The organism is Mycolicibacterium alvei (genome assembly GCF_010727325.1).
Classification (GTDB): domain Bacteria; phylum Actinomycetota; class Actinomycetes; order Mycobacteriales; family Mycobacteriaceae; genus Mycobacterium; species Mycobacterium alvei.
In genome coordinates this window covers 4,562,868-4,617,743 of sequence record NZ_AP022565.1, presented here as the reverse complement: position 1 = coordinate 4,617,743, position 54,876 = coordinate 4,562,868, and the positions used below count along the sequence as shown (strand labels likewise).

Genomic DNA, 54,876 nt, shown 5'->3' with positions numbered 1-54,876 from the left:
CACCGACCGGCTGTATCAGGCAGTCGTCACCCAGCAGGTGACACATGACGGGGATACCCGGATGGCCGCGCACTTCGCGCACTGCGTGGCCAAACCAACCCCACAGGGCGATCTCGTCAGCAAGGACAAGCGTGGTTCGCCGCGCAAGATCGACGCCGCCGTGGCCGCCATCGTGGCCTACGACCGTGCGGCATTCCACCAACAACGAAACCGTAAGCGAGTGAGGAGTTTTGCATCATGACCCTGTTAGGTGATCTTCTTCAACGGCTCAATGAGCCGGTGGCCCGGTACGCCGATCTGGACCGGTATTACCAGGGCAAGCAACCGTTGGCGTTCCTGTCGCCGGAGGCCAAGGTGGCGCTGGGCAACAGGTTCGGCATCATGTCCAGCAATATCCCGCGGCTGGCCGTCACGGCGCTGGCTGAGCGGCTGCGCATCACAGGATTCTCAGACCCCAGCATCTGGCCAGACTGGATCCGGTGCAACCTCGATCAACTGGCCGGTGTGGCGCACCGCGAGGCCCTGCTGCTCGGAGACTCCTACGTGATCGTGTGGGCTGACGCGCTCGGCCGCCCACAGGTCACTGTCGAGTCTGCGAATCAGGTTGCCGTACTGAGTGATCCGGGCAGCCGGGAAACCTATGCGGCGATCAAACGGTGGGAGGACACCAACCTCAAAACCACCGAGGCCGTGATGTATCTGCGGGACAAGATCGTCCGGCTACGCGCCGAGCAACAGGGTGCTGTGGCCAACGGCTTCAAGCAGATTGACGAGTTCCCCAACCCGCTCGGTGTGGTCCCTGTGGTCAACCTGCGCAACACCGACCGCATCATCGGCGACTGGGGCGGCTCGGAGATAGACGACCTCAAACCCCTCGTGGACGCTTTGAACAAGTCGCTTGCGGACATGATGGTCACCTCGGAATATGTTGGCCGGCCACGCCGCTGGGCAACGGGCATCGAACTGACCGAGGAACCCGTCCTCGATGACAACGGTGATCCGGTCCTCGATGACGACGGCCAGCCGCTGATGACCGAGGTGAACCCGATCCCCGAGGGCCACCGGGCGATGATCTCGGAGAGTGACGCCGCCAAGTTCGGGCAACTGCAATCCGCAGACCTCGGTGGCTACGAGGCCAGCGTGCGGGTCATCCTCGGTCAGATCATGGCCGTGTCCACACTGCCGGCGCACTACGTCGGAGTGTTCACCGACAACCCGGCATCTGCTGATGCACTGCGCGCCGCCGAGGCCTCACTGACCGCTCGCGCCGAGGCCCGACAGGCCACATTCGGACGGGCCTGGGAACAGGTGGCCCGCCTGATGATCGCCGTACGGGATGGCAGCGACCCCAACCAGATAGACGACATTCGAGTGCACTGGGCTGACGCCGCAACCCGCAGCGTGGCGCAGGAGGCCGACGCCGTGGTGAAGCTGTACCAGGCCGGCCTACTCCCGCAGTCCTACGCGCTGGGCAAGCTCGGATACTCCGACGACGAGATCGCCAAGATCACCGCGACCACGATGCCAGTGGTGGCGTGATGCGCATCGCCGCCAAGGAAGTCGAACCCAAGATCGTCGTCATGGCCGACACCGCGCGGCCGGTCCGGATGCGCACCGGCGCATTGACCTACATGTTCACCGAGGCCGAAGCAATCGAGCTGGCCGACAAGCTCGTTGACGCTGTCGACGAGATTAGAACCACCAACAGGAAGGCAGCACCATGACCGAACAGAACACCGAGGCGGATACCGCCGGACCTGATGTCGGCAGTAGCGACACCGAGGGTGTAGCCCAGATCGACACCCCTGATGGGGGTGACATTTCGGATGTGACCCCTGAAGGGTCGGATCTGGAATCCGAGCAAGATCCCGAGACGTTCCCGCGTGAGTATGTCGAGAAGCTGCGCACCGAGAACGGCAAGTACCGCCAGCGTGCGAGTGAGGCCGACTCCCTCGCAAACCGGCTGCACACTGAACTGGTCCGGGCCACAGGCAAACTCGCCGATCCGACCGACCTGCCGTTCGACGCCGAGCACCTCGAAGACACTGACAAGCTGTCAGTCGCTATCAACGAATTGCTCGAAACCAAGCCGCATCTGGCCACTCGCCGGCCATCCGGTGACATCGGTCAGGGCCAGCGTGGTCCGGCCACCGGATCGTTCTCGCTACTCGGGATGCTCAAAGAACGAACCTGAGCGCGCTACACTCAACCCTGTACGGGCCTGGTGCCCACACGACTGACGTCCTGGCGACGTGTCGATACCCCAACCGGATCAACACGTCTCTAGGAGTCAATCGTGGCAATCGAAGTCACCTCGGGTAATTCCACCCTCATCCAGTCGCAGGTCTCCAACCTGCTCGTTCAGCCGCTCGAACAGGCCAGCACCTTCCTCGCGGCCGGCCCCGTCGTCCTCGACAGCTCCAGCCCCGTCCGGGTACCGCGCATCGTCAACGGCGTCACCGCCGGATTCGTCGCCGAGGGCGCCCAGATCAGCGACGGCGACGTTGCTTTCGACGAGGTCACCCTGTTGCCCTCCACCATGAAGGGCCTCAAGGTCCTGGTGAAGCTGTCCAACGAGCTGATCCGTACCAGCGTCGTGGGCCTCGAAGCGGTACTACGGACCCGCCTGGTCACCGACGTGGCCAACGCCTTGGACGCGGCACTGTGGGACGGCGCCGGTACGACCAACACCATCAAGGGCATCCTGCGTCAGACCGGCATTGCCACCGGCGTCCTGGACCTCACCGACCCCGATTCCCTGATCGACGGCCTCGCCGTGGCCCAAGGCAACAAGGTCACCCCGAGCCACTGGGTGATGACCAGCGCATCGTTCGCGGCCTTGCGCAAGCTCAAGGTCGGCACCTCCGACGCCCGGTATCTGTTCGACCCCAACACCATCCAGAACGGCACCGAGCTGAGGATTCTGGGCCTGCCGGTGATCCTCACCGACAACATCCCCAACACCGCCGGCACGCCGACCAAGGCCCGCGTCGGCCTAGTCGACATGTCCAAGGTGGTCGTGGCGCGTGACGTCAACGCCGAGGTGAAGATCCTCGACCAGACCTGGGGCGACTTCGACAGTATCGGCATCCGCGTCGTGTCCCGCTGGGATACCGCCCTGCTGCAAGCCAAGGCCGTCACCCTGCTCACCGAGGCATAAGGGTGCCCGTCGATCCGACCACGGTCACCTCCCTGCAAGCCGGGGAGGTGGCCACGGTCGTCCCGATCGTCACCACGATGGCCAAGGCATACACCCGCGGCCGCGGATTCACCGGCGCCGAACCCAACACGGAGATCGCCGCCGTCATCGCCACCGCATCAGCTCGGTTGGCGGCCAACGGCACCGGCCTGCAGTCCAAGCGGGTCGACGATGTCGAGTATCAGTTCAGCCTGACCTCGTCGTTCGGCTGGACCCTGGCCGAGCGCATCGTCCTGGACCGCTACCGCGTCAAGGCCATGTAGACCAGGCGGTCCGGCGTCAAACCCCCGATTTCCCTCCTTGTGCGGGGCAAGGCGACACCACGACGGCCTGGGTACTGGCAGGAGTGTCGACCTGCGCCGGACCGCCCACCCGCTTATTCATCGCATATGACCGGAAACTGTAGGAAACCGACGCGAATTGCTGAGACGCCACGGGTATCTCATTGCCTGGTAGAGCGGTGTTTTTGGCAATCAACAGGACTTTGCGGGACCTGCGGACCATAAATCCGCAGGTCGTAGGTTCGAGCCCTACTGGGGGCACCAAACACCCGCCGCGAGGCGGGTATCGGTGCGGTTCACGCGCTGCGCGCTCCGGCCGTTCACGCGCTGCGCGCGGTCGCGATCTCGTCGGCTAGCGGAGCGATCGCGGCGATGATCTGTCCGACGATCGACTCCGGCACCCCGGCTTTGGCCAGGCTGTCCGACAGGTGGCCGGCCACCAGGTTGAAGTGATGCACGGCGATGCCCCGGCCCTGATGGACCTGGCGCATCGGGGCACCGGTGTACTGCACCGGCCCGCCCAATGCCGCGGCGAAGAACTCGACCTGCTTGCCCTTGAGCCGGGCCATGTTGGCGCCGGTGAAGAAGCCGGCCAGTTCGTCGTCGGCCAGTACCCGCCGATAGAAGTCCTCAACGACGGTCTCGAGTGCCTCGGCCCCGCCGATCTGGTCATAGATGGTCGTCATGGCGTCAGCCTCGCCCGAGGTGGTTGCCACCGAATTTCGATCGCGTAGCCGATCCGCTACGGCCGCCTCACAGGCCACACTCGTTTATCGTGGTGCACGAGGGTCGGATGGGCCCAACGTGAAGAAGATCGCTAGATTGTCGAAGAATCCCGTGATCGTCTTCACGTTCGGGATCGACAGCATGAAGGAGTCAGCAGCATGTTCCCCCGGCGCCTGAGCACTCGAGCCATGGCCACCGCGGTCGGCGCGGCAGCATTGGCGGCGAGTGCGGCGTTCGGGGTCGCACCGGCCCATGCGGACGCCCAGGACGACCAGTTCTTCACCATCGTCACGGACCTGAAAATCCCGACCAACTCGGCCGATGAGGCCGGCCAGGTCGGGCGCGGGGTCTGCGATGCACTCACCAAGGGCAGGATCGAGCCCGCGCGCACGGTGCGGGGAATCATCGGCCAACTGCAGACGAAGGCCGGCATCAGCAAGGGCCAGGCCGCGAACCTGGTCCGGGGTGCGGTCAAGGTCTACTGCCCGCAGAACGCCCCGCTCGTCGGGCGGTAACGCCGTCGGGCGGTAACGCCGACGGGCAGGGCGCTGATGCGCTAAACCTTCGGGCAGTAATGCATCCCGTTGTCGCGGTGACCGATTGGCGGCAGGTTACGGGCCGGCGTGTGCACCAGCGGTGCGTCCGCCGGGATACGGCCGGTGGCGCGGTCCCACGCGCTGCGTCCCCGCGGATGCATGCGACGGCGACGGGGCACCAACGCGAACACCTTGCCAATCGCCTTGCCCGACAGACGATGTACCTTCTCGTCGCGCTCCGACCACGTATAGCCCATCAGCTCGCGCACCGCCGGGTCGTAGAGGCCGACGGTGAACCAGATGAACAACGGGTGCAAGACATACTTGCGCTGCAGCGCCCATATCCAGTCGGGCATCTTCGACGCGAACGGCGGCTTGGGCAGCTCGGACAGATCCAACACGTCACGGGTTGCCTTGTTGTTCTCCAACACGTTGCGGCACATGTGATCCCAGTAGACCTGGAAGTCTTCCCAGGTTTCCGGCACGGGGCGCATGCTCATCCCGTACATCGAGTACCACTGCTTGTGCTCCTCGAACAGCTGCCGCTTTTCGGCTTCGGAGATCCCGCCCGCGAGCCGGTCGGCCACGATGATCGTGCCGACGAAGAACGTCGAATGCGCCCAGTAGAAGACGTCGGGATTCAACGCGTGATAGCGGCGCCCCAGAGCGTCGATCCCCTTGATGTCGACGTGGTAGTCGCGAACCTCGGCACCGGTCTGCGGCGCCCGATCGCCGTCGAACACGACGCCGCCGATCGGGTACAACGAGCGCAACAAGCGGGGCCACCGCTCCTGAAAAAAGATCGAGTGCTCCTCGACGGCCGCACCGAGTTGCGGGTGCATGTTCTGCATCGAGCCGGCCCACGGCCCCTGCAGCATGCCGCGCCAGTCACCGAAGTACTTCCACGTCAGCGAATCCGGCCCAAGGGGTATCGGCGGTGCCTCGTACCCACCCGGCGCGGCGGGGCAACCCGCTGCCACTGCATCGGAACCGCTGGTCACCGGGCATGTCTCAGAAGTATCTTGTGTCACAGGTGCACTTTCTGCCGGCAGGACGATGGTCAGTTTCAATTGTGACTACACACGTTGTCATCAAAGCTTAGGAGTAGATGTGCCATCCGGTCAACGACGCGGTCGGTGGTCGGGCGTTCCACTGCAGGAACGCGCGGCTCGTCGTCGCGACGAACTGGTCGCAGCAGGGGTCAGCCTGCTGGGCAGAGCCGAGGGCCCGGCCTTGACGGTCCGCGCAGTCTGCCGTGCGGCCGAACTCACCGAACGGTACTTCTACGAGAGTTTCACCGACCGTGACACGTTCGTCCGGGCCGTCTACGACGACGTCTGCGCCCGGGCGATGTCCACCCTGACCACGGCCGCCACCCCCCGCGATGCGGTCGAACAATTCGTCGCACTGATGGTGGACGATCCGACCCGCGGCCGGGTGCTGCTGCTCGCCCCCGAATCCGAACCCGTGTTGACCCGTTCGGGTGCGGAGTGGATGCCCAACTTCATCGGTCTGCTGCAGCGCAAACTGACCCGCATCGCGGACCCGGTGCGCCAGACGATGGTCGCCACCGGTCTGATCGGCGCGTTGACGGCACTGTTCAGTGCCTATCTCGACGACAGGCTGCCGGCCAGCCGTGAACAGTTCATCGACTACTGCGTGGACATGCTGCTCGGGCGGGCCGGCAGTTTCTGAGCGGACCCCTGCTACTCGTCGGGGGTACTGGCCTCGGCGATCGGCTGCTGCTCGGCAGCGGCGGCCTCGTCTTCGGCGGCCTTGGCCTCACGCCCAGCCGGGCTGGCGATCGACGCACCGGGGTGGGTCTCGGTAGCGTGATCACCGTCGCAGTTGAGCGCCACCTGCGTCACATCTTCGGTGTATTCGAAGTAGGTGTCAGACCTCTGCGGCACCAACTGGCGCACGGTCCAGGCGTTGGTGACGATGCACTCGTCCCGCGGTAATCGGCTGCCGACGCTCACAGCAACATGCACCGTGCCGCCACCGCCCTCGATGGCGCTGGCCGCGTCGCTGTATGTCTGCCCCACGACGTCCGGAGCCGCATGGGCCGCCCCGGCACCCATCACGGCCAACGCAAAACCCGCCGCGGACATACCGATAACGCTTCCGAACCCGATCGCGATCTTCATTCGGCCCGACCTTCCCCGTCCGGCGATCTCTCCCGGAGAGGTGGGGCAACGGCGCTCTCGGCCGTGCATGTGAGCAACCCCGCGGACCGTGACCCGGTGTCACGGCAAAACACTCTTTGGGAGCTGACCCGGATTTTAGTCGGCGCCAGGCCTCATGACCAGGACAAACGCCCTATTCGTCAGGGGTGCTGACCTCGGTGAGCTCAGACTGCTCGGCGAGCTGGGCCTGCTGCTCGGCGTACGCCTGCTTCGCAGCCTCCAGGTCCTCAGCGGCCTTGTCCTGACGGCCGGCCGGGCTCGCGACCGAGGCGCCGGGGTGGTTGGCGGTGGCGTGGCCGCCCTCGCAGTTCAGGGCGACCATGACCTCGCCGGAGGCGTGATTGCCGTCCCGCACGAACGGGGCGTCCCACGCATTGGTGACGATGCACTCATCCTGGGACAGCTTGCTGCCCACGGTGACCGCGACCTTGGCACTGGAACCGCTGTTCGAGATCGCACTCGAGGCGTCCGAGTAGGTCCAACCCACCACGTCAGGGGCGGCAGCGGCAACGCCCGCACCGAACACCACGGTTACGGCCGCGCCGGCGGCAACCGCGGTTCCGGCACCGATGACAAGCTTTTTCACGTGTGCCCAACCTCCGAGCGTGGGTATCCGACAGGTATTCCGGCGAAGTCTAGCGTCGCACCGCAAGCGGTGCAGGACTCGTGTGACACATGCGACGGAACTTGATGTCACCGAGGTACACAGATATATTGACTGCAACCAACAGGTACAGATAACTGAGCGTCCACGGGACGCGAGGAGGGTGGAGCACATGACGCAGGAATACACCGACCTGCAGCTCCTGCATGAACTCGAGCCTGTCGTCGAAACCAGCATCAACCGCCACATGCGGATGCGTAAGGACTGGAATCCCCACGACTTCATCCCGTGGTCCGACGGCAAGAACTACTACGCGCTCGGCGGCCAGGACTGGGAGCCCGGGCAGTCCAAGCTATCCGAGGTCGCCAAGACCGCGATGGTGCAGAACCTGCTCACCGAGGACAACCTGCCCTCGTATCACCGCGAGATCGCCATGAACATGGGCATGGACGGCGCCTGGGGTAACTGGGTCAACCGCTGGACCGCCGAGGAGAACCGCCACGGCATCGCCCTGCGCGACTACCTCGTGGTGACCCGCGCCGTCGACCCCATCGAGCTGGAGGAACTGCGCGTCGAGCAGGTCACCCGCGGCTTCTCCCCCGGTCAGAACCAGCAGGGCGACCTGTTCGCCGAGAGCCTGTTCGACTCGGTGATGTACGTGTCGTTCCAGGAACTCGCGACCCGCGTCAGCCACCGCAACACGGGTAAGGCCTGCGACGACCCGATCGCCGATCAGCTGCTGCAGCGCATCTCCGCGGACGAGAACCTGCACATGATCTTCTACCGGGACGTCTCGGCGGCCGGCCTGGACATCTCCCCCAACCAGGGCATGGCCTCGCTGCACCGCGTGCTGGACAACTTCAAGATGCCCGGTTATACGGTTCCCGACTTCCGCCGCAAGGCCGTCATCATCGCCGTCGGCGGCGTGTACGACCCGCGCATCCACCTGGACGACGTGGTCATGCCTGTGCTGCGCAAGTGGCGCATCTTCGAGCGCGAGGACTTCACCGGCGAGGGTGCGCGACTGCGCGACGACCTCGGCCGCATCATCGAAGAGCTCGAGGATGCCTGCGACAAGTTCGAGGTGGCCAAGGAACGCCGCCTGGAGCGCGAGCGCAAGGTCGCCGAGAAGAGGGCGATGAAGAACCTGCTGGTGTCGTCCTCGTCGACTGCATGACGCTGACGGCCCCACCCCCTGTAACGGCAGCGCCGGCCCGATCCCAACTGCGGATCGGGCCGTTCGCGTTGCCCAGCCCAGTCGTGCTCGCTCCGATGGCCGGGGTGACCAATGTGGCGTTCCGCACGCTGTGCCGCGAGCTCGAGATCGCCCGCGCCGGCACCGTCAGCGGGCTGTATGTGTGCGAGATGGTCACGGCGCGGGCCCTGGTCGAGCGTCACCCGGTGACCCTGCACATGACGACGTTCGGTCCCGACGAATCACCGCGGTCGCTGCAGCTCTACACCGTGGACCCGGAAACCACCTATCTGGCGGCCAAGATGATCGCCGACGAAGGCCTGGCCGACCACATCGACATGAATTTCGGCTGCCCGGTGCCCAAGGTGACCAAGCGTGGCGGTGGATCGGCACTGCCCTACAAGCGTCGTCTGTTCGGCCAGATCGTGGCGGCTGCGGTGCGGGGCGTTGCGGGCACCGACATTCCGGTGACGGTGAAGTTCCGGATCGGCATCGACGACGCCCATCACACCCACCTGGACGCCGGGCGGATCGCCGCCGAGGAGGGCGCGGCAGCCGTCGCTCTGCACGCCCGCACTGCCGCACAACGCTATTCGGGCACCGCCGACTGGGATCAGATCGCGGCGCTCAAAGCGCACGTCACCGGCATCCCGGTACTGGGCAACGGTGACATCTTCGAGGCCGAGGACGCGCTCGCGATGATGGCTGCGACCGGCTGCGACGGCGTGGTGATCGGCCGCGGCTGTCTGGGCCGGCCATGGTTGTTCGCCGAACTCTCGGCAGCGTTCAACGGGCGTCCCGCCGCCACCCCGCCGAACCTGGGCGAGGTGGCCGACATCGTGCGCCGCCACGGCGAACTGCTCAGCGAGCACTTCGGCGAGGACAAGGCCATGCGCGACATCCGCAAGCACGTGGCCTGGTACCTGCACGGGTTCCCGGCCGGCGCCGACCTGCGACGTGGGCTGGCCCTGGTCAAGACCCGTGCCGAACTCGACGCACTGCTCGACCAACTGGACGGTGACGCCCCGTTCCCACCCGCGGCCACCGGACCGCGCGGGCGCCAGGGCTCGGCCGCTTCAGTGTCCTTGCCCGAGGGATGGCTCGACGATCCCGACGACTGCGCAGTACCGGTCGGAGCCGATGTGATGCATTCCGGAGGCTGACCTGCGCTCGCCCCGAGATGACATCGAAACCGCTCTGTCACCGGGATGGGTCTAGCTCAGTCCCAGGATGTCTCAGTACGATGAACCCCTGCCGTGGCCGGCTCAGGTAGCCAATCCGGCACGGTGCTGCTAGAAGAGATGAGGAGAAAACCTCAGCAGCACCCCATTTATCTTGCAGGAACGATGCGCACCGACGCGCATGCACTAGCTCGAAGAGTCGGAGGCCGGTACGAACATGAGTGACGGTGATCACGCCACTCCCGGCCGTCGGCGTCGCTCTCCGGAGGATTCGTCGGGCAACCAATGGATTACCCGATCCCGCGAGCCTTTGCCACGCGCCGCGCCGTGGGAACGTCAGGACGCACCGTCACCCGACCATTCACCCCTTGATGAGCCCACCGGTAGTCACGCCGACGGGGTAACTGTCGCCGATCTGATCGCCAAGGTCGCCGGGACCGGGTTCACGCCGACCCGCCACCGTCTGGAATCCGACGACCCGGAGCCCGAGGCGGTGCTTGAGCCGCAGCCGGCGTATGTCCGGCCGCGGGTACCCGATCCGACCGACGTGATCGAAGCGGTGCGGATCGCCCCTGAGGACGGTGCACCCCAGGATTCTCTCGAGGCCGAGGAGTTCCCGGTACCTTTCGAGGACTCGCCGGAACACCACGGGTTCGAGGCCGCGAACACCGACGTATTCCAGGCGCTGCCGGTCTACGAGTACGACCTACCCACGGCACCACCGGCGTGGCAGGCCCGCCGGGTGCCGCAGGAGTCGCACGATCACGCCGACACCGATGAAATCGAGAGGGTGCGGCCACCGATCAACCGTCGGGTGATGCTGGCCGGACGAGCCGCCACAGCGATGCTCGCGGTCCTCGCCCTGGTGCTGACCGGCGGCGCCTGGCAGTGGCAGAGCTCGAAGAACAACAGCCTCAACAAAGTGGCCGCGCTCGACCTCAATTCACGCGACATCCTCGACCCCAACTCCCAGTTCGGCGATGAGAACTTCCTGATCGTCGGCACCGACAGCCGGTTCGGCGAAAACGGCGGTATGGGCGCCGGCGACACCGAGGACGCCGGCGGCGCCCGGTCCGACACCATCATGATGGTGAACATCCCGGCCAACCGGGAACGTGTTGTCGCCGTGTCGTTCCCGCGCGACCTGTCGATCACCCCGATGAAGTGCGAGCCGTGGAACGCCGAGACGGCGGCCTACGGTCCGCTGTACGACGAGGAGAGCGAGACCTACGGGCCGGACGAGGTCTACACCGAGACCAAACTGAACTCCGCCTTCGCCTTCGGCGGCCCGAAATGCCTGGTGAAGGTGATCCAGAAGTTGTCGGGCCTGTCCATCAACCGGTTCATGGCCGTCGACTTTGCCGGCTTCTCGAAGATGGTCGACGCACTCGGCGGGATCGAGGTGTGCAGCACCACCGCGCTCGAGGACTACGAGTTGGGCACCGTGCTGGCCAGCGCCGGTCGTCAGACGATCGATGGCCACACCGCGCTGAACTACGTGCGGGCCCGCCAGATCACCACCGAATACAACGGGGACTACGGCCGCATCAAACGGCAGCAGCTGTTCCTCTCCTCGCTGCTGCGCACGCTGATCTCACGGGACACCTTTTTCTCACTGACCAAGCTGAACAACGTGGTCAACATGTTCATCAGCGACAGCTTCGTCGACAACATCAAGACCAAGGACCTCGTCGACCTCGGACAGTCGGTCCAGGGTGTGAACGCGGGCCGGATCACCTTCGTGACGGTGCCGACGGTGGGCTACGCCGACGAATACGGCAACGAGGTCCCGCGCACCGACGACATGCGTTCCCTGTTCGACGCGATCATCAACGACGACCCGCTGCCCGGTGAGAAGAATCCGGACAACACCCCGGTGCCCGGCACGCCGGAATCGGCGACGTCGTCCGTCCAGGCTGCCGCTCCCTCCGAAGCATCAGCGACGCCCTCGTCGGTTCAGGCGCCCGCGCCGGTCGCGACCGACAGCGGTGAGATGGTCAACGCCATCACCACCGAACCGCAGCAGGTCACGGTGCAGGTGTCGAACTCGACGGGCCAGAGCGGACTGGCTTCGACCGCGGCCACCGAACTGCAGGAACACGGCTTCAACGTCAACACCCCCGATGACTACCCGAGCACGCTCCCGGCGACCACGGTGTTCTTCTCCCCCGGCAACGAGGAGGCGGCGGCGACGGTGGCCAGCTCCTTCACCAACCCGACCATCGAGCGGGTGACGGGCATGGGCGACGTGGTGCAGGTGGTGCTGGGCTCCGATTTCTATTCGGTGGGCGCCCCGAGCCCGAGCGGGTCGGAAGTGCAGGTGCACGTGCTGAAAGGCACCAGCACCAGCCCGACGCATCTCCCCGAGGACCTGACCGTCACCAACGCCGCCGACACCGCCTGCGAATAGTCGCAGAGATCCGGGGCGGACGGCATTCACCGTTCGTTCATCGTCTCATCGTGACGACATGGCTGCCGAGCGCCTAATCTTGCAGCATGCGTACCCAATACCACGAGCAGCTGCATTCACTCACGGACCAACTCGGCGCGATGTGCGATTTGGCGGGTACTGCAATGGAGCACGCCACCCAGGCGCTGCTGCAGGCCGATCTGGCCCTCGCCGAACAGGTCATCAGCGATCACGATCAGATGAGCACGCTGAGCATCCAGGCCGAGGAGTCTGCTTTCGTGTTGCTCGCGCTGCAGGCGCCCGTGGCCGGTGATCTGCGCGCGGTGGTGGGTTCCATTCAGATCGTCGCCGACGTGGACCGGATGGGTGCGCTGGCGCTGCATGTCGCCAAGATCGCGCGTCGCCGCCACCCTCAGCACGTGCTGCCCGAGGAAGTGAACGGGTACTTCGCCGAGATGGGCCGGGTGGCCGTTGAACTGGGGCACGCCGCCCGTGAGGTGCTGCGCACCCAGGATCCGGAGAAGGCCGCCCGGATCCAGGAGGAAGACGATGCGATGGATGACCTGCATCGCCACCTGTTCTCGGTGCTGATGGACCGGGAGTGGAAGCACGGCGTGACCGCTGCCGTCGACGTGACGTTGCTGAGCCGCTTCTACGAGCGCTTCGCCGACCACGCCGTCGAGGTGGCCCGGCGGGTCATCTTCCAGGTCACCGGTTCCTACCCGGACGACGAATCGGTCTCCTCGAAGTAAGGGCTCGGGCCCCGGGTCGGAAACTCAGCCGAAGCGACCGGAGATGTAGTCCTCGGTCGCCTTCCGGGTGGGGTTGGAGAAGATCTTCTCGGTGTCGTCGATCTCGATCAGCTTGCCGGGTTTACCGGTGGCCTCCAGATTGAAGAATGCGGTCTGATCGCTCACCCGGGCCGCCTGCTGCATGTTGTGCGTGACGATGACGATCGTGAAATCCTGCTTGAGCGTGGAGATCAGGTCCTCGATCGCCAGCGTCGAGATGGGGTCGAGCGCCGAGCAGGGCTCATCCATCAGCAGCACGTCCGGCTGCACCGCGATCGCGCGGGCGATGCACAACCGCTGTTGCTGACCACCCGACAGCCCGCCGCCGGGCTTGTCCAGACGGTCCTTGACCTCGTTCCACAGGTTGGCGCCGCGCAGTGAGCGCTCGGCCACCTCATCCAGGGCCTTCTTGTTACGCACGCCCTGCAGCTTCAGCCCGGCCACCACATTGTCACGAATCGACATGGTGGGGAACGGATTCGGGCGCTGGAACACCATGCCGATGGTCTTACGCACCCCCACCGGGTCCACCCCGGCGCCGTAGATGTTCTCACCGTCGAGCAACACCGAACCTTCGACACGGGCTCCCGGGATCACCTCGTGCATGCGGTTCAACGTCCGCAGTACCGTCGACTTACCGCAACCCGACGGGCCGATGAAAGCCATCACGCTGCGCGGCTGCACCGACAGCGAAACCTCGGAAACAGCATGGAACGCGCCGTAATAGATGTTGACGTCCTTGAGATCCAGCCGCTTGGCCATGAATGGCTCCTAAACCTTCTTGGGGGAAAAGAGTTTGGCGACCGTGCGAGCGCCGACATTGAGCAGGGCGATCAGCACGATCAGGGTCAGCGCCGCACCCCAGAGTCGGTCGGTGGGCACCGGGTTGGCACCGGCCCCCGCCGAGATCTGGTCGTACATCATGCCGGGCAGCGAACCCATGAACCCGCCGAACATGTCGAAGTTCATCGCCTGGGCGTAGCCGACGAGGATCAGCAGCGGCGCAGTCTCACCCATCACCCGGGCCAGTGCGAGCATGATTCCGGTGACGATGCCCGACAGGGCCGTCGGGATCACGATGCGGACGATGGTCTTCCACTTCGGCACGCCCAGTGCATAACTGGCTTCGCGCAGATCCATCGGGACGATGCGCAGCATCTCCTCGGTGGCCCGCACGATCACCGGAATCATCAACAGCACCAACGACAGTGATACCGCGAACCCGGACCGGCCGAACCCGAACGTGGCCACCCACAGCGCGTAGATGAACAGCGCGGCGACGATCGAGGGCACACCGGTGAGGATGTCCACCATGAACGTGGTGACCTTGCCCAGCCGGGTCCCGCCGCCGTACTCGACCAGGTACACGCCCACCATCACGCCGACCGGAATAGAGATCAGCGAGCACACCAGGCCCTGCAGCACAGTGCCGACGATCGCGTGGTAGGCGCCGCCACCGGCGATGAACGTCGTCATCCCGGCCTGGGAATTGGTGAACCACGTGGTTGAACTCAACGCGGCCCAGCCCCGGACGATCACCGAATACAGCACCCAGGCCAGTGGTATCAGGGCAACCAGCAATGACAGGGTCACCAGGACCGTGGCGAGGTGGTTGGTCAGCTTGCGGCGCAGACTCACGCCCTGGAAGGTGGGCGCCTTGACCGGGCGCTCGAGGGTGGAGGTCATGCCCGTCCCTTTCCGGCCACCGCGGCGCGAGCCAGCGAGTTCACCACGAAGGTGAGGATGAACAGCACCAGGCCGGCGGCAATGTAGGCGCCCGCCTTGTACTGATCGTTGAATTCGCTTGCGGTGGCGGCAATCTTGCTCGCGAAGGTGTAGCCCCCGTCAAACAGCGACCAACCGAACGCGGTCTGGGTGCCGCGCAGGATGATCAGCAGCGCGATGGTCTCACCGAGCGCCCGGCCCAGACCGAGCATCGCGCCACTGATGTAGCCCGACAACCCGAAGGGCAGCACCGTCGTGCGCACCACTTCCCAGCGGGTGGCACCGAGGGCCAACGCGGCCTCGATCTGACCACGGGGAGTCTGGGCGAACACCTCGCGGGCCACCGCGGTGATGATCGGCAGGATCATCACCGCCAACACGATGCCCGCGGTGAAGATGGTGCCACCACCGGCCACCGAGGCATTGCCGGTACTGAACAGGAACAGCCAGCTCAAGTTCGTATTGAGCCACACCGCAAAGGGTTTGATGGCCGGCGCCAGTACGTACAGGCCCCAGACGCCGTAGACGATCGAAGGCACCGCGGCCAGCAGGTCCACCAGATAGCCCAGCGGGCCGGCAAGTCGCCGTGACGAGTACTGGGTGAGGTAGATCGCGATGCCCAGTGCCACCGGCATCGCCAACACCAGTGCGAACACCGAGACGAACACCGTCACCTGCAACAGATCGAGGATGCCGAAGTGCATCGCCGAGGTGTCGGTGGTGATCCAGTTCCCGCCGTACAGGAAGAAGTTCTCCTCGTTACGGGTCAGCGCCGGAATAGCGCGCCAGAGCAGGAACACCCCGATCGCCACGATCAGCGCGACGATCAAGATGCCCGAACCTTCGGCGAGCCCACGGAAAATTCGGTCACCGAGGCGAACCTTGGCTCCCTTGGACGGATTGGTGGAGATAGGCGCGGGCTCGGGGTGAGAGGACGCGAGCGTCTCCCCTGACCCCGAATCAGCTGGATTCGGCGTTGTCACTGTTGTCCCGTCGGGGCCCCTGGTCGTCATGCGGTCGGTAAAACCATCCTCACCCAGATCCGTCCTTCAAAGCCAGTCCGGCTACTACGCGATCGCCTCGACCGAGGTCAGCAGGCGCTGCTTGAACTCGTCGGGGAGTGCGATGTATCCGGCCTGGGACAGGCTGGCCTGGCCCTCGTTGGCGGCCACCGTCAGGAACGACTTGACGGCGGCCGCGGTGTCGGCGTCGTACCCCTTGGAGCAAACGATCTCGTAGGTGGCCAGCACCAGCGGGTAGGCGCCGGCTTCCTTCGAGGCGTACAGCGCGTTCAGGTCGAGCACGAGGTCATTGCCCTCGCCCTTGAAGGCGGCGACGCCGACGGCCTTGGTGGTCGACTGGTCGTCCAGCGCCACCGCGCCGGCACCGCTGTCGATCTGGGCGTAGGGCAGGCCGGCGGCGGCGGCCGGGCTCTTCTCGACGTAGCCGATGGAGCCTGGAGTGGCCTGCACGGCCTGCACGACACCGGAGGACTTCTGGGCGCCCTCACCTGCACCGCCCTGGAACTCCTTGCCCGCACCCTTGGTCCAGGTCTGCGGAGCGGCGGCGGCGAGGTACTTCTGGAAGTTGTCGGTGGTGCCCGAGGAATCCGACCGATAGATCGGCTTGATGTCCAGGTCGGGCAGGGTGGCGCCGGCGTTCAGCGCGGCCACCGCCGGGTCGTTCCACTTGGTGATCTGGCCCTGGAAGATCTTGGCGAGCACTTCGGGGGTCACGACGAGCGTGTCGACGCCTTCGACGTTGTAGGCCAACGCGACCGGGCCGAACACCAGGGGCAGGTTCCAGGCCTCATTGCCACCGCAGCGCTCGGCGGCCTTCGTGATCTGACCGTCCTGGAGCGCCGAGTCGGAGCCGGCGAAGTCGACCTGCTTGGCGATGAACTGATCCACGCCTGCACCCGATCCGGTCGGGTTGTAGGACAGGTTCTTGCCGGAGCACACCTGGCCCCAAACCTTGTTGAACTCGGCAATGGCGTTCTGCTGTGCCGTCGAGCCCTCGCCCGTCAGAGCGGCCTTGCCGCCGCACTCAGCCGATGCGGCCGAGCTGCTGCCCGCGGCCGACGAGCCGGCGCTGGGCAGGTTGTTGTCGCTACCGCACGCGGTCAGCGTGAGCGCGGCAATGGCCGTCGACGACAAGGCGATGCCGAAGGACCTACCGGCGCCCGTGCCGATGCTGATGAGCTTCACGTGTCTCACTTTCGGTTGACGGTTTCACACTCTCCGGCAACGTATGCGGCCGCAGTGGACGGCTCGCGGACACCAGGTGAATCAGCAGTGAACAGGTTCAGCGTGTTCACAGCTGAACGGGTTAACCGGTGGCGTACGCCACGTCGACGGCGAACACCTCGAAACCCAAGTTTCGGTAGGTCGCCACGGCCGCCGAGTTATCTGCCTCGACGTAGAGAAGCACCGTCGGCAGGGACCGCTCGGCGAGGTGGTGCAGACCGAGCAGGGTGAGTACCGAGCCCAGTCCACGGCCCTGCGCCGCGGGGTCGACGCCGACGATGTAGACCTCGCCCAGATCGCCGTCGTGGACCTTCGTCCAGTGGAAACCCAGCAGTGCCCCGGTGTGTTCGTCGAAAACCTCGAAGAGACCGTCGGGATCGAACCACGGCTCGCTCCGCCGGTCGGCGATGTCCGCTTCGGTCCAGCCGCCCTGCTCCGGATGCCAGGCGAAGGCGGCGTTGTTGACCCGCAGGATCTCGGCATCGTCCCCGGGCCCGGCATAGGTACCGATCCGCACCCCCTCGGCGGTGCGCAATGGTGGGAGGCCGGTCAGCGGGCGACGCATCTGCAGCAGTTCGCGCACCACCGTGAGATCCAGCGCGGCCGCCAGGGCACGGGCCGCCGCGAGGTTGCCGTGTGCCCAGATGCGCGTGCCCGCCGCGCCTTCGGCGAGCCCGGAACGAGCCAGCGCCGCACCGATACCGCGGCGCCTGGCCTGCGGATGCACCACCAGTTCGGCCATCGCCGGGTCATCGGCACCGGCCGGGGCCAAGTTCAGGTATCCGACGAGGTCTCCTCCCTCGGTGGCCAGTAGGTGGCAGGTCCGGTCATGGCCGAGCTCGCGCAGCACCTGATCGCCGACCGGGGCCACGCCGTCGGTCGCCGTGGCGGCAGCGACAAGTGCACGGATCCCGGCCTGTTCGGCTTCTGACAGCCCGGTACGCCAGTCGAGTGCAGTCACTGGCTGGGTAGCTGGCCGGCGAGGGGCTCGCCTGCCTCGTCGATCGCCGGGTCGAAGTCGTCGTCGTGATCGTCCTCGGGCGGGGCTTCGCCGCCGGCCGCCGCACCTGCGGGTGTCCGGTTGCGCGACGGGCGCACCGCCTTGTAACCGACGTTGCGGACGGTGCCGATCAGCGATTCGTATTCGGGGCCGAGCTTGGCGCGCAGCCGGCGGACGTGCACGTCGACGGTGCGGGTACCACCGAAGAAGTCGTAGCCCCACACCTCCTGCAGCAACTGCGCCCGGGTAAAGACCCGTCCGGCGTGTTGCGCGAGGTATTTGAGCAGCTCGAATTCTTTGTAGGTGAGATCGAGCGGACGTCCCCGCAGGCGTGCGGTGTAGGTGCCCTCGTCGATCGCGAGTTCACCCAGGGCGATCTTGCCGACGTTCTCCTGGTTGGCACCACCGGCACGCCTGCCGACCAGCAGCCGCAGCCGGGCGTCGATCTCGGCCGGACCGGTGCTGGGAAGCAGGATGTCGTCCAGACCCCATTCGTTGTTGACCGCCACCAACCCGCCCTCGTTGATCACCGCGACGACCGGCACGGAAGTGCCCGTCGTTCCCAGTAGTCGACACAGGCCGCGGGCAGCCGCGAGATCGGTACGCGCGTCGACGATCGCCACATCGGCACTGCCCGCCTCCAGCAGCGAGGACACCTCGGTCGGTGCCGTGCGCACGGTGTGCGCCAGCAGGGTCAAGGAGGGCAGGACCGACTCGGGATGCGGGTCGACGGTCAGTAGCAGCAGATCCAACGGGTCCTCCGGCGCGCCGGCAATCACTTCCCACGATCGCCCGGACCCCGATGTCCACACGGTCGAATTCATGACTGACATGTAGCCGTTACCGGCTTTTGTGATCTAACGATAACGCCTCACCTGCTGATCAGCCGCGCCGAGCGCTCCAAGCCGACGGCCGTGGGCGACAATGTGGCGGTGCGCAAACTGCTGATCGGGCTCACCGCGACCGTGACCGCGCTTGTCGTCGGAGTCGTCGGCACCGATTTCGGTTCGGCGATCTACGCCGAGTACCGACTTGCCCGTGCGGTACGCAGTGCGGCCGCCCTCAACTGGGATCCGTGGGTAGCGATCCTGGGTTTCCCGTTCCTCACCCAGGTCCGCAACCATCGCTACAAGGAGATCGAGATCCGGGCCACCGGAGTCGATCACCCGGTGGTCGGCCGGGCCTCGCTGGAAGCCACGCTGCATGGCATCGACCTCGCCGACTCGTCGTGGCTGATCGCACCTGACGCCAAGCTGCCGGTCGAGAAGGCCGAGAGTCGCATCATCCTCGACTCCACCCATGTCGGCCGGGTCATGGGCATCGGTGACCTGCTGGTGGAGGCTCCCGAACGGGAATCCAACGACGCCACCGGCGGCACCACGGAGTCCGGCATCTCCGGCAGTCAGGGACTGGTGTTCACCGGCACCCCCAAGGCCTCCGGGCTCGACAAACGGGTCAGTGTCGCGGTCGACCTGTCCTTCGCCGACGGCGACGACACCGCCCTGGTGCTGACCGCGACCGGGATCCTGACCGGCCCCGGCACCGCAGGCGAACCGGTGCCCGAGGACAAGACCGCGGCCGTGCTGTCCGAGTTCAGCCACACGATCACCGGCCAGAAGCTGCCGTTCGGGATCGCCCCGACCACCGCGGGTGCCCGCGGCTCCGATGTGATCATCGAGGGCATCGCCTCGGGAGTAACGGTCGACCTGGCCGGGTTCCGACAATCATGAGCTCATCCATGGTGCTGGCGATCGTGGTGCTGATCGCGGCGCTCGGGGTGGCCTACGTGGTAGGTCGCCTGATCACCCTGCGCGCCGGCCTGATCAGGGCGGGCGAAGAAGCCGCCGACATTGACACCAGCGGTCTGGGCCTGTCGCACACCGGCCCGACCGTGCTGCACTTCTCGGCCGCATGGTGCGGGCCCTGCGTGGGGGTGCGACGAGTCGTCGACCAGGTCTGCGCGGAGTTGCCCGAAGTCGCGCACGTCGAAATCGACATGGACGCCAATCCCGAAGCTGCCAAGCGACTTTCGGTCCTGTCGTTGCCCACCACCATCATCTTCGACCGCGACGGGCGGCCCCGATACCGCACCAGCGGGGTCCCCAGGGCCGCTGACCTGCGCTCGGCGCTGGAACCGCTGTTGGCCTGACCGGGCGGTCATTGGGTAAGCTGTCGGTCGTGTCAGCCCGCCTTGAGCTCGTGCTCACCAAGCGCCGCACAGTTGATCTGTGCCGCGTGGCGGGTTGCTGCTGTTGTTGTTCCTGTTGAGGGCAGTCGCGCGCTCGTGCGCGCTCGCTCGGGTGTCACACCTGGGCCTGCACACCATCGGACCATTGACAACAACAGGAGTTTGTCCTCATGTCATCGACATCAACCCAGCTCATCGCTGATGGCCAGCCCGCTCAGGTCGACGTGCGGGGTCCGCGGTTCTCGGCCTGGGTCACCACTGCGGTACTGATCGCCACGCTGCTGATCGGCGGAGTGAGTGCGCCCGCGGCCGCGGTGCTGCTGGGTGTTCAGGCGCTGGTGTTCGCCATCGGTGCGTTCGGCGGCCCCCGCAGGCATCCCTACGGCCGACTGTTCGCCACATTCATCGCACCGCGCCTGGCACCGGTCACCGAGCGCGAGCCGGTGCCGCCGCTGAAGTTCGCCCAGTTGGTCGGCTTCGTATTCGCCATCGTGGGTGCCGCCGGGTTCGCCTTCGGCATCACCGCGCTCGGCCTGACCGCCACCGGGTTCGCCTTGGTGGCGGCGTTCCTCAACGCTGCGTTCGGCATCTGCCTGGGGTGCCAGATCTACCCGCTGGTGGCCCGGCTGCGTCGCACCCCCAGTCCCGCATGACCCCCGTAAGACATCTCAAATAGCAAGAAACCGAAAGGAATTCGTACATGGCACGTTCCGACGTCCTGGTCTCGACCGAATGGGCCGGGAACAACCTTGATACCGCCGGTGTGGTGTTCGTCGAGGTCGACGAGAACACCAGCGCCTACGACGACGAGGGCCACATCCCCGGCGCCGTCAAACTCGACTGGCGCGACGATCTGCAGGATCCGGTCAGGCGCGACTTCGTCGACCAGCAGCAGTTCTCGAAGCTGTTGAGCGACAAGGGAATCAGCAATGACGACACCGTGATCCTGTACGGCGGAAACAACAACTGGTTCGCGTCCTACGCCTACTGGTACTTCAAGCTGTACGGCCACGCCGACGTCAAGCTGCTCGACGGTGGCCGCAAGCGCTGGCAACTCGACGCCCGTCCGCTGGTGAAAGACGCCGTCAGCCGTGCGGCCACGTCGTACACGGCCCAGCCCCTGGACAACAACATCCGGGCCTACCGTGACGAGGTCATCGCCGCGATCGGGGCGAAGAACCTGGTCGACGTGCGTTCACCTGACGAGTTCTCCGGCAAGATCCTGGCGCCGGCACACCTGCCGCAGGAGCAGAGCCAGCGGCCCGGGCATATCCCCGGCGCCATCAACGTTCCGTGGAGCAAGGCAGCCAACGAAGACGGCACCTTCAAGTCCGACGAGGACCTGGCCGCGCTGTACGCCGCGGCCGGTCTCGACGGCGAGAAGGAGACCATCGCCTACTGCCGGATCGGTGAGCGTTCCTCGCACACCTGGTTCGTGCTGCAGGAGCTGCTGGGACACCAGAACGTCAAGAACTACGACGGCAGTTGGACGGAATACGGCTCCCTGGTGGGCGCCCCGATCGAGTTGGGAAATTGATATGTGCTCTGCACCGAAACAAGGACTGACGTTGCCCGCCGGCGTCGACCTGGAGAAGGAAACCGTCATCACCGGTCGCGTGGTGGACGGCTCCGGTCAGGCAGTTGGCGGCGCCTTCGTGCGCCTGCTGGATGCCGGCGACGAGTTCACCGCTGAGGTCGTGGCCTCGGCAACCGGCGACTTCCGGTTCTTCGCCGCCCCGGGCACCTGGACGCTGCGCGCCCTGTCCCCCGCGGGCAACGGCGACGCCAGCGTGGCCCCGTCCGGCGCCGGCATCCACGAGGTCGACGTCAAGGTCGCCTGAGACCGCGGCTCGAACGTGAGCTTGTGTGCGATGTCTCGACTTTTTCTCGCACACAAGCTCACGTTCGGCTGGTATTGGGCGTCCCGACCCGAGGCGCCGACACCCTCGACCAGGAACTAGACTCTCTCCCGTGGTGCTCTTCTTCGAATTGATGCTCGTCGCGGCCGTCGTGGTGATCACGTGGTTCGCGTTGTACGCGGTGTACCGGCTCGTCACCGACGAGTCGTGACCTCCGACCGGGATGTTCCTGCCGACGCTGCGGCCCGCCAGGCAGGTTCCGGTGACCGCGCCGTGGCGGCTGCCGTCGAACGGGCCAAGGCTACGGCCGCTCTGAACATTCCGGCCTTCGACGACCTCCCGATCCCCGCCGATACGGCGAACCTGCGCGATGGCGTCGATCTCAACGAGGCGCTGCTGGCGCTGCTGCCGTTGGTCGGCGTCTGGCGCGGTGAAGGCGAAGGTCGCGACACCCATGGCGACTACCGGTTCGGTCAACAGATCGTCGTGTCCCATGACGGCGGCGACTACCTGAACTGGGACTCCCGGTCGTGGCGGCTGAACGAATCGGGTGAATACGACTCACCCGGCCTGCGCGAAACCGGATTCTGGCGATTCGTGACCGACCCCGATGATCCGCACGGCCGTGACGAGTCACAGGCCATCGAACTGCTGCTGGCCCATTCGGCCGGCTATGTGGAACTTTTCTACGGCAAGCCCCTCACCCAGGCCTCCTGGGAGCTGGTCACCGATGCGCTGGCCCGCAGCAGGTCGGGGCTGCTGGTGGGCGGCGCCAAACGGCTCTACGGCATCGTCGACGGCGGCGACCTGGGCTACGTGGAGGAACGTGTAGATGCCGACGGCGGCCTCGTGCCGCATCTATCGGCCCGACTGTCTCGGTACATCGGCTGATGCGCCGGCCGATCCTGGTGGCAGGCGTCCTTGCCGCGGCAGCAGCGATTCTCGGTGCGTGTTCGTCGCCGGGGCCGCAACCGGCTCCCACCGAGCCGCCCGCCGAGCACGGCAGCTACGCGCATTGCATGTCCGAGCGTGGCGTACCCGTTGCGCCCGGCCCCGTCGCCGGGCCGCCGTCCGGGGTCGACGAGCAGACGTGGCAGCAGGCCGTCAAGGCATGTTCGACGCTGGCACCGGGGCCCAGTTAGGTCTCGCCGCAGCGGCTCGCCGCGGCAACTGGGTTTCTGCCCCAGACATGGGGCGACCCCCGAGCCGTGGTTCCTGGTTGGACAGACCGGAGGGCTCGGGGGCCGGGTGGCTGCGGGGAATTCGCCAGCGCGCGCAGGCAATACCCCGGCGCTGCTAGCGGGCAGCCACCTCACATGTCCATAAGTCACTCAATTTGACGGACCACCTCCTTCCCTGTGTGCAACCGAAGCTACCCCCGTCGGTTGACCCCGACAAGCGATTTATGCCCGTCTCAGCGATCGCTGACGATCGCGGCATCCACCAGGCCGGAGATGTCGGTGGCCAGCCGCGCATCGGGCAACCGCTGCCCGTCCAAGGTGTGCACGCGAGCCGCCAGGGTGATGCTGGAAACCAGCCAAACCCCTTGCGCAGTAAGCAGATCCGCGGGCTTGAGCGCGCGGAAGTCGCAGTCGTAGCCCTTGTTGCGGGCCACCTCGAACAAGGCCTGCTGCGTGGTGCCGCGCAGGATCGGGTACCAGGGCGGCGGCGTGAGCAGCAGTGGCCGGCCATCGCGTTCTTCCGTCGCGATCACCACGGTGGAACGCGGGCCTTCCAGTAGATGACCGTCGGAGCTCACGAAGATCACGTCACCGGCGCCGTGACGTTCGGCGTGGCGTAGCGCGGCCATGTTCACCGCGTAGGACAGGGTCTTGGCACCCGCCGCGAGCCACGGCATATCGCCGGCGCCCAGCGGCAACCCGCGGTCCAGGGTGATCGCCGCCAACCCGTCGCGGCGCACGGCGGCCACCCGGTCGGCCAATGCGCCGACGGTGGCGAATGAGGTCGCCGGGCCGCCGCTCTCGCGGCCTCGGCTGTACACCAACCGCAGCACGCCGTCGCCGTCGTTGTCGGCGGCCCAGCGCTCGGCCCCCAGCGCCACCGCGGCCCGCCAGGCCCCAAGGTCCGGCGCGGGCAGATCCAGCATCTTGGCGGACTGGGTCAGCCGGGCCAGGTGTGCTTCCAGGAGGCAGGGCCGGCCGTCACGCACCAGCAGCGTCTCGAAGACCCCGTCGCCGCGCACCGCGGCCAGGTCGTCGGCGTGCAGCAGCGGGGCGTCGGGGTCGTGAATCCGCCCGTCGAGGGTGACCAGCACGGCTGGTGGGCTCGCCATGGGGCTCCAGCGTAGTTTGCCCCCGCGGGCAGTTCGGGCGAGGAGCGACAAACGTACAGTTGGTCTATGACTGCACTTCCGTCAGCGGTTCCGGCGCCCGAGTCAGATCCCGACGCGGGCGCCGTCTGGCATTACGGCGATCCGCTCGGTGAACAGCAGGCCGCAGCCCGCGCCGCGGTCTTCGTCGACCGGTCGCACCGGGCGGTGCTCACCCTGACTGGCAAGGACCGTCAGACGTGGCTGCACAGCGTCTCGAGCCAGCACGTCAGCGCACTGCCGGACGGTGCGGTCACCGAGAATCTGAGCCTCGATCTGCAGGGCCGTGTCGAAGATCACTGGATCCAGACCGAGCTCGACGGCACGACCTACCTGGACACCGAGCCGTGGCGGGGCGAGCCGCTGCTGGCCTACCTGCGCAAGATGGTGTTCTGGGCCGACGTGCAGATCGAGCCTGCCGATATGGCGGTGCTGTCACTGCTGGGGCCGGGGCTGGCCGACGAGAAAGTGACCGCGGCCCTGGGGCGCGAAGAACTGCCGCAGGAGTCGACGGCGGTGGCGCTGCCCGGCGGCGGGTTCCTGCGCCGGCTGCCCGCCCCCGGCATCGAACTGGACCTGGTGGTGCCGCGCGAGTCGATCGCCGAGTACACCGCTCGGCTCTGCGACGCCGGAGTCCGCCCGGCCGGGGTGTGGGCCTACGAGGCGCACCGGGTCGCGTCGGGCCGCCCGCGGCTGGGCGTGGACACCGATGAGCGGACCATCCCGCACGAGGTCGGCTGGATCGGCGGCCCCGGTATCGGAGCGGTGCACCTGGACAAGGGCTGCTACCGCGGCCAGGAGACCGTCGCGCGGGTCCACAACCTGGGTAAACCGCCCCGGATGCTGGTGATCCTGCAACTCGACGGTTCCGCCGACCGGCCGGTCTCCGGCGATACGGTGACCGCAGGCGGGCGCAATGTCGGCCGCATCGGCACGGTCGTCGAGCATGCTGACGACGGCCCCATCGCATTAGCCCTGCTCAAGCGGGGTTTACCGGCCGATACCGAGCTGGTCGTCGGCGCCGAGGCGCAGGCGCCAGCGGTGATCGACCCGGATTCCCTGCCGGATGCGGATGCGACTGCCGGCGCCGGGCGGGCGGCCGTCGAACGCCTCCGCGGGCGTTAGACCATAGAACTGCGCAGCCACCCCACGTGAGGCAGGGCCTGACAGCACTTCCCGCACGGGCACGGTAAAGTGTTGGCAGGAAATAAAGACACACAGATCGGAGCCGCCTAGCTATTGGGCCGCTCCGTTATTGCGCGAGGGGGTCCCCCATGGGCCGCGGCCGGGCTAAGGCAAAGCAGACCAAGGTTGCACGTGACCTGAAGTACAGCTCGCCGAACACCGACTTCAGTCAGCTCCAACGTGAGCTGTCGGGATCTCCCGATTCCGGTGACGCGAATGACGACGCCGAAGACTGGTCGGTCGAGGATGACTGGCGGCGTTGAGCCGCCCGCATCTCGTCGTCAACACCTAGACACAGGTCGCGCTGGTTGCGCACGTCGCTGACAGCGCGACCTGTCTCACCACTCAAAACCGCGGATGCTGTCCAACCAGCTGGGCGCGCACACTTTCCTTGCCGCCCTTCTTGACGGTCCCCAGCGTCCAGCAGTCCAGGTGCCGTGCGGTCAGGATGGCCAGTGCACGGTCGGTGTCCTCAGGGGCGACGACCGCGACCATCCCGACGCCCATGTTGAACGTCTTCTCCATCTCGACACGTTCGATGCGGCCGCGCTGGGCGATCATCTGGAACACCGGTGCCGGCGTCCACGTACCGCGATCGAGTTCTGCGGTCAGTCCGTGCGGCACCACGCGCTCCAGGTTGCCGGCCAGGCCACCGCCGGTCACGTGGCAGAACGTGCGCACCTGCGTCTCAGCGGCTAGCGCCAGGCAGTCCTTGGCGTAGATGCGGGTCGGCTCAAGGAGCTCCTCGCCGAGCGTGCGGCCGAACTCCTCGACGTGTCCGGCCAGGTTCATCCGGTCGATCTCGAGCAGGACCTTGCGGGCCAGTGAGTAGCCGTTGGAGTGCAGCCCGCTCGCTTTCATCGCGATGATCACGTCGCCGGGGCGAACCCGATCGGGTCCGAGCACGTTGTCGGCCTCGACGACGCCGACGCCGGTCGCGGAGATGTCGTAGTGGTCGGGGTCCATCAGTCCGGGGTGTTCGGCCGTCTCGCCGCCCAGGAGCGCACAACCCGCCTGGACGCACCCTTCGGCGATGCCCGACACGATCGCGCTGACCCGCTCGGGGACGGTGCGGCCGACGGCGATGTAGTCCTGCAGGAACAGCGGTTCGGCGCCGCACACCACGAGGTCGTCGACCACCATGGCGACCAGGTCCAGACCGACCGTGTCGTGCTTGTCCATGGCCTGCGCCACGGCCAGTTTGGTGCCGACCCCATCGGTCGAGGCGGCCAGCACCGGCTCACGGTATCCGCCCCGCAGGGCGAACAGCCCGGCAAAACCGCCCAGGCCGCCCCTGACCTCGGGACGGGTCGCCTTGGCGGCAAGGGGCTTGAAGAGCTCGACGGCGCGGTCACCGGCTTCGATGTCCACTCCGGCCGAGGCGTAGGAAATACTGCTGTGTTCGGCGATGCCGTGCTGTTCGGCGCCCTTAGTCATCGCAAGCAAGGCTACCGCCCCACCATTACGGGGGTACAGCGCAGGAGGCGTTAAGGCTGCCTCAAGGACGCCACGACGTCGGAGACGTCAAGGACGCCACGACGTCGGAGACGTCAAGGACGCCACGACGTCGGAGACGTCAAGGACGTCTGAGAGCTGACGCGTTGTCGTTGTCGGCTTGCAGCGGGACACCGGTGCGGGCCGCGGTGGCAAGCATCTGCTCGACGACGTTCTTGCCGAGTGCGGTCTCGCCGGGCAGTTCGATCGGATAGTTCCCGTCGAAACACGCCGAGCACAGCCGGGTCGGGGGCTGCTCGGTGGCCGCGATCATGCCCTGTTGCGAAATGTAGCCCAGGCTGTCGGCGCCGATGGCATGCCGCACCGCCTCCAGCATCTCGCCCTCGTGTTCGGCGGGGGCCGCGTTGGCGATCAGCTCGGCGGGGGTGGCGAAGTCGATGCCGTAGAAGCACGGCCATTTCACCGGGGGCGAGGCGATCCGGACGTGGACCTCCAGTGCCCCGGCCTCCCGCAGCATGCGAATCAGGGCGCGCTGGGTGTTGCCGCGCACGATCGAATCGTCCACGACGATCAACCGTTTGCCGCGGATCACTTCCCGCAGCGGGTTGAGCTTGAGCCGGATGCCGAGCTGCCGGATGGTCTGCGAGGGCTGGATGAACGTGCGCCCCACGTACGCGTTCTTCATCAGGCCCTGGCCGAACGGGATCCCGGATTCCTGCGCGTAACCGACCGCGGCGGGCGTTCCCGACTCGGGGACGCCGATCACCAGGTCGCCGTCGACCGGGTGCTCGCGGGCCAGTCGGCGACCGATGTCGACGCGGGTGGCGTGCACCGAGCGCCCCACCAGCGTGCTGTCGGGGCGGGCCAGGTAGACGTACTCGAAGACGCAAGCCTTGGGTTCCGGGTTGGCGAACCGGGTGGAGCGCACGCCGTCGGCATCGATGGCCAGCAGTTCGCCGGGTTCGATGTCGCGGACGAACGAGGCGCCGACGATGTCGAGCGCGGCGGTCTCGGAGGCCACCACCCAGCCACGGTCGAGTCGGCCCAGCGCCAGGGGGCGCACTCCGTGCGGGTCGCGCGCGGCGTAGAGGGTGTTCTCATCCATGAAGGTGAGGCAGAAGGCGCCGCGCACCGTGGGCAGCAGTTCCAGGGCAGCCTGCTCCAGCGTGGCGTCGGCGGCGCCGTGGGCCAGCAGGGCGCCCAGGATGTCGGAGTCGGTGGTCGCCAACATGTTGCCGGACACCCTGGAGTCGATCAGCCCGGCGGCGCGGGCGCGGGTGGCCAGTTCGGCGGTGTTGACCAGGTTTCCGTTGTGACCGAGAGCGACTCCGGTTCCGGCCGCGGTGTTGCGGAATACCGGCTGGGCGTTCTCCCAGGTGGTGGAGCCGGTAGTCGAGTAGCGGCAGTGGCCGACAGCGACGTGACCCGGCATTGCGGCCAGGGTCTGCTCATCGAACACCTGGCTGACCAGCCCGAGATCCTTGAACACCAAAATCTGCGAACCGTCGGAAACCGCAATGCCCGCAGCTTCCTGACCACGGTGCTGCAAGGCATACAGGCCGTAGTAGCTGAGCTTGGCGACGTCTTCACCCGGGGCCCAGACCCCGAATACGCCACATTCCTCGCGCGGTTCATTCTCGTCGAGTTGCTGACCAGTCACGATAGGGCTGCTCCCGGGGCGGCGGTTGGTGACATAACCGAGTCTACGGTCCTGTCGGGCCAGGGAAAGAATCGAATGGCCGTTCTGGACCGGGTTTTACGACAGTAGACGGCCGGGTAGTCATTCCGGCGTCACCGACCGGCGGGGTTGCCACCCGCATCCGGATCCGTCGGGACAACCCCATCGACGCACCACATACCAACGGCAAGGATGGATTTCGTGACGCGCCAACTCTCGGAGAAGCCGGCAACCGATCCCCTCGATTCCGACGCCGTGGCTCAGCGGCAACCGTGGCCGGAGGTGACGAAGATCGCATTCCGGTTCTGCTTCCTGTACTTCGGCTTGTTCTGTCTGTTGTTCGCGCAGATCACCTTCACCTTCCTGGGGGTCCTCACCCGCTGGCTGCCGGACCAGGCGGTGATGTGGCAGATGACTGTGCTGGACCCGGTGCTGCGCTGGGTCGGCAGCCATGTCTTCGGGGTCGAGGCGGCTCTGCACAGGGATTCGGGCAGCGGGGATCAGGCCTCGATCTGGGTGATGGTGTTCTGCCTGTTGGTCGTCGCCGCTGTCGGCACCGCGGTGTGGTCGTGGATAGACCGGCAGCGGCCGGACTACTCGCGGCTGTGGGCCTGGTTCCTGACGTTTCTGCGGCTGTGCGTAGCCGGACAGATGCTGTTCTACGGATTCGCCAAGCTCATCCCGACGCAGATGCCGGCCCCGCCGTTGGCGGCATTGCTTCGCCCGTACGGCGAGTTCAGCCCGGCCTCGGTGCTGTGGCTGCAGGTGGGCAGCTCTTATCCGTACGAGATGGCGCTGGGCGCCGCCGAGGTGGTCGCCGGGCTGCTGTTGTTCCTGCCGCGGACCGCGACGCTGGGCGCGCTGCTCGGCGTGGCCAGCATGGTGCAGGTCTTCCTGCTGAACATGACCTTCGATGTGCCGGTCAAGATCCTGTCCGGGCATCTGCTGTTGATGGGTCTGGTGCTGCTGGCCCCACAGTATCGCCGGTTGGCCGACTTCCTCGTCTTGCAGCGGCGCACCGAGCCGACCGGCCAACCCGAACTGTTCACCGACGCCCGCGCGAACACCCTCGCCGCCCGGCTGCAGGCCGTGCTGGGCATCTGGATGGTGGCCGGTTGCGTCATGGTCGGCTGGCAGAGCTGGAATGAGTACGGCGGCGGCCGCGCCAAACCCGAGTGGTACGGGATCTGGACGGTGAGCCGGTTCGACGTCGACGGTAGGACGGCACCGCCGCTGACCACCGATCAGTACCGTTGGCAGCGGGTCGTTTTCGACCTGCCAGAGGTCATGACCTATCAGCGGATGAGCGGCGAACTGGTGGACGCACCGGTCAAGCTCGACGGAAACAGCCTGACGGTGTCGGGACCGGACGGCTCACCCCTGGCCACGCTCACCGCCTCCGAGCCGGCGTCTGACCAGCTGCGACTGACCGGCACGTTGTCCGGCCGCGACGTCACGATCTCGCTCGACCGTCTGGATCTCGACCAATTCACCCTGCGCAACCGCGGCTTCCACTGGGTGCAGGAGTATCCGTACTTCCGATGAGTCAGTCGGATCGGTCCACGAGCGGCAGCCACCGCGCAACTTCGCCGGCCCGCGATCCCGACATCTGCACCGCGGAACCGGCGGCGTCGAGATCGAGCAGTCCGGTGGCCAGCAGCAGCCAGGTCCGCGGATCGGTCTCCACGACGTTGGGCGGATTGCCGCGGGTGTGCCGCGGCCCTTCGATGCACTGCACCGCCACGAAGGGCGGCACCCGGACCTCGACGCTGGCGCCCGGTGCCATCGCCGCCAGGGTGCGGGCCGTCAACCGGACCGCCTCGGCCAGTTCGGTGCGGGCCGGTTCCGGATGGGTGGGTGTGCGCAGCCAGTCGGCCACGACGGCGACCGCGGCCCTGGTCTTTTGCGGATCGACATTGCCTCGCGCGGCCATGCCATAGAGTCTCGCAAAGTGTTGGCCGATCACCGAAATCCGCCGTACCGCACGGCCGGTGCCGCATTTCTGGTGATCCTTGCGCTGATCCTGGGATTGATCGTGGCGCAGTTCCGAGGCGCTTTCGAACCCAGGGTGGCGCTGACGCTGCTGGCCTCACGCGCGGGTCTGGTCCTCGATCCGGGTTCGAAGGTGACCTACAACGGGGTTCCGATCGGCCGGGTGGGTTCGGTGAGCGCCGACTCCGATCCGGTCCGGGCTCTGGTGCATCTGGAGATCAACCCCAAGTACCTGGACCTGCTGCCGGCCAACGTGCAGACCTCGATCCAGGCGACCACCGTGTTCGGCAACAAGTACGTAGCCTTCACTGCACCGGAACATCCCAGCCTGCAACGGGTTTCAACCTCGAAACCCCTCGACGTCACGGCGGTCACCACCGAGTTCAACACGTTGTTCGAGACGATCACCGCGATCACCGAACAGGTCGACCCGATCAAGCTGAACCAGACCCTGTCCGCCACCGCCCAGGCGTTGAGCGGGCTGGGCAGTGCCTTCGGGCAGTCGCTGGCCGACGGAAACACCATCCTCGACGATCTGAATCCGCGCATGCCTGCGCTGCGCCATGACATTGCCGCGCTGGCTGATCTCGGCGAGCGATATGCGGCAGCCGGACCCGACCTGTTCGACGGCCTGGGCAACGCCGCGCGCAGCGCGGCGACCTTCAACTCCCAGCGCGGTCACCTCGATGCCGCCCTGATCGCGGCGGTCGGCTTCGCCGGAACCGGTGCCGACATCCTCGAGCGGGGCGGCCCGTATCTCGTGCGCGGGGCCGAGGATCTGATCCCGACGTCGGAGCTGTTCGACAAGTATCAGGGGCAGTTGTTCTGCACCATCCGCAACTATCACGACGTCGCGCCCGCGTTTTATGCGACGTTCGGCGGCGACAACGGATATTCGTTCGACAGCACCGGGACCTTGTCGAGCATCGGCGTGGGCAACGCCTACGTCTATCCGGACAATCTGCCGCGGGTCAACGCCAAGGGCGGGCCCGAGGGTAAGCCCGGCTGCTGGAAGCCGATCACCGCCGACCTGTGGCCTGCGCCGTATCTGGTGATGGACACCGGTTTGTCGATTGCGCCGTACAACCATGTCGAACTGGGATCGCCGATCTTCGTCGACTATGTCTGGGGCCGTCAGATCGGTGAACCCACAATCAATCCGTGACGGCTCTACGATCTTGACCCGGGGGTTTTCGGGCGAGAGGGGACTTTGTGAACGGTGGTGCCGATGCCTAAGCGCGCAGTACCGGCGAGCCCCGAACCACCCGCGGCCTGGCCCCCGCCGCTTCCGGCGTGGCGCGCCGTCGGCCTGTCCCTCGCACCGATCGGCGCGGCGATCTTCAACGGGGTGGCGGGCCTGTGCGCCGCGGCGATCGTGGCGGTGTTGATCTTCGCGTTCGCCCGCCTGCACCGGTACGCGCCGCAGGCGGTGTCCACAGGTGACCTGGTGGCCGCCACGGTCGGTCCGGCAGCCGGACGGTTCACCAGCCTCGTCCAACTCGCGGCGTATGTGCTTCTGGGTGTGGGTGCCGCCCTGACGCTCGCACTGCAACCGTTGACCGGTGCACCGGACCTGGACGCCGCGCTGGCCGGTTGGTGGTGGCCCGGCTGGTCGGTGGCTGTCGTGGTCATCGCCGGTGCGGTGGTGGCCTACCTGCCCACCCGGGCAGTGGGTGCGACGGCTGCCGCGCTGGCCGGCGTGGGACTGCTGATCTTCCTCTACCTGGCGCTGGCGATCGTGGCCCGGGTGGCCACGGGCACCCCGCCGATGACGATGGGCAGCACCCACGTCGATTCGGTCCTGCTGGCCACCGCAGCGGCCATCCCGCTCGGACTCGGCCTGATCGGTTTCGAGGCGGCGACGGTGGTGAGCGGCCGCCTGGAGTCGGTGGCGCGCCCGGTCGGCACCGCGGTGGGGGTTACCGCGCTGGGCGCGGTGGCCCTGCTGGCGGCGGCCAACCTCGGCGCGACCGGCGGGTTCCACGGCTCTGCGGTGAATCTTTCGCTGATCGTCTCGCAGTTCTTCGCCGACGCCGGGTTCTACTGGTTCGCCACCGCGGCGTTGTGCCTGGGCTCGGCCGCGTTGCTGGCCCTGATGTGGGCGGCCACCCGCGTCGCGGGGCGGCTGTTCGGTTCCGGTCCGGAGGTGGCGCTACTGGTGTCCGCGGTAATGTGCGTGCTGGCCGGGGCGTTCTCCCTGTTTCAGGATCACCTCGGCAGACTGCCGGTGGCGGTCCCCGCGCTGCTCCTTCTGGTCGTCTATATGCTTGTCACCGAAGCTAATTCGCGTGTCGCGGGCTCGGCCGCGGCGCAGCAGGCACCGCGGCTGATCCTGGTCGTGGTGACGGTCTGCGTGGTGTTGATCCCGCTGCGGGTCACCGACTTCGCGATGCTCACGTTGCGGCCCCTGGTCATCGCGGCCGCGATCCTCGCGGTGGCAGCGCTGCTGGCGCGGCTTGGCAGGCCAGTGCAGCCAGCGCTCCCGCCTCATTGATCGCCAGGTGCGCCAGCATCGGCGCAGCCAGACTCGCCGAGCGCTGGGCAAGCCAGCCGAACGCCCACCCGGCCACCCCGGTGACCAGCACCGTCGGAATCACCGGTTGGCCTGCAGCGCGCGCGTCGGCGATGTGTGACAGCCCGAACGCCGTGGCCTGCAGCACCTGACCGCCGGCCGGACCGAACGCTTGGGCACCGACCTGGCCCAGCGCGGCACGGAAGGCCGCCTCCTCCGGCCAGACGGTCCCGAGCGGGATCCGCAGCGCCAGCCAACTCCGGGGCGCTGCGGGCAGCGCCTTCTGCCGCATCCCGGTGCGGACGCTGGGCACCGCCGAGGTCGCCGCCACCCCGGCACTCACCGCGGTCGCGGCGGCCGCACCCACTCGCAGACCCGACCACAACGCCGGTGGCCGCAGTCCCGGCCGGGCCCGAGTTCCGACCATGAGCACGGTGCCGAGTGTCGCCCGCACCAGCGGCTGCCACCTGACCGGCAGCCTCGGATCGACCAGACCGCTCCACGTCACCAGGCCCGCCGCCAGCGCCACGGCGCGAATCCGGCCTGCCGTCATCAGTTTTCGGGCCCGTCCTCGGCCACGGTGTTGTGCAGTGCCAGCCGGATCCGTTCGGTGTCGTCGGGTGTCCAGCCGTCCGGTGGGGCCACTGCCGCCCAACCGTCGAGCACCGATTCACCGTAGTTGTGCCCGTGTCCGTTGGGAACGCTCGAGGCGTTGGTGATGTCGGCGGCCACCTGCCAGAACGTGATGATCGGATACCAGCGCATCGAGGCGGTGCGGTCCGTCCCCGGCGGTTCGACCAGCCAATCCGGTTCGGAGAACAGCAGATCCGCCGACCACCAGACGATCGGGTCGGACGGGTGTTGCAGGAACAGGACCCTGGTGCCTTCCCACGGCGCGGCCGTGTCGTCGGCGATCTCAGCGGCGTCGGCAGCCTCGGAAAACCGCACGGTGCGGCCGTTGTCGTAGCGGGGGCGCACCTCGGGGGTGCCCGGGTCGCGGCGCACGGTCAGGCCCCGCCACAACGGGCTGGCGTTGGGCGGGCCCACCCACAGCACCGAGGAGAAGCCCATCCGGGAGATGTCGGGGAGCCAACTGAATGCGCCCTGCCCGGCCATCGACCCCAGGCTCTCCCCGTAGAGCACCAGCTTGGGACGGTGTTCGGGAGGCAACTGCTCCCAGCGCGCATGGATCGCGTCGATCATCAGCCGGCCGTTGTTCATCGACTTCTCCCGGTCGCCCATGAACGAGATCCAGCTCGGCAGATAGGAATACTGCATGCCGACCATCGCGGTGTCGCCGTTGTACATCAGCTCTAACGCACGGGCGGCCACCGGGTTGACCCAACCGGTACCAGTGGTCGGGACGATCACCAGCAGCTTGCGGTCGAATGCATGGGTGCGCTCAAGTTCGCTGAGCAGCACCGCGATCCGCTGCTGGTCGGAGTCCGCGGTGTGCAGCCCGGCGTACACCCGGATGGGCTCCATCGCAGGCGCACCGTTGAGCTTCTCCAGCTCGGCCGCGCGCGGACCGGTCGCGACGAAGTTGCGGCCCTGGAATCCCAGCGAATCCCAGGCCGCGAATGATTCTGGGCTGCCGGATCTTTCGGCCTCGGACGGCTGGCTGACGCCCTCGCGGGTGGTGGAGTTCTGCGGCTGGAACACCCGACTGGCCCCGGCCAGGAACCCACGGTAGAGCACACCGTTGACGAGCGTGATGACCAACACCACCACGATGGCGGTGCCGATGAACTGGGCCACTTCGCGGTTCAGACGCCAGCGGCGGATGAGTACCTTGGTCAGCAGCCGCACGGCGTCCCGCAACATCCGTGCGGTGGCGATCAGCGCTGCCGCCGCGGCGACCGCGATGATGAGGGTGCGCAGATAGCCCGGCGTGGCCGGGCCCTCCATCCCCATCAGCGCCGAGACCTGCCGTTGCCAGGCCGCCGCGGGGATCAGCATCAGGATGGAAGCCGTGATCGCCACGGCGACGACAACCGCCTTGAGGCCGAGCAGCACCCGCTTACCCGGGGGCCACCATGACCTGCGCCGTAAGGCAAAGCGGTACAGCACTTTTCCCAGCAGGACGCCGATACCGTAGCCGATGGCGGCGTTGACACCGCCGATCAGCCCGGCGAACAGCCAGTCGCGCGGCAGCAGCGACGGGGTCAGTGAGAGGCAGAAGAACAGGGTTCCGACGGCAATGCCGGCGAAATCCAGCCGCACCAGGCTCCAGGCCCAGCGCAGCACGGGATGACGTTCGTCGAGGGTTTTCCCCGTCACCCGAACAGCCCGGGCAGCACGCCCTCCGACGTGCTCCGCAGCTCTGCGAGGGTGATGCTGAACTGGCCCTGGACCTCGATCGCGGGTTCTCCACCTTCGGGGCCCTCGTCCACCACGCCGACCCGGGTGACCGGCAGGTCTCTGGCCTCACACATCGACCGGAACCGGCTCTCCTCGGTGCGCGGCACGGCCACCAGCACGCGGCCCGCCGACTCGGAGAACAGGAAGACGAACGGGTCGATGCCTTCGGGCAGGTCTTCGGGAAGGATGATCCGGCAACCGGTTTCACCGGCCAAGGCGGCCTCCACCACAGCCTGGATCAGGCCGCCTTCGGACAGATCGTGGGCCGCGGAGATCAGGCCGTCGCGCGATGCCGCGGTCAGCACCTCGGCCAGCAGCTGCTCACGGGCCAGGTCCACCCTGGGCGGAACCCCGCCCAGGTGGTCGGCAGTGACCTGCGCCCAGACCGACCCGTCGAACTCGTCGTGGGTGTCACCCAGCAGCAGCAGCGTCTCGCCCGGCTCGGTACCCAGGCCGGTGGGAATGCGCCGGCGCACATCGTCCAACACCCCGAGCACGCCGACCACCGGGGTCGGCAGGATGGCGGTGGAGCCGGTCTGGTTGTAGAAGCTGACGTTACCGCCGGTAACCGGAATACCAAGGGCGGCACAACCATCGGCCAGCCCACGGACGGCCTGGCTGAACTGCCACATCACACCCGGGTCCTCGGGCGACCCGAAGTTGAGGCAGTTGGTCACCGCGACCGGGGTGGCACCGGTGACCGCGACGTTGCGGTAGGCCTCGGCCAATGCCAGTTGTGCGCCGGTGTACGGGTCGAGTTGGGTGTAGCGGCCCGACGCGTCGGTGGACACCGCGATGCCGCGACCGGTGTTCTCGTCGATGCGCAGCACGCCGCCGTCGGCGTGCTCGGCCAGCACGGTGTTGCCGCGCACGTAGCGGTCGTACTGCTCGGTGATGAACGCCCGGCTGCACAGGTGCGGGCTGCCGATCAGTGCCAGCAGGGTCGCCTTGAGCTCGTCGCCGGTCTTCGGTCGAGGCAGCTTCGCCGAGGTGTCGGCCACCAGGGCGTCCTGGGTGTCGGGACGGGCCACCGGACGCTCATAGACCGGACCCTCGTGGGCCACGGTGCGCGGCGGCACATCGACCACGGTGTCGCCGTGCCAGGTGATCTCGAGCCGGTCGCCGTCGGTGACCTCGCCGATGACGGTGGCCAGCACCTCCCATTTGCGGCAGACCGCCATGAACGCCTCGACGTTCTCGGGCGTGACCACGGCGCACATGCGTTCCTGGGACTCGCTGGAGAGCACCTCGGCCGGGGTCATGTCCTTGGCCCGCAGCGGCACCCGATCCAGCTCGATGCGCATGCCACCGTCGCCGGCGGAAGCGAGTTCGGAGGTGGCACAGGACAATCCGGCACCACCGAGGTCCTGGATGCCGACCACCAGGCCGGCCGCGTACAGCTCAAGACAGCATTCGATGAGCACCTTCTCGGTGAACGGGTCACCCACCTGAACGCTCGGCAGCTTCTTGCGGCCGGCGCCGGATTCGTCGCCGGAGAAGGTGTCGCTGGCCAGCACCGAGACACCGCCGATGCCGTCCAGGCCGGTGCGCGCGCCGAACAGGATGATCTTGTTGCCGGTGCCCGAGGCGAACGCGAGGTGCAGGTCTTCTTTGCGCAGGGCACCGACGCACAGCGCGTTGACCAACGGGTTGCCCGCGTAGGAGGGGTCGAAGATCGTCTCGCCGCCGATGTTGGGCAGGCCGAGCGAGTTGCCGTAGCCGCCCACGCCGCGCACCACGCCGTCGAGCACGCGCCGGGTGTCGGGTGCGTCCGCCGCACCGAAGCGCAGTTGATCCATGACCGCCACCGGCCGGGCACCCATTGCCATGATGTCGCGGACGATGCCGCCGACGCCGGTCGCCGCACCCTGGTAGGGCTCGACATAGGACGGGTGGTTGTGCGACTCGACCTTGAAGGTGACGGCCCAGCCGTCACCGATGTCGACGACGCCGGCGTTCTCGCCGATGCCGGCCAGCATGCCGGCGCGCATCTTCTCGGTGGTGGTCTCACCGAAATAGCGCAGGTGCACCTTCGAGGACTTGTAGGAGCAGTGTTCGCTCCACATCACCGAGTACATGGCCAGCTCGGCGTCGGTGGGGCGGCGTCCCAGGATCTCGCGAATCCGCTGGTACTCGTCGTCCTTGAGGCCGAGTTCGCGGTACGGCTGGGGCTGATCAGGGGTGGCGGCTGCCCGCTGCACCGTGTCGATCGCGTGGGTGAGCTCAGACGTCACGGGGTCCAGCTTAGTAGCTGCTCGCCCATAGGTGCGGGCAGCCGCTGGTGCGCCTGGGCCACTGTGCGCTCCGCCACACCCTTGGAGGGTGCCGCACGGTCCGGCGTCATCCGCCCGCGATACAGAACGCGTTGCCCGCCGGGTCTGCCAGTACGACCCAGTTGAACTCTTCGCCGAAGTTGTGCCTGCCGGTTTCGGTGGCGCCCAGGCCCACCAGTCGGGCCACCTCGGCTTCCATGTCCGCGGCGTGAAAGTCGAGGTGCACCCGGTTCTTGCCGGGTGTCGGGTCCGGCACCCGCTGAAAACCCAGATTGGGTCCTCCGTCCCGCTGTACGAGCACGAATTCACCTGGGGCATAGGCATTTACCGAACCGCTGACGGCCTGCGCCCACCAATCGGCGAGCGTGTCGGGATCTGCGCAGTCGAACGTGATCATTTCCACCGAGAGTGTCATGGCGGCGACCCTAGATCAGGCCGGGGACAGGAATCCCCGACTGGGCCCCATGATCCGACGTCGAGCCGATAGGTTGACGGCCGAATTCGCCCGAGTCCAGCAAAGTGCACCACACGGCGGGGCAGGCTCGATAGCATCGCGTCGGCTGCGGCCTGGCCCGCGGCCAGTCAACTCCGAAAGGAAAGCCATGCACACAGCAACGAAACGAACTGTCTCCGTCACCGCTGCGATCCTCGGATTTGCCCTCATCGGCTCGGGCTGCCAAGCAGCCAAGGACGCCGGCGAGGGCGCGGCCAGTTCGGCGAGTTCGGTGGTCTCGTCGGTGTCAGCGTCCGTCGCCGCTCCCGACACCACCACCGCAGGTGAGGCTCCACAGGAGGGAGCCTCGACTGAGAAAACCACGATGAAGGGTGCCGACGGCAAGGAGTTCGCCGTTTCCGGCCCCATCCTGGCGAAGTACAACACTCTCGACGAGGCGGCCAAGACCTCCTTGGGCGCGCCGACCGGCGAGCAGCAGAAGAATGAGGACGGCGGCGTCTACCAGCAGTTCGACGGCGGCGTCATCATCCACTCCACCAAGTCCTACGTTGTCTGGGGCAAGATTCGCGACAAGTGGAACGAGCTGGGCGGCTCGCAGGGCGAGCTGGGCTATCCGACCAGCGATGAGACCGTCAACGCCGACGGCAACAAGCAGACCACGTTCGAGCACGGCATCGTGACGTGGAACCCGACGACCGATGAGGTCACCGTCACCAAGCACTGAACCGACTGATCAGGCTGATGAGGCCGGGCCATTCCCGCGGGAATAGCCCGGCCTTCGTCTTACCGGCCGCTGCGGCTCAGGGCTGCGGCGCCAGGAACGCCTGCAGCGCGGCGGAGTACGCCGCCACATCCTTGGCACCCATAAACTCGCGCGCCGAGTGCATGGCCAGTTGGGCCGCGCCCACGTCGACGGTCGGAATTCCGGTCCGCGCCGAAGTCATGGGTCCGATGGTGGATCCACACGGCAGGTCGGCGCGGTGCTCATAGCGTTGCAGCGGCACCCCGGCCTGGTCGCAGGCCAACGCGAACGCCGCCGCGGTCCGCCCGTCGGTGGCGTAACGCAGGTTGGGCTGCACCTTCAGCACGGGCCCGGCGTTGACCGCGATCTGATGTCCCGGCTCGTGGCGGTCCGGGTAATTCGGGTGCGTCGCGTGCGCCATGTCCCCCGACGCCACCATCGACCCGGCCGTCCGGCGCAGGAAGTCCTCCCTGGTGCCGCCCTCGGCGAGCACGATGCGTTCCAACACGGTCGGGAGCAGCTCGGACTGGGCACCGTGATCCGAGGTCGAGCCGACCTCCTCGTGGTCGAACAAGGCCAGCACCGGGACCTGGGTTCCGGCGTCCGCGGCCAGGAACGCCTCCAGCCCGGCATAGCAGGTGGCCTGGTTGTCCAATCGCGGTGCGCTGACGAACTCGCCCCCGACTCCGGTGACCGCCGACGGCGTCAGGTCATGGGTCATCAGATCAAAACCGAGCACCCCATCCGGTTGGACCCCGGCCCGCTCGGCGACGAATCCGACGAACGAACGTGGGTCCTCCCCCAGGCCCCACACCGCGTTGACGTGGCGCTGGGGGTCGGGGCTGACGCCCGTGCGGTCCTCGGACAGGTGGATGGCCAGCTGCGGCACCCGCAGGATCGGATCGTCGACCCGCACCAGCACGTGCTCGATCGCGTTGCCGCGACGCACCGACAGCCGACCGCTGATCCCCAGGTCGCGGTCCAGCCAGGAGTTCAGCCAGGCCCCTCCGTACGGCGCGAGTGCGACCACCTGCCAACCCGCGACGACACGGTCCGGGTGCTGTTTGACCCGGAGATTGGGGCTGTCGGTGTGACCGCCGACGACCCGGAACGGCGCAGCTGGATCGGCGTCCTCGGCATTCCAGGCGACCAGCGAACCCGCTCGGACCGTGAAGAACTTTCCTTGTGAGCCCGTCCAGCTGTCGGTCTCGGCCAGCTCGGTGTATCCCGCGTCACGCAGGCGTTGCGCTGCGGTGGCGCACACGTGGAACGGAGACGGAGACGCGTCGATGAACTTGCACAGGCCCTGCGCACTAGCTGGCATCTTTTCATCTTGACCGGCGAACGCCCCGCCGGTGTCGGTAGGGTCGGATTGTGCCCGATCCGATCCCTCAGCCGGTGCTGAACCTTCTGACGCGGGCGGCCATCTTCCTGGTACTGACGATCGAGGACGGCGGTGAGGAAACCGTTCACGACGTGCTGCCTGACATTTCGGGCATCGTCCGCTCGATCTGGTTCCGAGATCCGGCCAAGGAGCTGTCGCTCGTGGCCGGTATCGGTTCGGCCGCCTGGGACCGCTTGTTCGCCGGACCTCGTCCGGCCGATCTGCATCCGTTCATCGCTCTGGACGGCGGCCGTCATCAGGCCCCGTCGACCCCGGGCGACGTGTTGTTGCACATCCGCGCCGACACCATGGACGTGTGTTTCGAATTGGCCGACCGGATGCTGCAGGAGTTCGGCAGCGCGGTGACGGTCGTCGACGAGGTGCACGGGTTCCAGTACTTCGACAACCGGGACCTGCTCGGTTTCGTCGACGGCACCGAGAACCCCAACGGGTCCACCGCGGCGGCCGCCGTTCAGATCGGTGCCGAGGATCCCGATTTCACCGGTGCCAGCTACGTGCACATCCAGAAGTACGTGCATGCGATGGCGGACTGGCGTTCGCTGTCGGTCGAGGAACAGCAGCGCGTGATCGGCCGCACCAAGCTCGACGACATCGAAATGTCCGATGACGTCAAACCTTCCAACTCTCACATCGCGCTGAACGTCATCACCGACGACGACGGCAACGAACTGAAGATCGTGCGGCGCAACATGCCGTTCGGTGAGCTCGGCGGTGGCGAATTCGGCACGTACTACATCGGATACTGCGCCGACCCGGCCATCACCGAACGCATGCTGACCAACATGTTCATCGGCGATCCACCCGGTAACACCGACCGCATCCTGGATTTCTCTACCGCGGTGACCGGCGGCATGTTCTTCGTCCCCACTATCGATTTCCTCGATGATCCACCGCCGCTTCCGGTTTCGGTCGAAGAACCCGCGACGGCCAAGCAAGACACCTCCCTGGCGATCGGAAGCCTGAAAGGAATCCCGCAATGAACAACCTGTACCGCGAGCTTGCCCCGATCACCGAGTCCGCCTGGGCCGAGATCGAACTCGAGGCCAGCCGGACCTTCAAACGGCACATCGCCGGACGACGCGTGGTCGATGTCAGCGGGCCCAGCGGTCCGGTCACCGCGGCGGTGAGCACGGGCCACCTGCTCGACGTGAAAGCTCCCGGCGAAGGCGTGGTCGCACACCTCCGCGGCTCCCGCCCGCTGGTGCGTCTGCGCATACCGTTCACGGTGTCGCGCACCGCGATTGACGATGTCGAACGCGGCGCGCAGGATTCCGACTGGGATCCGGTCAAGGAGGCCGCCAAGAAGCTGGCCTTCGTCGAGGACCGGGCGATCTTCGAAGGCTACCCGGCGGCGTCGATCGAGGGCATCCGCAGCTCGAGCTCCAACCAGGCGCTGGCCCTGCCCGATGATGCCCGCGAGATTCCGGACGTGATTGCTCAGGCGCTCTCAGAGCTGCGGCTGGCCGGTGTCGACGGGCCGTACTCGGTGCTGCTCTCGGCCGAGATCTACACCAAGGTCAGCGAGACCACCGCGCACGGTTATCCGATCCGCGAGCACTTGAGCCGGCTGGTCGACGGTGAGATCATCTGGGCACCGGCGATCGACGGTGCATTCGTACTGTCCACCCGCGGTGGCGATTTCGATCTGCAGCTGGGCACCGACGTCTCGATCGGCTACCTGTCCCACGATGCGGAGAGCGTGCAGCTCTATCTGCAGGAGACCCTGACGTTCCTGGCCTACACCGCCGAGGCGTCCGTCGCCCTCACCGCCTAGTCGTCATGCCCCGCAGCGGTTTGCGCACGCTCGCGGTGCGGAGAACTAAACCGAGAGCACCGCGTCCAGCGCGGAGTAGAACAACCCGAGCCCGTCGTCGGACGGACCGGTCAACGCCTCGGTGGCATGTTCGGGGTGCGGCATCAGGCCGACGACGCGACGGTTTTCCGAGCACACGCCGGCGATGCCGCGCATCGAACCGTTGAGGTTCTCGCGGTAGCGGAAGACCACGCGGTCCTCACCCTCGAGTTCGTCGAGTACGGCCTCGGAGGCGACGTACCGACCCTCACCCGACTTCAGCGGGATCAGTAGATCGGCGCCGGCGTCGTACCGGGTCGTCCAGGCGGTGGTGTTGGAGGCGACCTCCAGCCACACGTCGCGGCAGATGAAATGCAGGCCGGCGTTGCGGGTCAGCGCACCCGGCAGCAACCCGGCCTCGCACAACACCTGGAAACCGTTGCAGATGCCGAGGACCGGCATGCCCTTGCCCGCAGCTTCCACGACCGAACCCATGACGGGTGCGAACTTCGCGATCGCCCCGCAGCGCAGGTAGTCCCCGTAGGAGAAGCCGCCGGGGACGACGACCGCGTCGACACCCTTCAGGTCGGCGTCGGCGTGCCAGAGGCTGACCGACTCGGCGCCGGCCAGACGTACCGCACGGGCCGCGTCGACGTCGTCGAGCGTCCCGGGGAAGGTGATCACCCCGACACGGGTGCTCACGAGCCCTCCCGGCTCACGGAAAAGTCCTCGATAACCGTGTTGGCCAGCAGAGATTCAGCGATCTCGGCCAGGGTTTCGTCGGCTACGGAGTCGTCGACTTCGAGCTCGAAACGCTTACCTTGCCGGACGTCCGCGATACCACCATGTCCGAGCCGACCAAGTGCCCCGACGATCGCCTGCCCCTGAGGGTCGAGGATCTCCGCCTTGGGCATGACGTGCACAACCACCTTTGCCACGGCGCACACTCTACCGGCACGACCCTATGTAGGCCGTGCACAGTGGGTCGGCCAGCGCATCGAGCACCTGACGATCGGACGGCGCCGACCATGGAACCTGCTTTGGCGTGCTCGACCACATGGCCAGCTCCACCACGGTGCTGTTGTTCGGATCGGCGAGCAGGTACTGGTGCAGCACGCTGGTGTTGCCGAAGTTCATCGCCGCCACCAGCTGCCCGGGCCGGTCGGTGGTGATCGACGTCCCGACCTGCGGACAGGTCCGCAGCGCACCGCCCGCCCCCTGCACCACCGCGAGCGCGGTCTGACCCCCCTGCCAGGTCTCCCCGCGCCAATGGATCACCTGGACGCGCAGTTGCCAGTGTCCGTCGGGATGGGAGACCTCGGACCGTTCGGCGACGGCGTAGCCGCGCGGGTCACCCGGCACGAGCGGCGACCCACATTGCTCCTCGAAGCGGAAGCGCGGTGCCACGGCGGTCACTGCCAGGCCGGCCAGCCCGGGCCAGTCGTACTCGCGGTCCAGCGGGAGTCTCGAGGTGTCCGCCCACGCCGAACCCGGGATGCGGTCACACAGCGGCGGGCAGGCGGCGCCGGGCTCCGACCACGCCGGAGGGGGCGCTGCGGTCAGCCCGCAGAGCACGGTCGACATTGCCACGATCACCCGCCAGAGCCCCACCGAGCGTCACAATATAGGTATGCAACTCACGCATTTCGGACATTCGTGCCTACTGGCCGGCATTTCGGACACCACTGTGCTGTTCGACCCGGGCACCTTCTCGCACGGTTTCGAAGGCATCACCGGGTTGTCGGCCATCCTGATCACGCACCAGCACCCTGACCACGCCGATGTCACCCGACTGCCCGCGCTCATCGAGGCCAACCCGCAGGCGGCGCTGTATGCCGATCCGCAGACCGCCGCCCAACTGGGCGAGCCGTGGCAGGCGGTGCATCCCGGGGATGCGTTCCGGGTCGGCTCGCTGAATGTGCGCGGGACCGGTGGCAGGCATGCCGTGATCCATCCGGAAATCCCCGTGATCGACAATATTTCATACCTGGTGGGCGACGACGAACATCCGGCCCGGCTCATGCATCCGGGGGATGCGCTGTTCGTCCCCGGCGAACCGGTCGATGTGCTGGCCACGCCGGCGGCCGCACCGTGGATGAAAATCTCTGAGGCCGTGGACTTCCTGCGCGCGGTGGCACCGACGCGGGCGGTGCCGATCCATCAGGGCATCATCGAGCCCAACGCGCGGGGCATCTACTACGGACGGTTGTCCGAGATGACGAAGACCGACTTCCAGGTGCTCACCGAGGAGACCGGCACCGAATTCTGAGCGACTCAGCCGGGCTAGGCGATATCGGCGGCCGCACCCCGCCCGGCCGCGCGGCCGGAGAAGATGCAGCCGCCCAGGAACGTACCTTCCAGGGATCGATAGCCGTGCACGCCACCACCGCCGAATCCGGCCGCCTCGCCCGCCGCATACAGGCCGGCGAACGCGGTGCTGTCCTGCTTGAGCACCCGGGAATCCAGATCGGTTTCCAGCCCTCCCAAGGACTTTCGGGTCAGGATGTGGAGTTTCACCGCGATCATCGGACCCGCCTTCGGGTCGGTGAGCCGATGCGGGGCGACGACGCGACTGAACCGGTCACCGAGGTAGCTGCGGGCCGCCCGGATCGCGGTCACCTGCCCGTCCTTGGTGAACTTGTTGACCACCTCGCGGTCCCGTGCGGTGACCTCGGCCGCCACCGTGGCGTAGTCGAGTTCCAGCACGTCGGGCACGTCGTTCATCGCGGCCACCAGTTCGCGCAACGAGCGGGCGCTGACGAAGTCCACACCGCGGTCGACGAACGCCTGCACCGGCGCCGGTGCACCTGGGCGTATCCGGGTCAGCAGGTCACGCACGCTGCGCGAGGTCAGGTCGGGGTTCTGTTCCTGGCCGGACAGTGCGAATTCCTTGGCGATGATCCTCGCGTTGAGGATGAACCAGGTGTAGTCCTGCCCGGTGCGGCAGATGTGTTCAAGAGTTCCCAGCGTGTCGAAGCCCGGATACAGCGGGCCTGGCAGCCGTTTTCCGTTGGCGTCCAACCACAATGACGACGGCCCCGGCAGGATGCGGATCCCGTGGTCGGGCCAGATCGGATCGTAGTTGGTGATGCCTTCGGTGTAGTGCCACATCCGGTCGCTGTTGATGACGTGCCCGCCGGCGGTCTCGGAGATGCCGATCATGCGGCCGTCGACGTGCGCGGGCACCCCGCTGAGCAGCTGCTCGGGCACCCGGCCCATGCGGGCCGGCCAGTTCTTGCGCACCAGATCGTGATTGCCACCGATGCCGCCGCTGGCCACGATCACGGCCGATGCGCGAAACTCGAACTCTCCGATGATGTTTCGCGATGACGGTGCCCCGCGAGGCGCGTCGGAGGGTTCCAGTACCGAACCCCGGACCCCGACGACGGCGCCTTCGGAGACGATGAGTTCATCGACGCGGTGCCGGTGGGCGAATCGCACCCGGGGCTCGTCGACCAACCGGCGCGCAAAGACATCGACGATCGCCGGGCCGGTCCCCCAGGTGATGTGGAAACGCGGCACCGAATTACCGTGTCCCAGCGCCCCGTAGCCACCCCGCTCGGCCCATCCGACCAACGGGAAGGTCTGCAGCCCCCGGGCCCGCAACCAACTGCGTTTCTCCCCTGCAGCGAAATCGACGTAGGCGTGCGCCCACTCCCGGGGCCAGTGATCCTCGGGTCGGTCGAAACCGGCGGTGCCCAGCCAATCCTGCAGTGCCAACTCCTGGCTGTCGCGGATACCGAGCCTGCGTTGTTCGGGGCTGTCCACGAAGAACAGGCCACCGAAGGACCAGAATGCCTGGCCGCCCAGGTTCGCTGCGTTCTCCTGGTCGACGATCAGGACACGCAGGCCCCGGCCCGGACTCCCCGCTCCGCCGGGGCGGTCCACCAGCTCGCATGCGGCGACCAATCCGGCCAGACCCGCCCCCACGACGATGACATCGGCGTCTGCCATGAGACGCAACACTAGCCCTTGTCAGGCGGCCTCGGTCCGTACCGAGAATCCTCGCCACCGGTAGACGCTGGGCACGCACCGGTGCAGCAAAGCCAGGTCGATCGCGTCGAGCATGGCCTGGCGTGGGCCAGGCCTGCGCAGGTGCCGCGCAGCAACCGCGACCCGCACCGTGCCTTCGCGGCGCGCGGTGCGTTCAGCGGCGAGGACCACGGTCCGGCACCACCACGGCTCGGACAGAAACCCTTCGCCGATACCCACGACCCGCGCTCTCGTCGTGGTCTGACGGACCAGATCAGTGATGCCGTTCAGATCGGCGAGTAGTCGAAAGCCGTTGCGCGGCAATGCAGTCACGGCGCCCTGCGACACGGTCCAGCCGGGCGCGGCGAACAGCCGGGTACGCAGACCCAGGTGTTCGAGCGCCCGGTCGGCACCCATCAACCGCAGGTTGGCCTCATGGGCGGGCAAAGTGGCGAACTCGCCGCGACGCTTCTTGGTCGCGGCCTCGTCGTAGCCGTGGAGCACGATGGCGTCACCGCCGCCGCGGCGACGGGCCAGCCATTCCACCGTGTCGGCATCGCGGTCCAACCGGTAGCCGCCTTTGAGCCGCGGCGCCACCATCATCGAAGCGGGAACGCCCCGGGTGTCGAGCTCGGCGCAGAACGACTCGACGTCGGCCAGCGTGCGATCGCTGATCTGCGAGATCGAGACGATGAGTTGTCCGGTCACGCTGCCAGTGTGGCAACGTCACATGTCGGGACGGTGTCGAACACCCTGACGCTGAGTGTCCATCGGGCTAGAGCCTTCGATCAGCCGGCAGGACCGCTTCGATGGCGGCGATCACCTCGGGTGCATCCGGCTCGACGCGAGGACGGAACCGGTGAGCCACCGTTCCGCCCGGGGCGAGGAGAAACTTCTCGAAGTTCCACTGGATGTCCCCGGCCTCCCCGGCCGCGTCGGCGGCCTGGGTCAGCTCGGTGTAGAGCGGGTGGCGGTCGGCGCCGTTGACATCGGTCTTGGCCAGCAATGGGAACGTCACCCCATAGGTGGACGAGCAGAACGTCTGGATCTCTTCCGCGCTGCCCGGCTCCTGGCCCATGAACTGGTTGCAGGGCACGCCGATGACGGTCAGCCCGCGCGCCGCATAATCCTGCGCAAGCTTCTCCAACGCGCTGTACTGCGGCGTCAGCCCACACTTGGACGCCACGTTGACCACCAGCGCTGCGCCGGTTGCCAACTCGGCCAAAGTCGTCGGTGTGCCGTCGAGAGTGGTCAGCGGGATCTCGTTGAGGCTCATGTGCGCGACGCTACCGGACCTCGTTGTCGAACAGGATCGCGGCCAGACTCTCCACCTTGGCGATCGGGTCGCCCGCGGTGTCGATCGCGGCGTTGAGCCACAACGTCGAGAATCCGTGCACCAGGGACCACGCGGCCAGGGCAGCGCTTTCCGGGTCGGCGGCGGCCTTGGGGTCGGTCAGGGTGGCAATCCCGCGGTTCAGTTCGACTCCGGCGGCCGAGGAGGCCGCAACCAGTTCGGCATCGGTGTCGTCGTAGAGCGACTTGTCGAACATCACCTCGTAGTGGCCGGGGTGGGCGAGGGCGAAGCGTACATAGGCCTTGGCGGCGTCGATGAACTGTGGCCTGGCCTCCCTCAGCGCTGCGGCGAGAAGCTGAAACCCTTCGGCGGCAAGGGCGGTGAACAACCCACGCCGATCGGTGAAGTGGTGCGCAGGGGCCGCGTGTGAGACGCCTGCGGCGCGCGCGAGTTCACGTAGCGCGATGCCGTCGGCGCCGCGTTCGGCCACCAGGGTGGCGGCCTGCGCAAGGATCGCGGCCTTGAGGTCGCCGTGGTGGTAGCCCATGCAGCCCATCCTAATCCCACATCTTGACAGCGACTAGATAGGGCGTAGCGTATTCGATCTAGACACCGACAAGATTGGAGCTTCGATGGTCGTCTTTCTGACCCTGATGCTGGGCAGCGTCGTGGCCCGGGCGATCGGCCTGTCGGGCGTGGACTACCTCGACAGTTGGCCCGAGGCAATAGCGGTCGGCCTGGCCGCAATGTTCGTCCTGACCGGCGTCGCGCACTTCGTGAACCCGTTGCGGCGCGACATGATCGCCATCGTGCCGCCATCGCTGCCCGCACCAACCGCCCTGGTGACGGTCACCGGCGTGCTGGAACTGGCCGGTGCGGCAGGCCTGCTCTACCCGCCCACCCGGGTGGCGGCGGCCGTGTGCCTGTTCCTGCTCATGCTGGCCATGTTCCCGGCCAACGTCTACGCGGCACGGATGCCGAACCCACCGAAGTCGATGGCCTCGCGATTAAGCGTCCGGACCGCCGAAGAGGCTGTCTACCTGGCCGCTGCCGTAGTTGTCGCGGTCGGCGGCAGCTAGCAGCCACGCGTACTGGAACGCCGCTTCCTTCCACCGCTCGTACCGTCCGGACAGACCACCGTGGCCGGCCACCATCTCCGTCTTGAGCAGCACGGGATGGCCGTCGGTCTTGGTATGACGGAGTGCGGCAACCCATTTGGCTGGCTCCACGTAGTACACCCGAGTGTCGTTGAGTGAGGTCATGGCCAGGATCGCCGGATAGTCCTGCGCCGCCACGTTCTCGTAGGGGGTGTAGGCCTTCATGTAGCGGTAGACCTCGGGGTCCTCCAGCGGATTTCCCCACTCGTCCCACTCGGTCACCGTCAGCGGCAACGACGGATCCAGGATGGTCGTCAGCGCATCGACGAACGGTACCTGGGCCAAAATCCCGGCGAACAACTCCGGGGCCATGTTGGCCACCGCACCCATCAACAATCCGCCGGCACTGCCGCCGAGGGCCACCAGATTCTGCGGCCGGGTCACCCCGGCGTCGATGAGATGGCGTGCCGCCGCGATGAAATCGGTGAAGGTGTTGGTCTTCTCCAGCAGCTTGCCGTGCTCGTACCACGGCCGGCCCAGCTCGCCGCCGCCACGCACGTGGGCGATCACAAACACCATGCCGCGGTCCAACAACGACAACCGGGCGATCGAGAACCGCGGATCCTCACACGACTCGTAGGCGCCGTAACCGTAGAGCAGCGCCGGCGCCGGGAACTGCACCCCGGACCGGTGGATGATCGAGACCGGAATCCGTGCCCCGTCGGGGGCGGTCGCCCAATCCCGGCGCTCCACATAGTCTTCCGGCCGATAGCCGCCCAGCACCGGTTGCTCCCGCAGCAGGGTGCGCTCCCCGGTGCCCAGATCCAGGTCATAGATCCGCGCCGGAGTGATGAACGAGGTCGCGCCGATGCGCAACTTCGGGGTGAACCAGTTCGGGTTGCCGCCCATCCCCGCGGCGGTCAACTCGGAATCGAAGGTCAGCTCCTCGCGGGTGCCGTAGCCGTCAGCGGTGAGCGGCCACAGTGCCATCTTCGGCAATGCCTCACTGCGGTAACTGATCACCAGGAAACCGTCGAACGCATCGACGCCGTCCAGCCGCACGTCGGACCGGTGTTCGATCAGGGGGTGGAAGTCACTGGGATCGCTGACCGGAGCGTCGACCAGCGTGAAGTTCTCGGCGCCGTCGTTGTGCAGGATCAGGAACCGGTCCTGGCCTCCGATCACGGCGTGCTCGACGGAGTACTCCACCAGGTCGCGGCGCTCCCAGACGGTGGTGAGCTCGGCGGTCGGGTCATTCGCATCGACATAGCGGACCTCGGTGGTGACCGCGCTACCCGACGCGACGAACAGGTACTTGTCGCTGCGGCTGCGACCGATCGCGACCCAGAACCGTTCGTCGGGTTCGTGATACACCTTCTCGGCGGGCAGGCCAGAGGCCAGCCGGTGCCGCCACACGGTGTCGGGCCTCCAGGCGTCGTCCACTGTGGTGTAGTACAGCGTGCGGCTGTCGGCGGCCCAGGTGCCACCGGCACCGATGCCGGCGATCGTGTCGTCATAGAGCTCGCCGGTGCGTAAATCCTTGAACTTCAAGGTGTATCGCTCGTCGCCCAGAACGTCCACCGAATAGGCCAGGACATCGCCGTCCAGGCTCACCGTGGCCGCGCCGAGCGAGAAGTAATCGTGGCCGTCGGCCTCGACATTCTCGTCGAGCAAGACCTGCTCGCCGGGAATCTCGGCACCCTCATCGAGCTCCGGCGGCGTCCAATCGTCGGGATCACCGATCGGGCACCGACAATGCACCGCGTACTGCTTGCCCTCGAAGCTGCGCGCGTAGTACCACCAGCCGGCCCGGCGCATCGGTACGGAGAGGTCGGTTTCCTTGGTGCGGGCCTTGATCTCGTCGAAGATCTTCTGCCGCAACTGCTCCAGATGCCCGGTGGCGGCCTCGGTGTAAGCGTTCTCGGCCTCCAGGTGCGCGATCACCTCGGGGTTGTCCTTGTCGCGCAACCATTCGTAGGGGTCGATGAACACATCGCCGTGGTGCTCACGGCGATGGTTGCCGCGCTTGGCGGCCGGCGGCGGTACGGACTGTGTCATGCGCCGATCCAATCTTCGAACCGCAGGCCCGAAATACGTTCGTACGCCTCGATGTACCGAGCCCGGGTGGCGGTGACGATCTCCTCGGGCAGCGGTGGCGGCGCGGTGTCGCCGTGCCGGTCCCAACCCGAGTCCGGCCCGGTCAGCCAGTTGCGGACGAACTGCTTGTCGAAGCTGTCCTGAACCACGCCCTGCCGGTAGGTCTCGGCGCGCCAGTACCGCGACGAATCCGGGGTGAACACCTCATCGGCCAGCACCACGGTGCCGTGTTCATCGACGCCGAACTCGAACTTGGTGTCAGCGATGATGATGCCCTTGGTCAACGCATGGTCGGCACCTTGCTGGTAGGTCTGCAGCGTGCGTTCCTTCAGCTGGTTGGCCAACTCCGGGCCGACCAGGTCGATCACCGTGTTGTACGAGATGTTCTCGTCGTGCTCGCCGATGTCGGCTTTGGTGGCCGGGGTGAACAGCGGCTCGTCGAACTTGCTCGCCTCCCCCAGGCCCGCCGGCAGCCCGATACCGCACACCGAACCCGACGCCTGATAGTCGAGCAGGCCCGAACCGGTCAGGTAGCCACGCGCCACACACTCCACCGGCAGCATCTTCAGTCGCTTCACCACCAGCGCGCGGCCCAGCACCTCGGCAGGGATGCGCTCGTCGTCCGGCGGCCCGGCGAGATGGTTGGGCGCGCTGATCAGATCGAAGAAAAACACGCTCATGGCGGTCAGGATCCGGCCCTTGTCCGGGATCTGCGAGTCGAGGATGTAGTCGTAGGCCGAGATCCGATCGGTCGCCACGAACAGCAGGTGCTCGTCGTCGATGCGGTACAACTCACGGACTTTGCCGCTGGCCAGGTGCTGGTAGTCGGACAGAGCAGGGCGCATTGGGCCAGCCTATGTGTTGGGATCGGTCTCATGAGAACGCGGTACCTGCCCTATGCCAGCAGACCCGGCCGCTTGTTGGCCCAGTTGTTCAGCGACGTGGCCGTCATCACCTGGACCGCGGTGTGGATCTTGGTCGGGATGGCCGTGCATTCGGCGGTGTCGACCATCGCCGAGGTCGGCAGGCAGGTCGAGAGCGGCGCCAACGGGGTTGCTGACAATCTGGGCTCCGCCGGTGACAGCACTGACAGCGTTCCCCTGGTGGGCGACACCCTGAGTAAGCCGTTGCGCGCTGCCAGCGAGGCCGCCCTCGACATCGCAGGCGCCGGCCACAACCTCAACAGCACGGCCAGTTGGCTGGCGTGGGTGCTCGCCCTGGCGGTGGCCGCCGCACCGATCCTGTTCGTGGCGATGCCCTGGCTGTATCTGCGGGTGCGATTCTTCCGGCGCAAGTGGACCGCGATCACCCTGGCCTCGACGGCCGCCGGGGAACAGCTGCTCGCGCTGCGGGCGCTGGCCAACCGGCCGCTGGCCAAGCTGACCGCGGTGTCCGATGACCCCGTCGGAGCGTGGCGCAGTCAGGACCAGCAGGCGATTCGCGGCCTGGCCGCCCTGGAACTGCGTTCTGCCGGCATGCGTCTGCGCCGCATCGAGTGATTTCGGCGCGTTTGGTAACGCCCAGCGTTACTGAACGCACCCGAATCGCAGGGTGGGGAACCGTTTGACGGTCGCACCACGTCCAAATGGCGTGATCGATGATTATCTGCGTGAACACGACGGGGTCATCACGCTTGCCCAAGCGAAACAGGCCGGGCTGAGCAGGCAGGCGGTCTACCGCAGAGTCCGTTCCGGGAAATGGCTGCGCTGCTCCCCAGGGGTGTACTTCGCGGACGATCGGCCGTTCACCGACTCAGCCCGGGTCAGGGCTGCGGTGTGGTCGGCGGGGTCCAATGCGACGGCGAGCGGGCTGGCCGCTGCATGGTGGCACGAGGTGACGAAGTATCCGCCGGACACCGTCGAGGTCACCATCCCGCGCACGGGCCATCACCCACCGCGGCATGGCATTCGTCTGCGCCGGCGTGACCTCGATCCGCACGACATCGTGGAACGCCGGGGCCTGCGGGTGACGGCACTGCCGCTGACCGTTGTCGAAGCTGCCGCCCGCCGCGGTGGCGGCGCCAAACTCATGGACTCCGCGTTGCAGCGCCACACCGAACTGCGTGACCTGTGGCGGGTGCATCTGCGCAACAAGGGCCGACACGGTTCACCGGCTGCCCGCCGCTTGCTGATCGCGGCAGCCGACGGGGCCCGTTCGGAAGCCGAGCGGCTGCTGATCAAACTGCTGAAGGAAGCCGGAATTACCGGGTGGAGGGCCAACTACCGCCTGGGCCGATGGGTGATCGACGTGGCCTTTCCTGCCTACAAAATCGCGATCGAGACCGACGGCTGGGCATTTCACAGCGACCATGAGGACTTTCAGAAAGACCGGGTCAAGCAGAACGAGATCGCGCTGATGGGCTGGCAGGTGCTGCGATTCACCTGGCTGGATCTCACCGAATACCCGCAGCGGGTGATCGCCGAGATCCGCTTCGCTATGGAGTGCCGTTCAGGCGCCGCAGCCAGCTTCCGAACGGGTGCCGCACGGTGACCGACCCCATCCGTACGCGCCCGCGCACGATGAGGTGCAGTTGGTCGGAGGGCGGGTTGGTGCGCACCTTGACCGTGGTGCTGCCAGCGATCGCGTTGACGCTGTTGAGATCGGCGGTGGCCGCGGCGGGCACGATGAGCTCGGTCGCACTGCAGTAGTCGTCGATGACGATCTCCACCACGGGCCCGGGCAGGACCGCAGACGCGAAGTCCAGGGTCGTGCTGCACAACCGCGTGTTGAGGTGCAGGGCCGGCGCCACCTTCCACTGTCCACGCCGCACGATCGAGGACATCCAGCCGCGCAACTCCTCGGGCGCTGCCGCGGGCAGGTGCGACGGCGGGATCGCCGCGGGCAGGGCCATCGGCAGGTCCGCGACCACTGCGCCCAACTCGCCACGCGTACGAGCTGCCAGTGCGGCGTCATAGCGTTCGCTGAACTCGTCGAGCGTGATCATGCCCTCGGCTACCGCACGCTCGAGCAGGTGTCCTACTTCCGCACGGTCGGCGTCGGAGACTCGGAGATGGTCATCGTGGCCTGAGTCCATGGCCCGAGGTTAGGCGAACGATGCGTCGGACCACCACGCCTACCACCAGCACCCACGCCACGCACGCGATCCAGAAGAACACATGCGAGACCACAATCAATGCATTCCAACCGGTTTCGACCGTCAAGCCGTATGCGGTCACCGAGTACATGCCCAGCGGGAATACCGCGGGCCAGTCGAGCATCTGGCGCCAACTGGTGACCGCCAAGGGCAGGATCTGCACGCTGGCTACGACGAACGTCACGACGGTGAGGACGCGTACCACATCGGCGACCGGGCCCGGAGAAAGCGCTACGTAGATGTGCTCGCCGGCCAGGGTTGCGATGGCGGCGCCACCCATCAGGATCCAGTGGTCGGGTGGGACGTTGCGCCGCACCTCCGAATCATCCAGCGCCCGCCACGCGATGAGCAACGTCATCACGCCGTACAGGCACAGGGCGATGCCCCAGAAAACGAACCCCCAGAACATGATTCCCTCAGCGACGAAGACGAGCGATAGACCGGATGTCCCGACGCTGGCCAGCTCCCAGGTGCCACGTGCGCGATCCCGCAGGCCGATCGGGCCCAGCCGGCGCATCCGCACCAGCAGCATCGGGATCAACGTTGTCCAGCCGGCGAGGCCCAGCGCCCCCAGGATCCACAGCACCGGCCGATACTCGGCGAATCGGGCGGCCACCACAGCGCATGCCGCCACGTAGGTGAACAATCCGACGATCGTGTCGATGCTCCGCAGATCGAAAGATCGCCGGCGGATCGCCGCCAGGTACATGAGCATCGGCAGTCCGAGTGCCGCGAGCATCGCCAGGGGCCAACTGATGACGCCGTAGCCGTGCTGCGCGGCGGCGATCGAGACGATGCCGGTCGCCATCACCGCGGCAAACGCCTCGGGTTTCACGCCCCGAGCTCCACCACCAAATGGCGGATACCGGTGTGGCGGTTGCTGCGGGTCCACTCGACTGGCGCGACCAACCGGGCGCTGCCGAAGCGCGCCAGCAGCTCCTCGAACAACACCCGTAGTTCCAGCCGGGCCAGGTTGGCACCCAGGCAGTAGTGGATGCCGAAGCCGAATCCCAAGTG

General features: G+C 66.9%; 63 protein-coding genes and 1 tRNA gene (2 of these 64 running past the window's edge). 33 read left to right on the top strand and 31 right to left on the bottom strand.

Features of this window, described 5'->3' with window-relative positions; translation table 11 throughout:
* The 7 genes from G6N44_RS21960 to G6N44_RS21930 form a co-directional block, all read left to right on the top strand.
* Positions 1-241 carry the 3' end of a terminase large subunit domain-containing protein gene (locus G6N44_RS21960; protein WP_163667608.1) on the top strand. 1,220 nt of this gene lie to the left of the window's left edge, so 241 of the gene's 1,461 nt are visible here — the last part of the coding sequence; its start codon lies beyond the left edge, outside the window; the stop codon is at positions 239-241.
* Positions 238-1,539, top strand: coding sequence for a phage portal protein (locus G6N44_RS21955; protein ID WP_163667605.1), 1,302 nt, complete (start codon positions 238-240; stop codon positions 1,537-1,539). The genes G6N44_RS21960 and G6N44_RS21955 overlap by 4 nt, the downstream gene beginning before the upstream one ends.
* Entirely contained in the window at positions 1,539-1,724 is a 186-nt protein-coding gene (locus G6N44_RS21950; RefSeq protein WP_163667602.1) for a hypothetical protein, read from the top strand. The genes G6N44_RS21955 and G6N44_RS21950 overlap by 1 nt, the downstream gene beginning before the upstream one ends.
* A complete protein-coding gene (locus G6N44_RS21945; RefSeq protein ID WP_163667599.1) occupies positions 1,721-2,194 on the top strand; it encodes a hypothetical protein in 474 nt (157 codons plus the stop codon). Before G6N44_RS21950 ends, G6N44_RS21945 begins: the two co-directional genes overlap by 4 nt.
* Positions 2,195-2,296: 102 nt before the next feature.
* The gene (locus tag G6N44_RS21940; protein ID WP_163667596.1) at positions 2,297-3,160 is read left to right on the top strand and encodes a phage major capsid protein; all 864 of its coding nucleotides are present in this window, start codon (positions 2,297-2,299) and stop codon (positions 3,158-3,160) included.
* Between the two features lie 2 nt (positions 3,161-3,162).
* Positions 3,163-3,462, top strand: a complete 300-nt coding sequence (locus G6N44_RS21935) for a hypothetical protein (RefSeq protein ID WP_163667594.1) — start codon at positions 3,163-3,165, stop codon at positions 3,460-3,462.
* Positions 3,463-3,646: 184 nt separating this feature from the next.
* Positions 3,647-3,744, top strand: a tRNA-Tyr gene (locus tag G6N44_RS21930).
* Positions 3,745-3,800: 56 nt separating this feature from the next.
* Here the strand turns inward: G6N44_RS21930 and G6N44_RS21925 are convergent.
* Positions 3,801-4,166, bottom strand: a complete 366-nt coding sequence (locus tag G6N44_RS21925; protein WP_163667591.1) for a group I truncated hemoglobin — start codon at positions 4,164-4,166, stop codon at positions 3,801-3,803.
* A 198-nt stretch (positions 4,167-4,364) separates the two neighbouring features.
* Between G6N44_RS21925 and G6N44_RS21920 the strand changes: the two genes are divergently transcribed.
* Positions 4,365-4,721 (top strand): DUF732 domain-containing protein, encoded by a 357-nt coding sequence (locus G6N44_RS21920; RefSeq protein WP_163667588.1) that lies wholly within the window; start codon positions 4,365-4,367, stop codon positions 4,719-4,721.
* A gap of 41 nt (positions 4,722-4,762) precedes the next feature.
* Here the strand turns inward: G6N44_RS21920 and G6N44_RS21915 are convergent, their stop codons facing one another.
* Positions 4,763-5,773, bottom strand: coding sequence for an oxygenase MpaB family protein (locus G6N44_RS21915; RefSeq protein ID WP_163667585.1), 1,011 nt, complete (start codon positions 5,771-5,773; stop codon positions 4,763-4,765).
* A gap of 79 nt (positions 5,774-5,852) precedes the next feature.
* Here G6N44_RS21915 and G6N44_RS21910 point away from each other — a divergent pair, with 79 nt between their 5' ends.
* A complete protein-coding gene (locus G6N44_RS21910) occupies positions 5,853-6,437 on the top strand; it encodes a TetR/AcrR family transcriptional regulator (RefSeq protein WP_163667582.1) in 585 nt (194 codons plus the stop codon).
* Positions 6,438-6,448: 11 nt separating this feature from the next.
* On the opposite strand, the gene G6N44_RS21905 is transcribed toward G6N44_RS21910, so the two are convergent.
* Both G6N44_RS21905 and G6N44_RS21900 read right to left on the bottom strand, forming a co-directional pair.
* Positions 6,449-6,889: a hypothetical protein gene (locus G6N44_RS21905; RefSeq protein WP_163667579.1), complete on the bottom strand. Its 441-nt coding sequence runs from the start codon at positions 6,887-6,889 to the stop codon at positions 6,449-6,451.
* Positions 6,890-7,061: 172 nt separating this feature from the next.
* Positions 7,062-7,514 carry a hypothetical protein gene (locus tag G6N44_RS21900; protein ID WP_163667577.1) on the bottom strand — a complete coding sequence of 151 codons (453 nt, stop codon included), beginning with the start codon at positions 7,512-7,514 and terminating at the stop codon, positions 7,062-7,064.
* Positions 7,515-7,704: 190 nt separating this feature from the next.
* Here G6N44_RS21900 and G6N44_RS21895 point away from each other — a divergent pair, with 190 nt between their 5' ends.
* The 4 genes from G6N44_RS21895 to phoU all read left to right on the top strand — a co-directional run bounded on the left by G6N44_RS21895 (position 7,705) and on the right by phoU (position 13,070).
* Positions 7,705-8,709, top strand: coding sequence for an acyl-ACP desaturase (locus G6N44_RS21895; protein ID WP_163667574.1), 1,005 nt, complete (start codon positions 7,705-7,707; stop codon positions 8,707-8,709).
* Positions 8,710-8,756: 47 nt separating this feature from the next.
* Complete coding sequence (gene dusB / locus G6N44_RS21890; protein ID WP_163670243.1) at positions 8,757-9,890, top strand: tRNA dihydrouridine synthase DusB; 1,134 nt, start codon at positions 8,757-8,759, stop codon at positions 9,888-9,890.
* A 235-nt stretch (positions 9,891-10,125) separates the two neighbouring features.
* Complete coding sequence (locus G6N44_RS21885) at positions 10,126-12,318, top strand: LCP family protein (RefSeq protein WP_163667571.1); 2,193 nt, start codon at positions 10,126-10,128, stop codon at positions 12,316-12,318.
* Positions 12,319-12,404: 86 nt separating this feature from the next.
* The gene (gene phoU / locus G6N44_RS21880; RefSeq protein ID WP_163667568.1) at positions 12,405-13,070 is read left to right on the top strand and encodes a phosphate signaling complex protein PhoU; all 666 of its coding nucleotides are present in this window, start codon (positions 12,405-12,407) and stop codon (positions 13,068-13,070) included.
* Positions 13,071-13,094: 24 nt separating this feature from the next.
* On the opposite strand, the gene pstB is transcribed toward phoU, so the two are convergent.
* The 6 genes from pstB to G6N44_RS21850 all read right to left on the bottom strand — a co-directional run bounded on the left by pstB (position 13,095) and on the right by G6N44_RS21850 (position 18,832).
* A complete protein-coding gene (pstB, locus tag G6N44_RS21875; RefSeq protein WP_163667565.1) occupies positions 13,095-13,871 on the bottom strand; it encodes a phosphate ABC transporter ATP-binding protein PstB in 777 nt (258 codons plus the stop codon).
* Between the two features lie 9 nt (positions 13,872-13,880).
* Positions 13,881-14,795 carry a phosphate ABC transporter permease PstA gene (gene pstA / locus G6N44_RS21870; protein ID WP_163667562.1) on the bottom strand — a complete coding sequence of 305 codons (915 nt, stop codon included), beginning with the start codon at positions 14,793-14,795 and terminating at the stop codon, positions 13,881-13,883.
* Positions 14,792-15,847, bottom strand: a complete 1,056-nt coding sequence (pstC, locus tag G6N44_RS21865) for a phosphate ABC transporter permease subunit PstC (RefSeq protein ID WP_163667559.1) — start codon at positions 15,845-15,847, stop codon at positions 14,792-14,794. Before pstC ends, pstA begins: the two co-directional genes overlap by 4 nt.
* A gap of 54 nt (positions 15,848-15,901) precedes the next feature.
* Complete coding sequence (gene pstS / locus G6N44_RS21860) at positions 15,902-17,041, bottom strand: phosphate ABC transporter substrate-binding protein PstS (RefSeq protein WP_163667557.1); 1,140 nt, start codon at positions 17,039-17,041, stop codon at positions 15,902-15,904.
* 121 nt (positions 17,042-17,162) lie between these two features.
* Positions 17,163-18,041 carry a mycothiol synthase gene (gene mshD, locus G6N44_RS21855; protein WP_163667554.1) on the bottom strand — a complete coding sequence of 293 codons (879 nt, stop codon included), beginning with the start codon at positions 18,039-18,041 and terminating at the stop codon, positions 17,163-17,165.
* A complete protein-coding gene (locus G6N44_RS21850) occupies positions 18,038-18,832 on the bottom strand; it encodes a winged helix-turn-helix transcriptional regulator (protein WP_179964602.1) in 795 nt (264 codons plus the stop codon). The genes mshD and G6N44_RS21850 overlap by 4 nt, the downstream gene beginning before the upstream one ends.
* A 162-nt stretch (positions 18,833-18,994) precedes the next feature.
* Between G6N44_RS21850 and lmeA the strand changes: the two genes are divergently transcribed.
* The 8 genes from lmeA (at position 18,995) to G6N44_RS21815 (ending at position 23,269) form a co-directional block, all read left to right on the top strand.
* Positions 18,995-19,810: a mannan chain length control protein LmeA gene (gene lmeA, locus G6N44_RS21845; RefSeq protein WP_163667551.1), complete on the top strand. Its 816-nt coding sequence runs from the start codon at positions 18,995-18,997 to the stop codon at positions 19,808-19,810.
* On the top strand, positions 19,807-20,229 hold the full coding sequence (locus G6N44_RS21840; protein WP_163667549.1) for a thioredoxin family protein: 423 nt from the start codon (positions 19,807-19,809) through the stop codon (positions 20,227-20,229). Before lmeA ends, G6N44_RS21840 begins: the two co-directional genes overlap by 4 nt.
* 29 nt (positions 20,230-20,258) lie before the next feature.
* The gene (locus tag G6N44_RS29920; RefSeq protein ID WP_372508157.1) at positions 20,259-20,348 is read left to right on the top strand and encodes an Ms5788A family Cys-rich leader peptide; all 90 of its coding nucleotides are present in this window, start codon (positions 20,259-20,261) and stop codon (positions 20,346-20,348) included.
* A gap of 90 nt (positions 20,349-20,438) precedes the next feature.
* Positions 20,439-20,921, top strand: a complete 483-nt coding sequence (locus G6N44_RS21835) for a DUF4395 domain-containing protein (protein ID WP_163667546.1) — start codon at positions 20,439-20,441, stop codon at positions 20,919-20,921.
* A gap of 47 nt (positions 20,922-20,968) precedes the next feature.
* Positions 20,969-21,805 (top strand): sulfurtransferase, encoded by an 837-nt coding sequence (locus G6N44_RS21830; RefSeq protein ID WP_163667543.1) that lies wholly within the window; start codon positions 20,969-20,971, stop codon positions 21,803-21,805.
* Between the two features lies 1 nt (position 21,806).
* On the top strand, positions 21,807-22,109 hold the full coding sequence (locus G6N44_RS21825; RefSeq protein WP_163667540.1) for a DUF1416 domain-containing protein: 303 nt from the start codon (positions 21,807-21,809) through the stop codon (positions 22,107-22,109).
* Positions 22,110-22,334: 225 nt separating this feature from the next.
* Positions 22,335-23,018, top strand: coding sequence for a heme-binding beta-barrel domain-containing protein (locus G6N44_RS21820; protein WP_163667537.1), 684 nt, complete (start codon positions 22,335-22,337; stop codon positions 23,016-23,018).
* Positions 23,018-23,269, top strand: a complete 252-nt coding sequence (locus G6N44_RS21815) for a hypothetical protein (protein ID WP_163667534.1) — start codon at positions 23,018-23,020, stop codon at positions 23,267-23,269. The genes G6N44_RS21820 and G6N44_RS21815 overlap by 1 nt, the downstream gene beginning before the upstream one ends.
* Positions 23,270-23,541: 272 nt before the next feature.
* Here the strand turns inward: G6N44_RS21815 and G6N44_RS21810 are convergent, their stop codons facing one another.
* The gene (locus G6N44_RS21810; RefSeq protein ID WP_163667532.1) at positions 23,542-24,420 is read right to left on the bottom strand and encodes an aminodeoxychorismate lyase; all 879 of its coding nucleotides are present in this window, start codon (positions 24,418-24,420) and stop codon (positions 23,542-23,544) included.
* Between the two features lie 66 nt (positions 24,421-24,486).
* Here G6N44_RS21810 and ygfZ point away from each other — a divergent pair, with 66 nt between their 5' ends.
* Positions 24,487-25,581, top strand: coding sequence for a CAF17-like 4Fe-4S cluster assembly/insertion protein YgfZ (gene ygfZ / locus G6N44_RS21805; protein WP_163667529.1), 1,095 nt, complete (start codon positions 24,487-24,489; stop codon positions 25,579-25,581).
* A gap of 149 nt (positions 25,582-25,730) precedes the next feature.
* Positions 25,731-25,904, top strand: coding sequence for a DUF3073 domain-containing protein (locus G6N44_RS21800; RefSeq protein WP_163667526.1), 174 nt, complete (start codon positions 25,731-25,733; stop codon positions 25,902-25,904).
* Between the two features lie 82 nt (positions 25,905-25,986).
* Here G6N44_RS21800 and purM read toward each other — a convergent pair whose 3' ends face one another.
* Together purM and purF are read right to left on the bottom strand one after the other, a co-directional pair.
* Entirely contained in the window at positions 25,987-27,078 is a 1,092-nt protein-coding gene (gene purM, locus G6N44_RS21795) for a phosphoribosylformylglycinamidine cyclo-ligase (protein WP_163667523.1), read from the bottom strand.
* A 139-nt stretch (positions 27,079-27,217) separates the two neighbouring features.
* Positions 27,218-28,756: an amidophosphoribosyltransferase gene (purF, locus tag G6N44_RS21790; protein ID WP_163667521.1), complete on the bottom strand. Its 1,539-nt coding sequence runs from the start codon at positions 28,754-28,756 to the stop codon at positions 27,218-27,220.
* Between the two features lie 210 nt (positions 28,757-28,966).
* Between purF and G6N44_RS21785 the strand changes: the two genes are divergently transcribed.
* A complete protein-coding gene (locus tag G6N44_RS21785) occupies positions 28,967-30,319 on the top strand; it encodes a DoxX family protein (RefSeq protein WP_235682836.1) in 1,353 nt (450 codons plus the stop codon).
* A 1-nt stretch (position 30,320) separates the two neighbouring features.
* On the opposite strand, the gene G6N44_RS21780 is transcribed toward G6N44_RS21785, so the two are convergent.
* Complete coding sequence (locus tag G6N44_RS21780; protein WP_163667518.1) at positions 30,321-30,707, bottom strand: sterol carrier family protein; 387 nt, start codon at positions 30,705-30,707, stop codon at positions 30,321-30,323.
* 18 nt (positions 30,708-30,725) lie between these two features.
* Between G6N44_RS21780 and G6N44_RS21775 the strand changes: the two genes are divergently transcribed.
* Positions 30,726-31,931 carry an MCE family protein gene (locus G6N44_RS21775; protein WP_235682835.1) on the top strand — a complete coding sequence of 402 codons (1,206 nt, stop codon included), beginning with the start codon at positions 30,726-30,728 and terminating at the stop codon, positions 31,929-31,931.
* Between the two features lie 63 nt (positions 31,932-31,994).
* Entirely contained in the window at positions 31,995-33,260 is a 1,266-nt protein-coding gene (locus G6N44_RS21770) for a hypothetical protein (protein ID WP_163667512.1), read from the top strand.
* Here the strand turns inward: G6N44_RS21770 and G6N44_RS21765 are convergent.
* The 4 genes from G6N44_RS21765 to G6N44_RS21750 form a co-directional block, all read right to left on the bottom strand.
* Complete coding sequence (locus G6N44_RS21765; RefSeq protein WP_163667510.1) at positions 33,178-33,831, bottom strand: Rv0804 family intramembrane glutamic endopeptidase; 654 nt, start codon at positions 33,829-33,831, stop codon at positions 33,178-33,180. The two genes, G6N44_RS21770 and G6N44_RS21765, sit on opposite strands and share 83 nt — an antisense overlap.
* Complete coding sequence (locus G6N44_RS21760; RefSeq protein ID WP_163667507.1) at positions 33,831-35,558, bottom strand: alpha/beta hydrolase; 1,728 nt, start codon at positions 35,556-35,558, stop codon at positions 33,831-33,833. The genes G6N44_RS21765 and G6N44_RS21760 overlap by 1 nt, the downstream gene beginning before the upstream one ends.
* Positions 35,555-37,873 (bottom strand): phosphoribosylformylglycinamidine synthase subunit PurL, encoded by a 2,319-nt coding sequence (gene purL, locus G6N44_RS21755; RefSeq protein WP_163667504.1) that lies wholly within the window; start codon positions 37,871-37,873, stop codon positions 35,555-35,557. Before purL ends, G6N44_RS21760 begins: the two co-directional genes overlap by 4 nt.
* A 106-nt stretch (positions 37,874-37,979) precedes the next feature.
* A complete protein-coding gene (locus tag G6N44_RS21750) occupies positions 37,980-38,327 on the bottom strand; it encodes a VOC family protein (RefSeq protein WP_163667501.1) in 348 nt (115 codons plus the stop codon).
* A 187-nt stretch (positions 38,328-38,514) separates the two neighbouring features.
* On the opposite strand from G6N44_RS21750, the gene G6N44_RS29195 reads away from it, so the two are divergent.
* Positions 38,515-39,090 (top strand): LGFP repeat-containing protein, encoded by a 576-nt coding sequence (locus tag G6N44_RS29195; protein WP_179964429.1) that lies wholly within the window; start codon positions 38,515-38,517, stop codon positions 39,088-39,090.
* A 76-nt stretch (positions 39,091-39,166) separates the two neighbouring features.
* Here the strand turns inward: G6N44_RS29195 and G6N44_RS21740 are convergent, their stop codons facing one another.
* The gene (locus tag G6N44_RS21740; RefSeq protein WP_163667498.1) at positions 39,167-40,432 is read right to left on the bottom strand and encodes a M18 family aminopeptidase; all 1,266 of its coding nucleotides are present in this window, start codon (positions 40,430-40,432) and stop codon (positions 39,167-39,169) included.
* Between the two features lie 50 nt (positions 40,433-40,482).
* Between G6N44_RS21740 and G6N44_RS21735 the strand changes: the two genes are divergently transcribed.
* Both G6N44_RS21735 and G6N44_RS21730 read left to right on the top strand, forming a co-directional pair.
* Positions 40,483-41,493, top strand: a complete 1,011-nt coding sequence (locus tag G6N44_RS21735; RefSeq protein ID WP_163667496.1) for a Dyp-type peroxidase — start codon at positions 40,483-40,485, stop codon at positions 41,491-41,493.
* Positions 41,490-42,287, top strand: coding sequence for a family 1 encapsulin nanocompartment shell protein (locus tag G6N44_RS21730; RefSeq protein WP_163667494.1), 798 nt, complete (start codon positions 41,490-41,492; stop codon positions 42,285-42,287). The genes G6N44_RS21735 and G6N44_RS21730 overlap by 4 nt, the downstream gene beginning before the upstream one ends.
* A 45-nt stretch (positions 42,288-42,332) precedes the next feature.
* On the opposite strand, the gene purQ is transcribed toward G6N44_RS21730, so the two are convergent.
* The 3 genes from purQ to G6N44_RS21715 are packed head-to-tail and all read right to left on the bottom strand — an operon-like array spanning position 42,333 to position 43,889.
* The gene (gene purQ, locus G6N44_RS21725; RefSeq protein ID WP_163667491.1) at positions 42,333-43,007 is read right to left on the bottom strand and encodes a phosphoribosylformylglycinamidine synthase subunit PurQ; all 675 of its coding nucleotides are present in this window, start codon (positions 43,005-43,007) and stop codon (positions 42,333-42,335) included.
* The gene (gene purS, locus G6N44_RS21720) at positions 43,004-43,243 is read right to left on the bottom strand and encodes a phosphoribosylformylglycinamidine synthase subunit PurS (RefSeq protein WP_163667488.1); all 240 of its coding nucleotides are present in this window, start codon (positions 43,241-43,243) and stop codon (positions 43,004-43,006) included. The genes purQ and purS overlap by 4 nt, the downstream gene beginning before the upstream one ends.
* A gap of 10 nt (positions 43,244-43,253) precedes the next feature.
* Positions 43,254-43,889 carry an ATPase gene (locus G6N44_RS21715; RefSeq protein WP_276039343.1) on the bottom strand — a complete coding sequence of 212 codons (636 nt, stop codon included), beginning with the start codon at positions 43,887-43,889 and terminating at the stop codon, positions 43,254-43,256.
* Positions 43,890-43,935: 46 nt separating this feature from the next.
* On the opposite strand from G6N44_RS21715, the gene G6N44_RS21710 reads away from it, so the two are divergent.
* Positions 43,936-44,574, top strand: coding sequence for an MBL fold metallo-hydrolase (locus tag G6N44_RS21710; protein ID WP_163667485.1), 639 nt, complete (start codon positions 43,936-43,938; stop codon positions 44,572-44,574).
* 14 nt (positions 44,575-44,588) lie between these two features.
* Here the strand turns inward: G6N44_RS21710 and G6N44_RS21705 are convergent, their stop codons facing one another.
* The 4 genes from G6N44_RS21705 to G6N44_RS21690 form a co-directional block, all read right to left on the bottom strand.
* Positions 44,589-46,259 carry an FAD-binding dehydrogenase gene (locus G6N44_RS21705; protein WP_163667482.1) on the bottom strand — a complete coding sequence of 557 codons (1,671 nt, stop codon included), beginning with the start codon at positions 46,257-46,259 and terminating at the stop codon, positions 44,589-44,591.
* A 21-nt stretch (positions 46,260-46,280) separates the two neighbouring features.
* Entirely contained in the window at positions 46,281-46,985 is a 705-nt protein-coding gene (locus tag G6N44_RS21700) for a DUF2334 domain-containing protein (protein WP_163667479.1), read from the bottom strand.
* Between the two features lie 67 nt (positions 46,986-47,052).
* Positions 47,053-47,553 carry a glutathione peroxidase gene (locus G6N44_RS21695; RefSeq protein ID WP_163667476.1) on the bottom strand — a complete coding sequence of 167 codons (501 nt, stop codon included), beginning with the start codon at positions 47,551-47,553 and terminating at the stop codon, positions 47,053-47,055.
* A 10-nt stretch (positions 47,554-47,563) separates the two neighbouring features.
* Entirely contained in the window at positions 47,564-48,118 is a 555-nt protein-coding gene (locus G6N44_RS21690) for a TetR/AcrR family transcriptional regulator (protein ID WP_163667473.1), read from the bottom strand.
* A gap of 85 nt (positions 48,119-48,203) precedes the next feature.
* Here G6N44_RS21690 and G6N44_RS21685 point away from each other — a divergent pair, with 85 nt between their 5' ends.
* Complete coding sequence (locus G6N44_RS21685; RefSeq protein ID WP_163667471.1) at positions 48,204-48,650, top strand: DoxX family protein; 447 nt, start codon at positions 48,204-48,206, stop codon at positions 48,648-48,650.
* On the opposite strand, the gene G6N44_RS21680 is transcribed toward G6N44_RS21685, so the two are convergent.
* Both G6N44_RS21680 and G6N44_RS21675 read right to left on the bottom strand, forming a co-directional pair.
* Positions 48,579-50,726: a S9 family peptidase gene (locus G6N44_RS21680; protein ID WP_163667468.1), complete on the bottom strand. Its 2,148-nt coding sequence runs from the start codon at positions 50,724-50,726 to the stop codon at positions 48,579-48,581. The genes G6N44_RS21685 and G6N44_RS21680 overlap by 72 nt on opposite strands.
* The gene (locus G6N44_RS21675) at positions 50,723-51,610 is read right to left on the bottom strand and encodes a phosphoribosylaminoimidazolesuccinocarboxamide synthase (protein ID WP_163667466.1); all 888 of its coding nucleotides are present in this window, start codon (positions 51,608-51,610) and stop codon (positions 50,723-50,725) included. The genes G6N44_RS21680 and G6N44_RS21675 overlap by 4 nt, the downstream gene beginning before the upstream one ends.
* Before the next feature lie 30 nt (positions 51,611-51,640).
* Here G6N44_RS21675 and G6N44_RS21670 point away from each other — a divergent pair, with 30 nt between their 5' ends.
* Positions 51,641-52,264, top strand: coding sequence for a hypothetical protein (locus tag G6N44_RS21670; RefSeq protein ID WP_163667463.1), 624 nt, complete (start codon positions 51,641-51,643; stop codon positions 52,262-52,264).
* 91 nt (positions 52,265-52,355) lie between these two features.
* Complete coding sequence (locus tag G6N44_RS21665) at positions 52,356-53,255, top strand: type IV toxin-antitoxin system AbiEi family antitoxin domain-containing protein (RefSeq protein ID WP_163667460.1); 900 nt, start codon at positions 52,356-52,358, stop codon at positions 53,253-53,255.
* Here G6N44_RS21665 and G6N44_RS21660 read toward each other — a convergent pair.
* The 3 genes in view from G6N44_RS21660 to G6N44_RS21650 are tightly spaced (each overlapping or abutting the next) and all read right to left on the bottom strand, a layout consistent with a single transcriptional unit that may run on beyond the window.
* Positions 53,200-53,799, bottom strand: a complete 600-nt coding sequence (locus G6N44_RS21660) for a DUF1707 SHOCT-like domain-containing protein (protein WP_163667457.1) — start codon at positions 53,797-53,799, stop codon at positions 53,200-53,202. The genes G6N44_RS21665 and G6N44_RS21660 overlap by 56 nt on opposite strands.
* The gene (locus tag G6N44_RS21655) at positions 53,780-54,694 is read right to left on the bottom strand and encodes a tellurite resistance/C4-dicarboxylate transporter family protein (RefSeq protein WP_179964428.1); all 915 of its coding nucleotides are present in this window, start codon (positions 54,692-54,694) and stop codon (positions 53,780-53,782) included. Before G6N44_RS21655 ends, G6N44_RS21660 begins: the two co-directional genes overlap by 20 nt.
* Positions 54,691-54,876, bottom strand: partial view of a cytochrome P450 gene (locus tag G6N44_RS21650; RefSeq protein ID WP_163670234.1) — the 3' end only. 1,032 nt of this gene lie beyond the right edge of the window; only the last 186 of its 1,218 coding nucleotides appear in the window; its start codon lies off the right edge, out of view; it ends in the stop codon at positions 54,691-54,693. The genes G6N44_RS21655 and G6N44_RS21650 overlap by 4 nt, the downstream gene beginning before the upstream one ends.

Coding starts and splice junctions, on each gene's coding strand:
- G6N44_RS21955 (WP_163667605.1), top strand. CDS start 238: ATGACCCTGTTAGGTGATCTTCTTCAACGGCTCAATGAGCCGGTGGCC.
- G6N44_RS21950 (WP_163667602.1), top strand. CDS start 1,539: ATGCGCATCGCCGCCAAGGAAGTCGAACCCAAGATCGTCGTCATGGCC.
- G6N44_RS21945 (WP_163667599.1), top strand. CDS start 1,721: ATGACCGAACAGAACACCGAGGCGGATACCGCCGGACCTGATGTCGGC.
- G6N44_RS21925 (WP_163667591.1), bottom strand. CDS start 4,166: ATGACGACCATCTATGACCAGATCGGCGGGGCCGAGGCACTCGAGACC.
- G6N44_RS21920 (WP_163667588.1), top strand. CDS start 4,365: ATGTTCCCCCGGCGCCTGAGCACTCGAGCCATGGCCACCGCGGTCGGC.
- G6N44_RS21905 (WP_163667579.1), bottom strand. CDS start 6,889: ATGAAGATCGCGATCGGGTTCGGAAGCGTTATCGGTATGTCCGCGGCG.
- G6N44_RS21895 (WP_163667574.1), top strand. CDS start 7,705: ATGACGCAGGAATACACCGACCTGCAGCTCCTGCATGAACTCGAGCCT.
- G6N44_RS21885 (WP_163667571.1), top strand. CDS start 10,126: ATGAGTGACGGTGATCACGCCACTCCCGGCCGTCGGCGTCGCTCTCCG.
- phoU (WP_163667568.1), top strand. CDS start 12,405: ATGCGTACCCAATACCACGAGCAGCTGCATTCACTCACGGACCAACTC.
- pstB (WP_163667565.1), bottom strand. CDS start 13,871: ATGGCCAAGCGGCTGGATCTCAAGGACGTCAACATCTATTACGGCGCG.
- pstA (WP_163667562.1), bottom strand. CDS start 14,795: ATGACCTCCACCCTCGAGCGCCCGGTCAAGGCGCCCACCTTCCAGGGC.
- pstC (WP_163667559.1), bottom strand. CDS start 15,847: ATGACGACCAGGGGCCCCGACGGGACAACAGTGACAACGCCGAATCCA.
- G6N44_RS21840 (WP_163667549.1), top strand. CDS start 19,807: ATGAGCTCATCCATGGTGCTGGCGATCGTGGTGCTGATCGCGGCGCTC.
- G6N44_RS21835 (WP_163667546.1), top strand. CDS start 20,439: ATGTCATCGACATCAACCCAGCTCATCGCTGATGGCCAGCCCGCTCAG.
- G6N44_RS21830 (WP_163667543.1), top strand. CDS start 20,969: ATGGCACGTTCCGACGTCCTGGTCTCGACCGAATGGGCCGGGAACAAC.
- G6N44_RS21825 (WP_163667540.1), top strand. CDS start 21,807: ATGTGCTCTGCACCGAAACAAGGACTGACGTTGCCCGCCGGCGTCGAC.
- G6N44_RS21815 (WP_163667534.1), top strand. CDS start 23,018: ATGCGCCGGCCGATCCTGGTGGCAGGCGTCCTTGCCGCGGCAGCAGCG.
- G6N44_RS21810 (WP_163667532.1), bottom strand. CDS start 24,420: ATGGCGAGCCCACCAGCCGTGCTGGTCACCCTCGACGGGCGGATTCAC.
- ygfZ (WP_163667529.1), top strand. CDS start 24,487: ATGACTGCACTTCCGTCAGCGGTTCCGGCGCCCGAGTCAGATCCCGAC.
- G6N44_RS21800 (WP_163667526.1), top strand. CDS start 25,731: ATGGGCCGCGGCCGGGCTAAGGCAAAGCAGACCAAGGTTGCACGTGAC.
- purM (WP_163667523.1), bottom strand. CDS start 27,078: ATGACTAAGGGCGCCGAACAGCACGGCATCGCCGAACACAGCAGTATT.
- G6N44_RS21785 (WP_235682836.1), top strand. CDS start 28,967: ATGGATTTCGTGACGCGCCAACTCTCGGAGAAGCCGGCAACCGATCCC.
- G6N44_RS21780 (WP_163667518.1), bottom strand. CDS start 30,707: ATGGCCGCGCGAGGCAATGTCGATCCGCAAAAGACCAGGGCCGCGGTC.
- G6N44_RS21770 (WP_163667512.1), top strand. CDS start 31,995: ATGCCTAAGCGCGCAGTACCGGCGAGCCCCGAACCACCCGCGGCCTGG.
- G6N44_RS21765 (WP_163667510.1), bottom strand. CDS start 33,831: ATGACGGCAGGCCGGATTCGCGCCGTGGCGCTGGCGGCGGGCCTGGTG.
- G6N44_RS21750 (WP_163667501.1), bottom strand. CDS start 38,327: ATGACACTCTCGGTGGAAATGATCACGTTCGACTGCGCAGATCCCGAC.
- G6N44_RS29195 (WP_179964429.1), top strand. CDS start 38,515: ATGCACACAGCAACGAAACGAACTGTCTCCGTCACCGCTGCGATCCTC.
- G6N44_RS21740 (WP_163667498.1), bottom strand. CDS start 40,432: ATGCCAGCTAGTGCGCAGGGCCTGTGCAAGTTCATCGACGCGTCTCCG.
- G6N44_RS21730 (WP_163667494.1), top strand. CDS start 41,490: ATGAACAACCTGTACCGCGAGCTTGCCCCGATCACCGAGTCCGCCTGG.
- G6N44_RS21715 (WP_276039343.1), bottom strand. CDS start 43,889: ATGTCGACCGTGCTCTGCGGGCTGACCGCAGCGCCCCCTCCGGCGTGG.
- G6N44_RS21710 (WP_163667485.1), top strand. CDS start 43,936: ATGCAACTCACGCATTTCGGACATTCGTGCCTACTGGCCGGCATTTCG.
- G6N44_RS21705 (WP_163667482.1), bottom strand. CDS start 46,259: ATGGCAGACGCCGATGTCATCGTCGTGGGGGCGGGTCTGGCCGGATTG.
- G6N44_RS21695 (WP_163667476.1), bottom strand. CDS start 47,553: ATGAGCCTCAACGAGATCCCGCTGACCACTCTCGACGGCACACCGACG.
- G6N44_RS21690 (WP_163667473.1), bottom strand. CDS start 48,118: ATGGGCTACCACCACGGCGACCTCAAGGCCGCGATCCTTGCGCAGGCC.
- G6N44_RS21685 (WP_163667471.1), top strand. CDS start 48,204: ATGGTCGTCTTTCTGACCCTGATGCTGGGCAGCGTCGTGGCCCGGGCG.
- G6N44_RS21680 (WP_163667468.1), bottom strand. CDS start 50,726: ATGACACAGTCCGTACCGCCGCCGGCCGCCAAGCGCGGCAACCATCGC.
- G6N44_RS21675 (WP_163667466.1), bottom strand. CDS start 51,610: ATGCGCCCTGCTCTGTCCGACTACCAGCACCTGGCCAGCGGCAAAGTC.
- G6N44_RS21670 (WP_163667463.1), top strand. CDS start 51,641: ATGAGAACGCGGTACCTGCCCTATGCCAGCAGACCCGGCCGCTTGTTG.
- G6N44_RS21660 (WP_163667457.1), bottom strand. CDS start 53,799: ATGGACTCAGGCCACGATGACCATCTCCGAGTCTCCGACGCCGACCGT.